This window comes from uncultured Pelagimonas sp. (assembly GCF_947498515.1).
Taxonomy (GTDB): Bacteria; Pseudomonadota; Alphaproteobacteria; order Rhodobacterales; family Rhodobacteraceae; genus Pelagimonas.
This window is the reverse complement of record NZ_CANMKO010000011.1, coordinates 1-57,671: the sequence shown is the minus strand read 5'-3', so window position 1 is coordinate 57,671 and position 57,671 is coordinate 1. Positions and strand designations below refer to the sequence as shown.

Annotated in this window: 51 protein-coding genes and 1 pseudogene (1 of these 52 running past the window's edge); 25 read left to right on the top strand and 27 right to left on the bottom strand. The window is 56.0% G+C overall.

Annotated features, from left to right (window positions below):
* Together radA and Q1A43_RS18790 are read left to right on the top strand one after the other, a co-directional pair.
* On the top strand, positions 1-1,058 hold the 3' portion of the coding sequence (radA, locus tag Q1A43_RS18795) for a DNA repair protein RadA (protein WP_299921322.1). Its footprint begins 310 nt before the window's first position; only the last 1,058 of its 1,368 coding nucleotides appear in the window; its start codon lies beyond the left edge, outside the window; it ends in the stop codon at positions 1,056-1,058.
* Between the two features lie 31 nt (positions 1,059-1,089).
* Positions 1,090-1,653 carry a CvpA family protein gene (locus Q1A43_RS18790; RefSeq protein ID WP_299921320.1) on the top strand — a complete coding sequence of 188 codons (564 nt, stop codon included), beginning with the start codon at positions 1,090-1,092 and terminating at the stop codon, positions 1,651-1,653.
* A gap of 191 nt (positions 1,654-1,844) precedes the next feature.
* On the opposite strand, the gene Q1A43_RS18785 is transcribed toward Q1A43_RS18790, so the two are convergent.
* Positions 1,845-2,447 (bottom strand): tail fiber protein, encoded by a 603-nt coding sequence (locus Q1A43_RS18785; protein WP_299921319.1) that lies wholly within the window; start codon positions 2,445-2,447, stop codon positions 1,845-1,847.
* Positions 2,448-3,301: 854 nt separating this feature from the next.
* Here Q1A43_RS18785 and purF point away from each other — a divergent pair.
* The 4 genes from purF (at position 3,302) to Q1A43_RS18765 (ending at position 6,431) form a co-directional block, all read left to right on the top strand.
* Positions 3,302-4,777: an amidophosphoribosyltransferase gene (purF, locus tag Q1A43_RS18780; RefSeq protein WP_299937758.1), complete on the top strand. Its 1,476-nt coding sequence runs from the start codon at positions 3,302-3,304 to the stop codon at positions 4,775-4,777.
* Between the two features lie 71 nt (positions 4,778-4,848).
* Positions 4,849-5,394 (top strand): hypothetical protein, encoded by a 546-nt coding sequence (locus Q1A43_RS18775; protein WP_299937756.1) that lies wholly within the window; start codon positions 4,849-4,851, stop codon positions 5,392-5,394.
* Positions 5,395-5,437: 43 nt separating this feature from the next.
* Positions 5,438-6,001 (top strand): DUF2199 domain-containing protein, encoded by a 564-nt coding sequence (locus Q1A43_RS18770; protein WP_299937753.1) that lies wholly within the window; start codon positions 5,438-5,440, stop codon positions 5,999-6,001.
* Between the two features lies 1 nt (position 6,002).
* A complete protein-coding gene (locus tag Q1A43_RS18765) occupies positions 6,003-6,431 on the top strand; it encodes a DUF1284 domain-containing protein (protein ID WP_299937751.1) in 429 nt (142 codons plus the stop codon).
* A 679-nt stretch (positions 6,432-7,110) separates the two neighbouring features.
* Here the strand turns inward: Q1A43_RS18765 and Q1A43_RS18760 are convergent.
* Complete coding sequence (locus Q1A43_RS18760) at positions 7,111-7,701, bottom strand: biotin transporter BioY (protein WP_299921310.1); 591 nt, start codon at positions 7,699-7,701, stop codon at positions 7,111-7,113.
* A gap of 208 nt (positions 7,702-7,909) precedes the next feature.
* Between Q1A43_RS18760 and Q1A43_RS18755 the strand changes: the two genes are divergently transcribed.
* From Q1A43_RS18755 to Q1A43_RS18735, 5 genes are all read left to right on the top strand, one after another.
* Positions 7,910-8,572 (top strand): SDR family oxidoreductase, encoded by a 663-nt coding sequence (locus tag Q1A43_RS18755; RefSeq protein ID WP_299921308.1) that lies wholly within the window; start codon positions 7,910-7,912, stop codon positions 8,570-8,572.
* 31 nt (positions 8,573-8,603) lie between these two features.
* A complete protein-coding gene (locus tag Q1A43_RS18750) occupies positions 8,604-9,263 on the top strand; it encodes a class I SAM-dependent methyltransferase (RefSeq protein ID WP_299937748.1) in 660 nt (219 codons plus the stop codon).
* A gap of 120 nt (positions 9,264-9,383) precedes the next feature.
* Positions 9,384-10,169, top strand: a complete 786-nt coding sequence (gene surE, locus Q1A43_RS18745; protein ID WP_299921304.1) for a 5'/3'-nucleotidase SurE — start codon at positions 9,384-9,386, stop codon at positions 10,167-10,169.
* Positions 10,166-10,807: a protein-L-isoaspartate(D-aspartate) O-methyltransferase gene (locus tag Q1A43_RS18740; protein WP_299921303.1), complete on the top strand. Its 642-nt coding sequence runs from the start codon at positions 10,166-10,168 to the stop codon at positions 10,805-10,807. The genes surE and Q1A43_RS18740 overlap by 4 nt, the downstream gene beginning before the upstream one ends.
* 63 nt (positions 10,808-10,870) lie before the next feature.
* Positions 10,871-12,088, top strand: a complete 1,218-nt coding sequence (locus tag Q1A43_RS18735) for a peptidoglycan DD-metalloendopeptidase family protein (protein ID WP_299921301.1) — start codon at positions 10,871-10,873, stop codon at positions 12,086-12,088.
* Between the two features lie 58 nt (positions 12,089-12,146).
* Here Q1A43_RS18735 and Q1A43_RS18730 read toward each other — a convergent pair whose 3' ends face one another.
* The gene (locus tag Q1A43_RS18730) at positions 12,147-12,569 is read right to left on the bottom strand and encodes a heme-binding protein (RefSeq protein ID WP_299921299.1); all 423 of its coding nucleotides are present in this window, start codon (positions 12,567-12,569) and stop codon (positions 12,147-12,149) included.
* Between the two features lie 70 nt (positions 12,570-12,639).
* On the bottom strand, positions 12,640-14,787 hold the full coding sequence (locus tag Q1A43_RS18725) for a malate synthase G (protein WP_299937745.1): 2,148 nt from the start codon (positions 14,785-14,787) through the stop codon (positions 12,640-12,642).
* Positions 14,788-14,994: 207 nt separating this feature from the next.
* Between Q1A43_RS18725 and Q1A43_RS18720 the strand changes: the two genes are divergently transcribed.
* Positions 14,995-15,501, top strand: a complete 507-nt coding sequence (locus Q1A43_RS18720; protein WP_299937742.1) for a hypothetical protein — start codon at positions 14,995-14,997, stop codon at positions 15,499-15,501.
* A gap of 27 nt (positions 15,502-15,528) precedes the next feature.
* Here the strand turns inward: Q1A43_RS18720 and Q1A43_RS18715 are convergent, their stop codons facing one another.
* Positions 15,529-17,340, bottom strand: coding sequence for an ABC transporter ATP-binding protein/permease (locus Q1A43_RS18715; RefSeq protein WP_299937739.1), 1,812 nt, complete (start codon positions 17,338-17,340; stop codon positions 15,529-15,531).
* A gap of 186 nt (positions 17,341-17,526) precedes the next feature.
* The gene (locus Q1A43_RS18710) at positions 17,527-19,206 is read right to left on the bottom strand and encodes a hypothetical protein (RefSeq protein ID WP_299937737.1); all 1,680 of its coding nucleotides are present in this window, start codon (positions 19,204-19,206) and stop codon (positions 17,527-17,529) included.
* A 137-nt stretch (positions 19,207-19,343) separates the two neighbouring features.
* On the opposite strand from Q1A43_RS18710, the gene Q1A43_RS18705 reads away from it, so the two are divergent.
* Positions 19,344-19,895: a TIGR00730 family Rossman fold protein gene (locus Q1A43_RS18705; protein ID WP_299937735.1), complete on the top strand. Its 552-nt coding sequence runs from the start codon at positions 19,344-19,346 to the stop codon at positions 19,893-19,895.
* On the opposite strand, the gene rarD is transcribed toward Q1A43_RS18705, so the two are convergent.
* The 9 genes from rarD to Q1A43_RS18660 form a co-directional block, all read right to left on the bottom strand.
* A complete protein-coding gene (rarD, locus tag Q1A43_RS18700; RefSeq protein ID WP_299937732.1) occupies positions 19,838-20,752 on the bottom strand; it encodes an EamA family transporter RarD in 915 nt (304 codons plus the stop codon). The genes Q1A43_RS18705 and rarD overlap by 58 nt on opposite strands.
* Entirely contained in the window at positions 20,745-21,632 is an 888-nt protein-coding gene (locus Q1A43_RS18695) for a metallophosphoesterase (protein WP_299937730.1), read from the bottom strand. Before Q1A43_RS18695 ends, rarD begins: the two co-directional genes overlap by 8 nt.
* Before the next feature lie 19 nt (positions 21,633-21,651).
* Positions 21,652-22,251, bottom strand: coding sequence for a superoxide dismutase (locus tag Q1A43_RS18690; RefSeq protein ID WP_299921289.1), 600 nt, complete (start codon positions 22,249-22,251; stop codon positions 21,652-21,654).
* Positions 22,252-22,334: 83 nt separating this feature from the next.
* Entirely contained in the window at positions 22,335-22,754 is a 420-nt protein-coding gene (locus Q1A43_RS18685) for a hypothetical protein (protein ID WP_299921288.1), read from the bottom strand.
* A gap of 140 nt (positions 22,755-22,894) precedes the next feature.
* Entirely contained in the window at positions 22,895-23,461 is a 567-nt protein-coding gene (locus Q1A43_RS18680) for a sarcosine oxidase subunit gamma (RefSeq protein ID WP_299937728.1), read from the bottom strand.
* Positions 23,454-26,474, bottom strand: a complete 3,021-nt coding sequence (locus tag Q1A43_RS18675) for a sarcosine oxidase subunit alpha family protein (RefSeq protein ID WP_299937726.1) — start codon at positions 26,472-26,474, stop codon at positions 23,454-23,456. Before Q1A43_RS18675 ends, Q1A43_RS18680 begins: the two co-directional genes overlap by 8 nt.
* A 75-nt stretch (positions 26,475-26,549) precedes the next feature.
* Positions 26,550-26,879 carry a sarcosine oxidase subunit delta gene (locus tag Q1A43_RS18670; protein WP_299937723.1) on the bottom strand — a complete coding sequence of 110 codons (330 nt, stop codon included), beginning with the start codon at positions 26,877-26,879 and terminating at the stop codon, positions 26,550-26,552.
* Positions 26,873-27,337, bottom strand: a complete 465-nt coding sequence (locus Q1A43_RS18665) for a hypothetical protein (protein WP_299937720.1) — start codon at positions 27,335-27,337, stop codon at positions 26,873-26,875. Before Q1A43_RS18665 ends, Q1A43_RS18670 begins: the two co-directional genes overlap by 7 nt.
* The gene (locus tag Q1A43_RS18660; protein ID WP_299937717.1) at positions 27,337-28,581 is read right to left on the bottom strand and encodes a sarcosine oxidase subunit beta family protein; all 1,245 of its coding nucleotides are present in this window, start codon (positions 28,579-28,581) and stop codon (positions 27,337-27,339) included. Before Q1A43_RS18660 ends, Q1A43_RS18665 begins: the two co-directional genes overlap by 1 nt.
* Positions 28,582-28,781: 200 nt before the next feature.
* Here Q1A43_RS18660 and ccmI point away from each other — a divergent pair, with 200 nt between their 5' ends.
* The 3 genes from ccmI to Q1A43_RS18645 all read left to right on the top strand — a co-directional run bounded on the left by ccmI (position 28,782) and on the right by Q1A43_RS18645 (position 30,888).
* Positions 28,782-30,044: a c-type cytochrome biogenesis protein CcmI gene (ccmI, locus tag Q1A43_RS18655; protein ID WP_299937714.1), complete on the top strand. Its 1,263-nt coding sequence runs from the start codon at positions 28,782-28,784 to the stop codon at positions 30,042-30,044.
* An 87-nt stretch (positions 30,045-30,131) separates the two neighbouring features.
* The gene (gene ruvX / locus Q1A43_RS18650; RefSeq protein ID WP_299921277.1) at positions 30,132-30,602 is read left to right on the top strand and encodes a Holliday junction resolvase RuvX; all 471 of its coding nucleotides are present in this window, start codon (positions 30,132-30,134) and stop codon (positions 30,600-30,602) included.
* Positions 30,603-30,606: 4 nt separating this feature from the next.
* Positions 30,607-30,888 (top strand): DUF1289 domain-containing protein, encoded by a 282-nt coding sequence (locus Q1A43_RS18645; protein WP_299937712.1) that lies wholly within the window; start codon positions 30,607-30,609, stop codon positions 30,886-30,888.
* Between the two features lie 7 nt (positions 30,889-30,895).
* Here Q1A43_RS18645 and Q1A43_RS18640 read toward each other — a convergent pair whose 3' ends face one another.
* The 3 genes from Q1A43_RS18640 to dusA form a co-directional block, all read right to left on the bottom strand.
* Positions 30,896-32,287 (bottom strand): calcium-binding protein, encoded by a 1,392-nt coding sequence (locus Q1A43_RS18640; protein ID WP_299937709.1) that lies wholly within the window; start codon positions 32,285-32,287, stop codon positions 30,896-30,898.
* A gap of 207 nt (positions 32,288-32,494) precedes the next feature.
* Positions 32,495-33,316, bottom strand: a complete 822-nt coding sequence (locus Q1A43_RS18635; protein ID WP_299937707.1) for a sulfite exporter TauE/SafE family protein — start codon at positions 33,314-33,316, stop codon at positions 32,495-32,497.
* Positions 33,313-34,308: a tRNA dihydrouridine(20/20a) synthase DusA gene (dusA, locus tag Q1A43_RS18630; RefSeq protein WP_299937705.1), complete on the bottom strand. Its 996-nt coding sequence runs from the start codon at positions 34,306-34,308 to the stop codon at positions 33,313-33,315. The genes Q1A43_RS18635 and dusA overlap by 4 nt, the downstream gene beginning before the upstream one ends.
* A gap of 984 nt (positions 34,309-35,292) precedes the next feature.
* On the opposite strand from dusA, the pseudogene Q1A43_RS18625 reads away from it, so the two are divergent.
* Positions 35,293-35,535, top strand: a pseudogene (locus Q1A43_RS18625) (IS3 family transposase); the annotation flags it as partial.
* On the opposite strand, the gene Q1A43_RS18620 reads toward Q1A43_RS18625, so the two are convergent.
* Positions 35,515-39,000, bottom strand: a complete 3,486-nt coding sequence (locus Q1A43_RS18620; RefSeq protein ID WP_299937703.1) for a DUF2126 domain-containing protein — start codon at positions 38,998-39,000, stop codon at positions 35,515-35,517. The pseudogene Q1A43_RS18625 and the gene Q1A43_RS18620 overlap by 21 nt on opposite strands.
* A 138-nt stretch (positions 39,001-39,138) precedes the next feature.
* Between Q1A43_RS18620 and Q1A43_RS18615 the strand changes: the two genes are divergently transcribed.
* The 8 genes from Q1A43_RS18615 (at position 39,139) to Q1A43_RS18580 (ending at position 46,643) form a co-directional block, all read left to right on the top strand.
* Positions 39,139-40,566 (top strand): circularly permuted type 2 ATP-grasp protein, encoded by a 1,428-nt coding sequence (locus Q1A43_RS18615; RefSeq protein ID WP_299937700.1) that lies wholly within the window; start codon positions 39,139-39,141, stop codon positions 40,564-40,566.
* Positions 40,566-41,555, top strand: a complete 990-nt coding sequence (locus Q1A43_RS18610; RefSeq protein ID WP_299937699.1) for an alpha-E domain-containing protein — start codon at positions 40,566-40,568, stop codon at positions 41,553-41,555. The genes Q1A43_RS18615 and Q1A43_RS18610 overlap by 1 nt, the downstream gene beginning before the upstream one ends.
* An 88-nt stretch (positions 41,556-41,643) precedes the next feature.
* On the top strand, positions 41,644-42,378 hold the full coding sequence (locus Q1A43_RS18605; RefSeq protein WP_299930455.1) for a peptidase: 735 nt from the start codon (positions 41,644-41,646) through the stop codon (positions 42,376-42,378).
* Positions 42,379-42,840: 462 nt separating this feature from the next.
* Positions 42,841-43,650, top strand: coding sequence for an amidohydrolase family protein (locus Q1A43_RS18600; protein WP_299937696.1), 810 nt, complete (start codon positions 42,841-42,843; stop codon positions 43,648-43,650).
* On the top strand, positions 43,647-44,030 hold the full coding sequence (locus Q1A43_RS18595; protein ID WP_299937693.1) for a hypothetical protein: 384 nt from the start codon (positions 43,647-43,649) through the stop codon (positions 44,028-44,030). The genes Q1A43_RS18600 and Q1A43_RS18595 overlap by 4 nt, the downstream gene beginning before the upstream one ends.
* Entirely contained in the window at positions 44,027-45,151 is a 1,125-nt protein-coding gene (locus tag Q1A43_RS18590) for a cytochrome c peroxidase (RefSeq protein ID WP_299937690.1), read from the top strand. Before Q1A43_RS18595 ends, Q1A43_RS18590 begins: the two co-directional genes overlap by 4 nt.
* Positions 45,152-45,519: 368 nt before the next feature.
* Entirely contained in the window at positions 45,520-46,023 is a 504-nt protein-coding gene (locus tag Q1A43_RS18585; protein ID WP_299937880.1) for a Twin-arginine translocation pathway signal, read from the top strand.
* Positions 46,020-46,643 carry a ferric reductase-like transmembrane domain-containing protein gene (locus Q1A43_RS18580; protein ID WP_299937686.1) on the top strand — a complete coding sequence of 208 codons (624 nt, stop codon included), beginning with the start codon at positions 46,020-46,022 and terminating at the stop codon, positions 46,641-46,643. The genes Q1A43_RS18585 and Q1A43_RS18580 overlap by 4 nt, the downstream gene beginning before the upstream one ends.
* Here Q1A43_RS18580 and Q1A43_RS18575 read toward each other — a convergent pair.
* From Q1A43_RS18575 to Q1A43_RS18540, 8 genes are all read right to left on the bottom strand, one after another.
* Positions 46,640-46,831, bottom strand: coding sequence for a hypothetical protein (locus Q1A43_RS18575; protein ID WP_299937683.1), 192 nt, complete (start codon positions 46,829-46,831; stop codon positions 46,640-46,642). The two genes, Q1A43_RS18580 and Q1A43_RS18575, sit on opposite strands and share 4 nt — an antisense overlap.
* Positions 46,832-47,330: 499 nt before the next feature.
* Positions 47,331-50,156 carry an EAL domain-containing protein gene (locus Q1A43_RS18570; RefSeq protein ID WP_299937680.1) on the bottom strand — a complete coding sequence of 942 codons (2,826 nt, stop codon included), beginning with the start codon at positions 50,154-50,156 and terminating at the stop codon, positions 47,331-47,333.
* Between the two features lie 411 nt (positions 50,157-50,567).
* Positions 50,568-51,833, bottom strand: a complete 1,266-nt coding sequence (gene arsJ / locus Q1A43_RS18565; protein WP_299937678.1) for an organoarsenical effux MFS transporter ArsJ — start codon at positions 51,831-51,833, stop codon at positions 50,568-50,570.
* 9 nt (positions 51,834-51,842) lie between these two features.
* Positions 51,843-52,841, bottom strand: a complete 999-nt coding sequence (locus Q1A43_RS18560) for an ArsJ-associated glyceraldehyde-3-phosphate dehydrogenase (RefSeq protein WP_299937677.1) — start codon at positions 52,839-52,841, stop codon at positions 51,843-51,845.
* Between the two features lie 3 nt (positions 52,842-52,844).
* Complete coding sequence (locus Q1A43_RS18555; protein WP_299937674.1) at positions 52,845-53,669, bottom strand: helix-turn-helix domain-containing protein; 825 nt, start codon at positions 53,667-53,669, stop codon at positions 52,845-52,847.
* Between the two features lie 157 nt (positions 53,670-53,826).
* The gene (locus Q1A43_RS18550; RefSeq protein WP_299930480.1) at positions 53,827-55,227 is read right to left on the bottom strand and encodes a TRAP transporter large permease; all 1,401 of its coding nucleotides are present in this window, start codon (positions 55,225-55,227) and stop codon (positions 53,827-53,829) included.
* Positions 55,228-55,320: 93 nt separating this feature from the next.
* Complete coding sequence (locus Q1A43_RS18545; RefSeq protein ID WP_299937669.1) at positions 55,321-55,953, bottom strand: TRAP transporter small permease subunit; 633 nt, start codon at positions 55,951-55,953, stop codon at positions 55,321-55,323.
* 145 nt (positions 55,954-56,098) lie between these two features.
* Positions 56,099-57,115: a C4-dicarboxylate TRAP transporter substrate-binding protein gene (locus Q1A43_RS18540; RefSeq protein ID WP_299930486.1), complete on the bottom strand. Its 1,017-nt coding sequence runs from the start codon at positions 57,113-57,115 to the stop codon at positions 56,099-56,101.
* Positions 57,116-57,671: the final 556 nt, after the last annotated feature.

Here is a 57,671-nt window from a genome sequence, read left to right as displayed (position 1 = left end):
CCCTGTTGCTTCAGGCCGCGGCGGCCTTTGCCAAGGCGGGCCTCAAAGTCATCTATATCTCCGGCGAAGAGGCCTCCGCTCAGGTCCGCCTGCGCGCCCAGCGTCTTAACCTCACCGATGCGCCGGTGAAATTGGCCACCGAAACCAGCCTGCGCGACATTCTCACCACGCTCGACGAAGAAGAACCCGATCTCGCCATCGTCGATTCGATCCAAACCATGTGGGCCGACAATGTCGATAGCGCCCCCGGCTCGGTCTCGCAGGTTCGCGCCGCCGCGCATGAGCTTACCACTTTTGCCAAAAGCCGTGGTTCGGCGGTGATTATGGTCGGCCATGTCACCAAAGACGGCCAGATCGCCGGTCCGCGCGTTGTCGAACATATGGTCGACACGGTGCTGTATTTCGAAGGCGAGCGCGGCCACCAATTCCGCATCCTGCGCAGCGTCAAAAACCGCTTTGGCCCCGCCGACGAAATCGGTGTGTTCGAAATGACCGGCGGCGGCTTGTCCGAGGTTACCAACCCCTCCGCCCTGTTCCTATCCGAACGTGGCCAACCGGCCCCCGGTTCGGTGGTGTTTTCCGGCATCGAAGGCACCCGCCCGGTCATGGTGGAATTCCAAGCCCTCGTTTCGCCCTCGCCCCATAGCCAACCGCGCCGCTCGGTTGTTGGCTGGGACGGCTCGCGCCTCGCGATGATCCTTGCCGTGCTCGAATCGCGCTGCGGCATTCCTTTTGCCGGGCTTGATGTGTACCTCAACGTCGCCGGTGGCATGCGCGTGAACGAACCCGCCGCCGATTTGGCCGTAGCCGCTGCGCTGCTTTCCGCCCGCGAAGACACCTCTCTTCCGGCTGAAACTGTGGTTTTTGGGGAAATAAGCCTCTCTGGGGCGCTGCGTCCGGTGTCTCAGACCGAAAATCGGTTGAAAGAAGCGCAAAAACTTGGTTTCAGCAAAGCCATCATTCCAACCGGGGGCAAGGCCACCGCGACGAAGGACATGGCGTTGACCCGAATGGGCGACCTGACCACATTTGTGGGCGAGGTTTTTGGCGCCGGATAAGGCGCGAACAGGAAAAGGGGCGAGCAGGCTCATGGAAGGCTTTACAATAGTTGACGGCGTCGTGGCCGTTGTGATCGTGCTATCGGCCCTGCTGGCCTATTCACGCGGCTTGGTGCGCGAAGCATTGGCCATCGGCGGCTGGATCGTCGCCGGGGTGCTGGCCTATATGTTTGTCGGTCAGGTGCAGCCTCTGGTCAAAGAGGTGCCGGTTGTTGGCAACTTCCTTGGCGACAACTGCATCCTGTCGCTGATCGCGGCCTTTGCGGCGATCATGACCGTGGCGCTTGTGGTGCTCTCGCTCTTCAACCCGTTCTTCTCATCGCTGGTGCAACGCTCGGTTCTGGGCGGCTTGGATCAGGCGCTTGGCTTCTTTTTCGGTGTGGCACGCGGCATCGTTTTGGTGGCCGTGGCCTTCTTTGTCTACGAAGTCGCCGTCACCGCCCAAGACATCCCTATGATCGACGATAGCCGCTCGGCCAAGGTCTTTAGCCAGTTCACCGACAAGGTCGAAGAACAAGACCCCGAACAGGCCGTCAGCTGGATCACCGCGCAATACGAAAACCTCGTTGGTGTGTGCGACGCCCCGATCGAGTAATCCGCGCAACATAGACACAAACAAGCCTGCCAAGGGGTTTCCTCGGCAGGCTTTATTATGTCGTTTTCACATCAGCACTGCCGATGATCCCCCGCCAGCCGCCCCAAAAATGGGCGTGATTGCCATTAAATACCGTTGCCGTTTTGCGGCGCAATCTCAACTGCCGGTCGCTGATCACCTGTGCTGTGTCATCAATTTCGAGACGGGAAAATACCCTGCAAGGCAACACACCATCGCAGAACCTGATAGGGGCTGCGCTTGGTGACCGCTTGTCCGCCACCGGTTGCCATGATCGCCGAGGACCCCATATCGACATCAGCCGTGCCGCTGCTATAGATCGAGCTCGCTGCAAGGCTCGGAACGGCACCCGATGGCTCTTCGGTGTCGGCGTCTTCCTCGTTCCCACGAAGCGTGTGAGTGTGTGGTGGGATTTGGTTCTGGGTGATCGTAAAGTTCGTCGATCCACCTTTTGTGCCAATTGGGCCAGGATCGCCAAGTCCCGGACCATTTCCGGTATGAACGATGGACCGGCTACGCAGGTCCGGCAAACCGAATGTTGTGCGGCCATCGCCACCAAATTGTGTTCCGTAAAGAGAAAACAGTGCCGAATACTGCGAAATCGCCAAAAGTGTCCCATCTGCTTCGGCAAAGCCTCTTGGACAGAAGTTATAGCCAACGGCCATGAGTTCACCGATGAAAGGATCGGAGCCCGCAGCCGCAGGTGTTGCTGTGAAAGAATTGCCAAGGCCAAGCGCCAAAGCAGATACAAATGCTAATTTTGTGAGTTTGATCATTTTGCGTTCCCATGTTGGTTCACTGCACTGAATTTCCGCCAACACAAAAGGAGACCCCTTGGCGTAACGGTTGCAGCAAATTCAACTTGAACCTGCAAATGACGTTGGGTCAAGCATCAAATCTTCGATTCAAATCACAGGCCCCAACCACGCCGTTGCCGCAAAAGCCAAAGCTCAACTGGTTTCCTCTGACGCCTGATCACGTCGTCTTGCCAAATGCTTCGCGGCTTTTTACGCGCTGAAAGATAATTGCCCGTCGGCAAAGTGGACGGTGAGGCACCACCAAAATTGATCGGTGCCTTCGCAACTCAGGCGCGTTCCTTCTCCTGAACCTCAAACGCGCAAATTTTTGCCGATCCTTGCCGCCACAGTAAAGCGGCCACCCCACCCTGATTGGTCTCGCATTTGGTCTGTCGCGCCCCACGGCTCGCTTCAAAACCGAGACTGTCTTGAAACATCTTTGCCCCGAGAAGTTCGTCATTAACCTGAGTGAACGCAAATTAACGGCTCGATCAGAACGCATTGTCCCAAGTTTGGGGCAATCTCCCCCAAATTCGAGGTGAATCAGACAGATTGCCTCAAAACCCCGATCTGGGCCCCCGGATTGGGTCGGGCCAATCTCCCCTAACCTCAGGCCAAATTGTACGGATTTCCCCGTTGCGATAGCGGCGCGCGGGGCGTTACCGGGCGGTCGCTTTGTTCATCGGATGCACAGATTGCGCGATTTGCCGCGCGAAAAAGCCACACACTATCCCAAAGATTTGTGATCCTTTCGTGACAGCGCGCGCTTCCTCGCCTATGACGGGGCCGAACACTCGCGACAGGATTCGGAGCTGCCCTTGCCCGACGGTATAATGCCCCCCGCCCACCCGTTCGATTTCGACGCTGTGAACAGCGACGGAGACAAACTCAAAGAAGAATGCGGCATCTTTGGTGCTGTTGGCGTGACTGACGCTGCCAATTTTGTGGCGCTCGGTTTGCACGCCCTCCAACACCGAGGACAAGAAGCCGGTGGGATCGTAACACACGACCCCGAGCATGGTTTCAACTCGGCGCGTCGCTTTGGATACGTCCGGGATAACTTTACATCTCAACGGCTTATGGAAACGCTGCCCGGCCCGATCGGCATCGGCCACGTGCGCTATTCCACCGCCGGATCCAAAGGTGCGGCCATCCGTGATGTCCAGCCTTTCTTTGGTGAATTCTCCATGGGTGGCGCGGCGATCGCCCACAATGGCAACATCACCAATGCCGAAGCGCTCAAGCGTGAGTTGATCGAGCGCGGCTCGATCTTTCAATCGTCCTCAGACAGTGAATGTATCATTCACCTGATGGCGCGCTCGCTCCAGCGTAACATCCCCGAACGGATGGAAGACGCGCTGCGCCGTGTCGAAGGTGCGTTTTCCGTTGTCGCCATGACCCGCACCAAACTGATCGGTGTGCGTGACCCAATGGGCGTGCGCCCACTGGTGCTTGGCAAGATCGGTGATGGCTGGTGTCTGGCCTCGGAAACCTGCGCGCTCGACATCATCGGCGCCGATTATGTCCGCGAAATTGAGCCCGGCGAAATGGTTGTTATTACAGCGGAAAAGGGTGTTGAAAGCCACCACCCCTTCCGCCCGCAACCGTCGAAATTCTGCATCTTTGAACACGTCTATTTTTCGCGTCCAGATAGCATCATCGGCGGTCAATCCGTCTATGAAACCCGCCGTCAGATCGGCGTGGAATTGGCCCGTGAAAACCCGGTTGAGGCCGATCTGGTTTGCCCGGTTCCCGATAGCGGCACCCCGGCGGCGATTGGTTTTGCCCACGAGAGCGGCATTCCCTATGGCATGGGCATCATCCGCAACCAATACATGGGCCGGACGTTCATCGAACCGACCGAACACATCCGCAACATGGGCGTGCGCCTCAAGCTCAACGTCAACCGCGCGCTAATCAAGGGCAAGCGAGTGATCTTGGTCGATGACTCGGTTGTTCGTGGCACAACATCGCGTAAAATCAAGGACATGATCCTTGATGCTGGTGCCGCCGAGGTGCATTTCCGCATCGCGTCGCCCCCCACCGCTTGGCCCTGTTTCTACGGTGTCGATACGCCACAGCGCGACAAGCTTTTGGCCGCAACAATGACCGAAGAAGAGATGCGCAAACATCTGGGCGTTGATAGCCTCAAGTTCATCTCGCTCGATGGATTGTACCGCGCCGTGGGCGAAGCCAAAGGCCGCAAAGCCGATTGCCCGCAATATTGCGACGCCTGCTTCTCGGGTGAATATCCCGTCGAACCGGCGGATATGATCAAGAAGGGCTTTGTGATGAAGGCCGCAGAGTAATTTCAAAGCCCCGCATCTCGCGGGGCTTGCTTTTTTGAAACTACAAACCTTTTGCGAAAATGACCTAACGCATGCCTGATTACGAATTTGGTCGCGCATTTGTCGAACACAACCGCAGCGAAGTGCACATTGTAATTCCCGCCAGGCGCAAAATCTTTACCACCGGGTTTCTGGCAATCTGGCTATGTGGTTGGCTCATCGGCGAAATCTCTGCACTTGCAGGTCTGATTATCGGTGTAACCGAACCCACCTCTGTGTTCTGGCTGATTGGATGGACAATTGGAGGGTTTTGTGTGGGCGTGACCCTTCTCTGGTTACTTGTTGGCAAAGAAGAAATTCATCTCACAGCAGACAAAGTCTCGCTCACGCGTAGTATTCGCCTTTGGACACGCACAACCATCTGTAAAAGTAGCAACATTTCTAAAATGAGATGTGAAGAACCACTTGTGGCCGATACCTTGAACGCAGGTTTTTTCAGCCTCAGATCGACCGGCCAGATCAAGTTTTCCTACGAATCTAAGACCTTCGGGTTCGGCCTTGATCTCAACGAAGTCGAAGCCCGCCGTCTCCTTGCTTTGATCCTTGAACGCTACCCTCAGTTTTTCAACGGCACCTAACCCGCCCCTTGACCAGACGCGCTGAAAACCACACAAGCATGCCATGTCCCTTCTTGCCCTAGATAGCCGCTGGCGGCGTTTCAACGATGACACCCGTCAATGCCCCTGCTGCGGTCAGACCTTCAACGGTATTTATGACCTTGGCTTTGATCACCCCGATGACTGGCCGCACGGTCCGCGCAAGGATCAGGATGTGATCCAAGTGGGCGATGACGCCCTCACCAGCGACATGTGCCGTTTTGATGGCCGCTACTTTCTGCGCTGTGTCTTGCCGCTGCCGGTTCGTGGTGCTGATGATCACATGAGTTTTGGCCCCTGGGCAGAAGTTTCAGAAGAGACCGTGCAGGCCTATAGCGCCACCTATGGTGCCGATCCCAAACCCTTTTCGGGTGGTGAGGGCCTCTTGGCCAATGCCCTGCCCGGCTTTGAGGACAGCGCACAAACCGCTGTTACCTTGGCCGAAACATCCCCGGCTGAGCGCCCATCCCTCTCTGCAATCGACGGGGATTTGGCCGAGGCACAGGCAAATGGCATCTCGTTTGACGAGCTGCTCGATATCTATGCCGCCGCGGGCAATGACCTGCGTCCGCATTTGACCCAAGATTGATATGTCAGACGATCCGATCCGCTTTCGCCCCCACCATTTCCTGTGTTCCCTCGGGTTTCAGGGCAAAGGGTACTCGGACAAGTTCACCGCCAATATGCGCGCCATCGTCATGGACCGCCTACGCGCGCCCGGTGGTCGCGACACCAAGATCAAACTGACCGGTTTTGCCGACGACATCTGTGGTCCCTGCCCCAAACGTCAGGGTCGGCTTTGCACAAATCAACAATCCATTGCTCAGCTTGATCGCGCCCATGCTGCAGCCCTAAACCTCAAACCGCACGAGGTTCTAACTTGGGATGAGGCGCTCACCCGGATCAAAGACAACGTCCCGCCCGGCTCGCTTTCAACGATCTGCGAGGGTTGCCAATGGCTCGATTACGGCCTTTGCGAAGACGCTCTACAACGCCTGCACGACCAAGACGAAGGCTAGATCGTGGTGACATTCCGTACGCCGCAGGTCGGAACTTTGCGCGTCAAGCCGGTTATTGGCTGTGAGGCCGCTCTGTTTGAGATGACGGGAATTGAGTGATTGCGTTTGGGCAGGCATTGCCCGGGCACTGTGACAAGTGGTCTTCGCTCTGCATCCGATTGAACAGGTAGCACTGAACCTGTGTTTGACTGTCTTTTCAAACACTTGGCGTCGCCCCGGCTTTGAGGGGCTCCTTGTGGATAGCTCAATTATGCGCATCAATACGGTTGTGACGCGCGCAATTGCGGCTAACTCTCACGTGTCGGGTCGCCCCGGATTGCTGCGTTGTTGCACGGTCTCAAAGGCAAAGGCGAGGCGTGTGCGATGCCTGCGGACGCTGGGCATACGTCAATCTCGTCTTGATGACATTTTAACGCCACACACGATCAAAATCGAAACGATAAAGGGGACTTGCGAAGCAAAATCAAATGGTCCGCCAGCATCTCACCACGACCTAGCCCCTCTCTAAGAGGTGAACACGCCAAACGCTTCTTCTTTCCATAATTATCCCGGGGTGAATTGGCCCCTCGGGCCAAGAGGGGCAGCGCCCCTTTTCCGCCCGCCGCAGGCGAACACAGCCAAACAAAAAACGCCGCCCCAAAGCTATGGGACGACGCTACCATTCAAGTCGACTTAGCGATTAGCGCTTGGCCAAGGCACTCCAGCCGCTGGCCATGATCACAGCTGCCAAAACCGCTTTGACCGCGTCGCCAATTAGGAAAGGCTGCATGAAGTAGGCCCAGTAGTAGGAGACGAAATCTTTGCCGATCCAAGTACCTTCGATACCGGCAACTTTGGCAACGGCCATTGGCCATGCGATGCCGGGAACATAGAGCAGAGCCGAGACAACCAGCGCCACAAGCGCAGTCGACAGAACACCTTTTGCAATGCCACGATCCGCCGCCAGACCGGCGAGGAAAGCAACACCAACAAAGCCAACAAGGAAGCCAGCGGTCGGGCCAAAGAAGGCCGCGCCGTTACCGGCATTTGCGAACACTGGTAGACCCATGGCCCCTTCGGCCAGATAGGTGATCAAGGCCGCGGTGCCCAAACGAGCGCCAAGCGTAAACCCGACCAGCAAGATCGCCAGCGTCTGCAGCGTCATTGGAACCGGGAACATTGGCACGCTGATTTGCGCCGCAATGGCGATAAAGAGCGAAGCGCCCAGGACAAGGCCTGCCTGCTTGATTGCAGACTGTTGACCCAGAACGGTATGAGAAAGGCTAGACATGCGCGTCCCCTTCTTTGATGTGTAAAGACCCTACTTTCATGCGGGCGCACAGGACGCGTGTCAAGGTTGGGTCCACCGCTCTGACCCATGTTAGCGCCCTTTCAGGCTGCAAAACTTGCAAATTATCTATAATTTTTCATTTGCAACGGTTTCCTTGCGACACTTGCGCTATCTTGACCTTTTTATCAAAGCGCGACACACCCGCGTCATGACAGAGCAAAAGACACAGATCGCCCTCATTACCGGTGCCTCGCGCGGGCTCGGTTTCGCCCTGGCCGAAGCTTTGGCCCCGGAGTACCACATTGTTGCAGTCGGCCGGACGGTCGGCGGGCTCGAAGATCTTGATGATCGGATCAAGGCCAAGGGCGGCGAAGCGACGCTTGCGCCGATGGACATTACCAACCGCGATGCCATGGCCCATCTGTGCCGCTCTATTTATGACCGTTGGGGCGGCGTTGCCCTTTGGGTGCATACCGCCATTCATGCCGCGCCCCTAACCCCGGCCCAGCACATGGATCAAAAGGATTGGTCCAAGTCGCTGTCGATCAATGTGGACGCCATGGCGCATATGATCCCCTATGTTGCCCCGCTTTTGGGCGAAGGCGGTCAGGCGATGTTCTTTGACGACCCGCACGGGGGTGAACCGTTCTATGGCCATTATGGTACGACCAAGACCGCACAAATGACATTGGTGCGCACTTGGGCCGCCGAAACCGCCAAGAATGGCCCTAAGGTCCATATATTGTCGCCAAATCCGATGGCCACCGCCCTGCGCGCCCGTTTCCACCCCGGCGAAGACCGCAGCCCGTTGGTGTCGCCCCATGACGAAGCGGACCGCTTGCTCACGCAAATGCGATCACAGCAGTCTTGACCCGATCCGAAAAGGCGCTCTTGCTTGGCGCATGAATACATTTTTGCCAAGCCGCCTTTTCTCCCTTACCCGACTGCGGTCGAACCGCGACATGCAATCGCTATATGACGATGCCGCCAGCGGGTGGCAGTCCGGCATTCGCAAGCTGACCTTTGACACAGCCTACCAAGAGCTGGTCCGCCATCCCCGCGTTCCGGTTGCGCGCAATCGTGTGCTTGATGCAGGTTGTGGAACTGGGGCATTGGCTCAGGCCTATCTAGGCCAGACCCACTATGATGGGGTGATTGATCTTCTAGACCTGTCGCACCACATGCTTGCCCAAGCGCAGGCAAGCATTCCCCAAGCCAACATTCTTCACGGTGCCGTTGGCGACGTCCCCCTCGACCACCGCTACGACGTTATTCTTTGTGCCCATGTGATCGAACACTGTGCCGATCCAGATGCCGCCTTGCGGTGGCTCAAGTCCCATTTGGCCCCCGGTGGCACGCTTGTTTTGTCGGTGTCACGGCCCCATTGGTGTACAACCTTGGTGCGTTGGCGTTGGGGGCACGCCTCTTATCGACCTGACAAGGTGGTCGAAATGATGCAACAAAGCGGATTTAAGAACGTCAATATTGCGCCATTCAAAAGCGGCCCGCCCTCGCGCCTCAGCAGCGGGTATATCGCCAATTCGCCAAATCCCGTGGCCTAGCACGCCAATCCAAGTCTCGCGCTCGGCACGGATACCGCACGCCGCGGCTGTGACGCTGACCAGACTTGCCCCACCGCTCATCATTGCCTATGGAGAAACAAACACCAAACAGGCAGTCCCATGCGCATTCTCATCACCAATGACGACGGTATCAACGCGCCGGGTCTCAAGATCCTTGACGCAATCGCCCGCGACATCGCCGGCCCGGACGGAGAAGTCTGGACCGTGGCCCCGGCTTTTGAACAATCTGGCGTTGGGCATTGTATCTCGTACACCCACCCGACGATGATCGCGCAAATGGGCGATCGGCGTTTTGCCGCCGAAGGTAGCCCGGCGGATTGTGTCCTTGCCGGTGTGCATGATGTGCTCAAAGACACCCCGCCCGATCTTGTCCTATCCGGCGTTAATCGCGGCAACAACTCCGCTGAAAACACCCTGTATTCCGGCACAATTGGTGCCGCCCTCGAAGCAGCGCTCCAAGGGCTCCCGGCGATTGCATTGTCGCAGTATTACGGCGTTGGGAATAACGCGCTCGACAACCCGTTTGAGGCCGCAGCCGTTCATGGGGCCGAGGTTGTGCGCAAAATCCTTTCCGCCGACCCATCGGATCAAACCGGTTACCGCTTGTTTTACAACGTGAATTTCCCGCCGATCCCCGCCGCCGATGTCAAAGGCACCGTTGTCGCCCCGCAAGGCAAACGCGCCGACACGCGGTTTTCCGTCGAACCCCATAACGCCCCCTCGGGGCGGCGTTTTCTTTGGGTCCGGGGTGGTGATCAACGCGCCCCCGCCGAGGAAGGCACAGACGCGGATCGCAACTTGGCGGGCTATATCTCGGTCACGCCCATGCGCGCCGATCTAACCGCCCATGACGCTATATCCTCGCTGAAAGACGCCTTCGCATGAGTTTCGACGCCGACGCAAAAATGCAATTCCTCTTTGCTCTGCGCTCAAAAGGCGTGACTGATAACAAGGTGTTATCGGTTATGGAACGCGTCGATCGCGGCGATTTCATTCAGGGCTATTTCACTGATCGCGCCTATGAGGACATGCCTCTTCCCATTGCCTGCGGTCAGACCATTTCACAGCCCTCCGTCGTCGCTTTGATGACGCAGGCCTTGCAAATTGGCCCGCGCGACAAGGTGCTCGAGGTTGGAACCGGCTCCGGATATCAGGCGGCGGTTCTCGCCCTAATGGCGCGCCGGGTTTATACGGTGGATCGTCATCGCCGTCTTGTCCGCGCCGCCACCAAGGTGTTTGAGAAGATGGAGCTGAACAACATCACGGCGTTTACAGCCGATGGAAGCTTTGGTTTGCCCGATCAGGCCCCCTTTGATCGCATTATCGTGACGGCCGCTGCCGAAGACCCGCCAGGCCCGCTCTTGGCGCAGCTTAAGATTGGCGGTATCATGGTTGTACCGGTGGGCCAGTCGGACACCGTCCAACACCTGATCCGTGTCACCCGACACGAAGATGGCTTTGACTATGACGAACTGCGTCCGGTGCGGTTTGTCCCCTTGGTCGAAGGTTTGGGCAAAGACTGATCAGCCGGGAAACGGCGGTGTAATGACGTCCCGGCAACAAGGGGCGCGTATGAGGATTTCGAGATGACAGCCAAAACCCGAATTGTGTCGGCCCCGGTCTTGGGCATCGTGCTTGGCATGACGCTTAGCGCCTGTTCCGACCCTATCGATCTAGACCTGCGCGGTAAAATCGGCGGCTCGGTCGATACATCTGCGGCGGCGCAAAAGGCGACGGAAAACCGCCCCAAGCCCGATGATCGCGGCATTATTTCCTATCCGAATTATCAGGTCGCAGTGGCCAAACGTGGTGACACGCTATCGAGCTTGTCCAATCGCATTGGATTGCCCGCTTCTGAGCTTGCCAAATACAATGGCATGAAAATCGACGATCCGCTCCGCAAAGGGGAACTTGTTGCCCTGCCCCGTCGGGTAACCGAACCATCGGCCGCGACAGGCGCGGAGATTGCCGGGCCGATCAAACCAGCGGCCAGCGTTGATGTGGCCACACTCGCTGGCGGTGCCATTGATCGCGCCAGCCCAACCACACCTGCGCCCGCCGGAACCAGCGGTGTTGAGCCAGTTCGTCACAAGGTGGCGCGCGGCGAAACCGCCTTTACGATTGCGCGGCTCTATGACGTGTCGCCACGCTCTTTGGCCGAATGGAACGGGCTCGACAAAAGCTTTGCGGTGCGCGAAGGCCAATTCCTGTTGATCCCTGTCGTGCAAAAGACCGCAGCCGTGCCCACACCAAAACCGCGTGAGATTCCGGAACCCGGCACCGGCAGCCCAACACCAACGCCGCCATCGGCCTCCAAACCTTTGCCGGATGAAACACCGCCCCCCGCCTCTGCCGCCAAAGCCGCGACAGCGGGCGCAGCCGCCGCAACAGCCGCGGCCCCCAAGCCAAAACCTGTCAAACCCGTGGCCGATGTCGGCCAAGCAGCCGCGCCGAAATCACAAATGGTCATGCCGGTGTCCGGTAGTATCATTCGCGACTATGCCAAAGGCCGCAACGAAGGGATCGATATTTCGGCCAGCGCCGGTAGCCCGGTCAAAGCCGCCGCGTCGGGCAAGGTTGCGTCGATCAGCACCACCGCCGAAGGCGTTAAATTCCTTCTGGTCCGTCACCCCGGCGATCTCATCACCGTTTACACCCATCTTGACAGTATCACCGTCAAAAAAGGCGACGCCGTGAGCCGTGGTCAGTCCATCGGCAAGGTCCGCGCCGGTGAGCCGCCCTTCTTGCATTTTGAAGTCCGCAAAGGCTTTGAGAGCACCGATCCAATGGCGTATTTGCCTTAATTTCGGAGCTTTAGACAAAGAAAAACGCCCTTTGAAAATCAGGGGGCGTTTTTTTGTTTTAGATTTCAGCTGTCAAACCAACCGCTTCGATACCGGCCTTTCCGGCAATGGCATCGTTGTCCGACGTGTCGCCAGTTACCCCGACGCCCCCGATCACCGCGCCATTGGCGTCACGGACCAAGATGCCGCCCGGCACTGGGATAAGACGCCCACCATAGGCTCCGTTGGCCGCAGCAATGAAATAAGCCTGTGCCTCGGCTCGCGCCATTTGCGCCGTACCCGCCATACCCAACATGACCGAGCCATAGGCTTTGCCCATAGCAATCTCAAAGCGCCCCGGTGCCGCCCCATCAGAGCGTTCAAAGGCCAGAACATGGCCGCCCGCATCCAGAACCACCACCGACAGCGGTTTCATTCCGGCGGCTTCTCCGGTTTCCATTGCGGTACGAATAATCCCGCGGGCTTGGTCGAGTGATATCATCACAGTCTTCCCTGTTTTCTATGGCCGTATAGTCCCAGCCGTCCTCGGCTGAGGCTGCTAAACAATGGTGTTACCCTTGCGCTTTGAGTTCCAAACGACGGCGATGCAGGACCGGTTCAGTATAACCTGAGGGCTGAACGCGCCCCTCGAACACCAGATCACAGGCGGCTTGGAACGCCACCCCGTCAAAGCCCGGTGCCATGGCGACATAGGTCGGATCGCCCGCATTCTGGCGGTCCACAACCTCAGCCATCTGCTTCATGATCGCCATCACGGCATCCGAGGAAATCACCCCATGATGCAGCCAATTGGCAATATGCTGAGACGAAATCCGGCAAGTGGCGCGATCTTCCATCAGGCCGACATCATTGATGTCGGGCACTTTGGAACAGCCAACCCCGGCATCAACCCAGCGCACCACATAGCCCAAAATCCCTTGGGCGTTGTTTTCGACTTCGCGGCGGATTTGGTCCTCGCTCCAATTGCGATAGGTCGCTAATGGAATTTCCAGAACCGTATCGACATGGGCGCGGCGTCCGCCCTTGCGCAAGCCATCCTGCACGGCGAAGACGTCAACCTTGTGATAGTGTAGCGCATGCAACGTTGCGGCGGTGGGCGACGGCACCCAGGCGCAATTGGCGCCGGCCTTGGGGTGTTCGATCTTGGTTTCCAACATCGCCGCCATCTTGTCGGGCATCGCCCACATGCCTTTGCCGATTTGCGCCTTGCCGGACAGGCCACATTCCAATCCAATATCGACATTGCGGTTTTCATAGCCGCCGATCCACGCCTTGCGTTTGATGAAATCCTTGCGGCTAAACGGCCCGGCCTCCATCGAGGTGTGGATTTCATCGCCGGTGCGATCAAGGAAGCCGGTGTTGATAAAGGCCACCCGCGCCTTGGCGGCACGGATACATTCCTTGAGGTTCACTGTGGTGCGACGCTCTTCGTCCATGATCCCTAGTTTGACCGTGTTCGACGGCAGGCCAAGCACGGTTTCAACGCGGGTAAAGGTTTCATCCGCAAAGGAAACTTCCTCGGGGCCATGCATTTTGGGTTTCACAACATAGACCGACCCATGATGCGAATTGCGCAGCCCACCGGATTTGGACAAATCATGTTTGGCGATCAAAACCGTGATCATTGCGTCCATCAGACCTTCGAAAATCTCGGAGCCATCACGCAGAAAAATTGCCGGGTTGGTCATGAGGTGGCCAACGTTGCGCACCAGCAAAAGCGCGCGGCCCTTTAGGGTCACGTCCCCACCATCCGGCGCGATATAAGTCGGGTCGGGGTTCAGCGCCCGCACCACCTGTTTGCCGCCCTTTTCAAAGCTTTCGGTCAGGTCACCACGCATCAGGCCAAGCCAGTTGCCATAGGCCTGCACCTTGTCCGCTGCATCAACACAGGCGACGCTGTCTTCGCAATCCATGATCGCCGATACGGCGCTTTCGAGCCGGACATCCGCCAGACCGGCCTGATCGTGGGCACCAATCACATGGGTGCGGTCAAAGACCAGCTCAACATGCAAGCCATTGTTGCGCAGCAGCACAGCATCGGGGGCCTTGGGATGGCCACGATACCCGACGAATTTCGACGCATCGGCCAGAGGACGTTCATCAACCAGCAAAGCGCCGCCTTGAACATGGTAGCGGCGGGCATCCGCATGGCTAAGCCCCGCAACCGGGAATGCCTCATCTAGGAAAACCCGCGCGCGGGCAATAACGCGTGCGCCGTGGCCTTTGTCATAGCCACCCTTGGGGGGCAGGCTTCCCATGGCATCGGTGCCATAGAACCCATCATAAAGGCTTCCCCAACGGGCATTGGCGGCGTTAAGCGCATAGCGGGCATTGGTGATCGGCACCACCAATTGCGGACCCGGCACAGAAGCGATTTCGGGATCGGTATTGGCGGTTTCGATCTCAAAATCCGCGCCCTCGGGCAACAGATAACCGATTTCCGTCAAGAACGCCTTGTAGGAGGCGTGATCATGAGGCGCATCGCGATTGGCAATGTGCCAGTCATCAATCTGACCTTGGATCGCCGCACGCTTGGCCAAAAGCGCGGCATTGCGCGGCCCGAACTCATGTGCGAGGTCAGACAACCCCTGCCAGAAGCCATCTGCCGAGACATCCGTCCCCGGCAAGGCCTGTGTTTCGACAAAATTGGCAAGCTCTGCGGCCACTTGCAGGCCAAATCGTTCCACACGGTCAGACACGGGCGACTCCCTTTGATACGTTGGTTCGTGCCTTAGATAGAGAAAAAGTTTCCGATAGGCAACAAACGTGGTCAGAAAACATTACCAAAGGTGAAAACCCTCACAAGCCCAATTAAATCAATAGCACTTTCGCAATTTCCCAAAGAGTGATCTCTTTTCCAACCACCACAATCCTGTCAGGTTAGGTTTGTTTTCAAAGGAACCGTGATGAAAAACCTTCTTATCTCTGCGCTTTGTGGTCTGGTTTTGACGGGGCACACCGTTTGGGCCGGCACAGTACCAAGCTTTTTCGAGGCCACTGGTAGGCCCCTCGTATATGCAGGTGTCCAAACACCGCCTGCCTTCCATAAAGAGCTGAGCGTTCTCAATCGAAACCGTAAAGTATTCGTAGACCCAAACGAAGGCGACACCTTTGAGGATGCTGGTGTATGGGGAATTTTCCTAAACTCACCCGAGCAAGCCATGCTTTTACCAAAGTTTTTGAGATCAGCCTATGCCCAAGTGGTGCGCGAGGACAAGCAAGCCCCTTTCACCTTTGCTAGGGTTCAACTCGATTCTGGCGAAGAAAAAGCCATCGCCTTTATCTTTCTTGACCACTATGGCCCGAACAGGGGCGCTTCGGTTTGCAAAGCGGCGCGTAGTGTCTATCGCTCGGTTCTAGGAGAGCTTACCTCGGAGACATCCAAACAAGATTTGCGTGAATGCTCTAGGTAACGCTCCTCAATCAACCGTTTGTAGCGCTTAGGCCGCGTCCTCTTCGGCGATCTGCATGGTCCACAGATGCGCGTAACGCCCTGACTTGGCGAGCAATTCATCGTGTGTGCCCTCTTCGACCACTTCTCCGGCATGCAAGACAACAATGCGATCGGCGTCCGACACGGTCGACAAGCGGTGCGCGATGGTGATCACGGTGCGCCCTTCCCCGGCGCGTTTCAGCGCGCCTTGGATCGAGGCTTCGGTCTCGGTATCCAGAGCCGATGTCGCCTCATCTAGCAACAGGATCGGCGGGTTCTTGAGCAAGGTCCGCGCAATACCAACCCGTTGCTTTTCACCGCCCGAAAGCTTCAGCCCACGTTCGCCGACCTGTGTCTCATAGCCATCGGGCAAATCGGCGATAAAGTCATGGATTTGCGCGGCTTTGGCGGCCTCAATGATCTGCTCTTCGGTTGCGCCATCGCGGCCGTAACCGATGTTGTAACGTATCGTGTCGTTAAAAAGCACCGTGTCCTGTGGCACCACCCCAATGGCGGCATGCAGGCTATCTTGGGTCACGTCACGCACATCTTGACCGTCGATTTTCACCGAGCCACCGCCCACGTCATAAAACCGGAATAGCAAACGCCCGATTGTCGACTTGCCCGAGCCCGACGCCCCGACAAGGGCCACACTTTCCCCGGCCCCGACATGCACGTTAACTCCTTTTAGGATCGGACGCGCTTCATCATAGCCGAACCGAACATCCGTCAAATCGACCACACCGCCCTGCACATCAAGATCAGGTGCGCCGGGCTTGTCCGACACCTCGCGCGGCTGTTCGAGCAAATGGAACATCTCGCCCATATCGACCAAAGCCTGTCGAATTTCGCGGTAGACCGTGCCGAGAAAGTTCAGCGGCATGGTGATTTGGATCATATAGGCGTTGACCATAACGAAATCACCGACGGTCAAGGTGCCGTTTTGCACCCCCATCGCCGCCATCACCATCACTGCAATCAAGCCGCTGGTGATAATCACCGATTGACCGAAATTCAGCATCGCCAATGAGGTCGAGGTTTTGATCGCCGCCTCTTCGTAGCCTTTCATCGCCTCGTCGTAACGGGCGGCTTCGCGGGACTCGGCCCCGAAATACTTGACGGTTTCAAAGTTCAGCAGGCTATCAATGGCCTTTTGGTTGGCATCGGTATCTTGGGCATTCATCTTACGCCGCAGTTTGACCCGCCATTCCGTAACCTTGAAGGTAAAGGCGACATAGGCGGCAATCACAACTGTCACGACGGCCAAATACCAAACGTCAAACATAAAGAACAAAATGACGCCAACCAAGAGCAGTTCAAGCGCCAATGGCCCGATAGAAAACAGCAAAAAGCGCAGCAGGAACTCGACGCCCTTAACACCCCGTTCGATGATCCTGCTAAGCCCGCCGGTTTTGCGGCCAATGTGATAGCGCATCGACATGTTGTGAATATGGGTAAAGGTTTCCAACGCAAGCGCCCGCAAGGCGCGCTGCCCAACCTTGGCAAAGACAGCATCGCGCAATTGCTGAAACCCAACCGTCATTAGACGCGCAATGCCATAGGCCAGCGTCAACCCAACGGCCCCAATCGCCACATCCGGCACATCGCCCGAAAGCCGGTCAACGGCCGCCTTGTAAAACAGCGGCGTGGTGACCGCGATCAGCTTGGACAGCAACAAAAACGCCATGGCAATCACGACCCGGCGCTTGACCCAATCATGGCCATCCGGCCAAAGATACGGCCACACCCGGCGGATCACCTTCAAGCCCGATTGGCGCTCCTCTAGGGCGATGTCATCTGTGTCGGTGGCTGGCGGCATGGCGGGCTCCTGCTTGCGTCCGAACATAGGTAAGCCATGTGGACCCAAGTGACCAGATCACGAAACGCCGTGACGTCTGTGCGCAAATGCACAGTGACACGTTCATGACGGGCGTCACCGCACGTCAAACGTGATCAAAGCGCGCGGAAGCGCATAATGTAACAGCGGTTTGGCCCGAGGGGCAGATCAATCAGGCAGATCAAACACCTGACCGGGGTAGATCAAATCCGGGTCACCGATCCGATCACGGTTGGCATCAAAGACTCGCACATAGTCTTTGCCCTCACCATAACGATTGGTCGAGATTTCCCAAAGGGTGTGACCCGGCTGAACCGTGATCGACCGCACCGGGCCGGACCCGGTGCCAAGCGCGCTTGCCAAAAGCTCGGCGCTTTCGCGCAAAAACGGGCTTTCCACCCGCGCCGTTACCGCGCCGCTGGCGTCGATCTGATCCACGCGCAACGTATAGGTCCCGGTGTCGACCTCGGGCAATTCGACGCGCCAACGGCCATCGGCCTCAATGCGCGACGTGGTGATCGGTGTATTGTCGAGATAGACGCGAACCGAAGCGGCCTCTTCACCCCGCCCAGCAAGCAACACTTCCCCGTCTTCGTCGTAACTAATCGAATCCAATGCCACCTCACCCGGCGAAACCGGCGCGGTCTGTAACACTTCGACGCCACGCGCAGAGGATATCAAGACGGTTGGCGGCAATAATTTGGTTGGTTCTTCGGCCTCTTCGGGTTCGGTACGGGCCTCTGCAGTAGGGCCATCTTGCTCGACCGGGGCGGTGCTTTCCAAGGCAGCCACCTGTTCGGGTTCGGCTGGGGCATCGGGAACAACGCTGACGATTTCTGGGGCAACGGCGGTGTCTACAACCGGTTTGGGGGCATCAACATCTACCTGTGCCACATCCGTTTCTTCCACCGGCTCGGAGACATCCGCAACCGTGGCGACGCTTTCCTCTTTCGGGGTAGGCGCTGGGATGGCGGGCGTGACAATCACTTGTTCTTCGGACACCGACGCCCCCGCCGGGGTATCGTTGCGCAGGGTCAAGACCGAGGCCGCGCCCTTTGCAGGCAGGTCGACAAACGTCACAAAACGCCCATCAGACCCAACTTTGACGGTCTCGCTGGTTTTGCCATCGACCAAAACCTCGAGCTGAGTACCCGGCTCAGCCACGCCAGCGACCAAGGTGCTACCGTCGGTTTCGGCGCGAACAATGTCAAATCGCGGTGCAGGAACAACAGCTTGCGCAGCTTCTGTTTGAATGTCTTCGCTCTGAACATCACCCGGGTTTGCGACGACTTCGGGCGTTGTTTCGACCACCGGGGCCTCAACAACTGGAGTCGGGGTGTCCGCGGCACCCTGATCGGTGGGCTCTGCGGCTGGAACGGTCGGGGCGTCGGGCTTAGAGGCAACCTCAACATCCGGCGCATCCGCCGCTGTCTCTGGTTCCGGCTCTACAACCGCTACATCTTCAGGCTCTGTTTCAGGCTCAAGAGCAGCCGGACTTTCGACGACGGCAGGCTCTGCCTCGGCTTCTGGCTCAGCTTCTGGCCCAGACACCGGTTCCGACACGCTATCAGGGGCGGGCGCTGCGTCTTTCTCTACCTCTGGCTGGGCGTCAGGAACCGCAACCACGGGATCAGCGATCAGACTTGTCTCGGCCCCCGCCTCTGGTGCGGGCGCGCTTTTGGGGGCAAGAACGGCAACCTCGGGCGCCTTGTTGGCATTTGCCTGTTCTTGTTGCGCAGGGTCCGGTTTCGAACCGGGCAAGTCTATTGCACCGGTTACAACCGCAACCGCCACCACACCGGCGCTCGCCGCGCCCGTGATCGCAAGATAAAGTGCGAGTTTGCTCATAGCAGCCTTTCTTCCATCACCCAGTTTGCCCAAAGCCCCCCAAGGCCAGAAACAGAAAAAACTGAGCGGTTGAGCGTGTATAGCTTACGAGGTATCAGCGGTCAAAACACCTTTTCCACAAGCTACGCGGGGATTTCATGTCGCTCACCTCAATCTGTGTCTATTGCGGCTCGCGGGCGGGCCATGACGAGACCTTTACGGATCAAGCCAATGCCTTGGGCCAAGAGATTGCCCTCGCCAATTGGCGCCTTGTTTATGGGGCGGGTGATGTTGGTCTAATGGGCACCGTCGCGCGCGCGGCGCAGGCGGCGGGGGGCAATACCTTTGGCGTCATCCCCAAACATCTGGTTGATATGGAAGTCGGCAAAACCGATCTCACCACCTATGTGGTCACAGAAACCATGCATGAGCGCAAAAAAGTCATGCTGATGAACGCCGATGCCGTCGTGGTAATGCCCGGCGGGGCCGGGTCTTTGGACGAGTTTTTCGAAGTGCTGACCTGGCGCCAGCTTGGCCTTCATAACAAGCCGATCATCCTGATGGATGTGAACGGCTATTGGGGCCCCTTACGGGATTTGCTCACCCATATTGTTGATAGCGGCTTTGCCGATGCCTCGCTTTTGGACTTTGTTCAATCCGCCCCATCTGCCGGCGATGTGATGGCGCTTTTGCGACGTGCGCTTTCCTGACGGAAACTGCTGATCGAGTAGATTGCCAGCGCCGTCCAGATCAACACGAAGGCGATCAGGTGTTGCTGGCTCAACGCTTCTCCAAACACCGCTACGGCGCAAAAGAATTGCAGGGTTGGGTTGAGGTATTGCATCAGGCCAAGGGTGCTCATGTTCACCCGTTGCGCGGCGTAAGAGAACAGGATCAGCGGAAAGGCCGTCATCACCCCCGAAAAGGCCAAAAGCGCCGATGTTGTGGTGTCTTGGCCGAACTGCCCCTGCCCCTGCGCATGTATCCATGCCAACCAGCCGATGGCAAACGGCGCGATCAACACAACCTCGGCGGTAACCGAAACCACCGGGCCGGTGCTCAGGTTCTTTTTGATCAACCCGTATAGGGCAAAGGTGACGGCTAGGATTAGCGATATCCACGGCGGCGCGCCAAGGCCATAGGCCAGTTGTACCACCGCGATTGTTGCCAACCCCACGGCAAGCCATTGCCAAAGCGTTAGTTTTTCACGCAAAAACACCACACCAATCGCCACAGCGACAAGCGGGAACATGTAGTAACCCATCGAAGTTTCCGTCACCCGGCCAATTTGCACCGACACGATGAACAGGCCCCAGTTGATGGAAATCATCAGCGCGGCGATGATCAAAATGACCACGGCTTTGCGTGACCCCATCGCGGTTTTTAAGGCCCCCAAACGGCCCTGTATCGCCAAGACGCCGGCAAACACCGCCAAAGACCAAAACGAGCGATGCGCCAGCAACTCGCCCGCGGGCACATGGGTCAAAGCCTTGTAATAGATCGGCGATAAGCCCCATATCGAACAGGCCCCAAGCATCGCCAAAAAACCGCGCTGTGCGTCAGACATGCGCCATCTCGACCACTGTAATTTCAGGCACGACGCCAAAACGCACCGGCATGATCGAACAGCCGATCCCGCCTGAGACCACAAGGTCCCGCCCCGCTTCGCGCACATGGCCATAGGCGTATCTGTTGCCAAACCGCGAGGGGACAATCGGGGACCAGCCAAACAACCGCACCTGTCCACCATGGGTATGACCCGACAAGGTGAGCGCGACGCGATCGGGGACTTTGGTGAAAATGTCCGGTTCATGGGCCATCAAAATCACCGGGTCATCATCGGCAATCTGCGCCAAGGTGCCTTCAAGATCATCCAGCCCCTTTTGGCCACCCGGTCGACGGATAAGGGCCAATTGATCCTCAAGCCCGGCAATCCAGACGCCAAGATCCTCAAGTTTAATCACAGTGTTGGACAACACCGGAATACCATTGGCCTCAAGCGCTTGGGCATAGAGATTTGGCCCACCGCCGCGCTTTTGCGCGTTCAAATCATCCCACCAATCATGATTTCCCAGAACCGCAAAAACCCCGTGTTTGGCCTTGAGGTCTGCCAATATCGGCGCGATCTCGGCGATTTCAACAGATTTGGTGATGAAACGGTGCCCGGCGGCATAATCGCCCAACAATAGGATTACATCCGGGTTGAGCGCGTTCATACGCGCCACGATCTGGCGTATTCGACGCGGACCAACAAAAGGTTCCCCGACATGGAGGTCCGATAAGATGGCGATTTTCAGGGGCTTGGCGGTCCAATCTTTGCGGGCAATTCGCCATGTCTGCACCCGCAGTCGCAGCGCCGGTTCGATAAAAAACGCATAGAGACCAGAAAAAAGGCCTGCTAGGACGGTGCCCAGCAGACCTTTGATAAATGTGCGGCGGGTGGTCATAGATAGCCCGCCAAATGGATCACAGACGCGATGCCACGTTTTCCCAGTTTACCAGGTTGTCCAAGAAGTTGGCGAGGTAAGCAGGACGCTTGTTGCGGAAGTCGATGTAATAGGAATGCTCCCAGACGTCACAACCAAGCAGAGCTGTCTGACCAAAGCAGAGCGGGTTCACGCCGTTTTCGGTTTTGGTGACCTTGAGGCCTCCATCGGTATCTTTGACCAACCAGCACCAGCCGGAACCGAACTGACCGGCACCCGCCGCCGAGAACTGATCCTTGAAGGCGTCAACCGAGCCAAAGCTCTCTTTCAGAGCGGCTTCGAGTTCGGATGGCATGTCGTTGCTACCCGCGCCCATCATTTCCCAGAACTGCATGTGGTTCCAGTGCTGCGAGGCGTTGTTGAAGATACCATTTTGAGCAACCGCAGACGCGTCATAGGTGCCGGTGATGATGTCTTCGAGCGATTTGCCTTCCCATTCGGTGCCAGCAATCAGCTTGTTGCCATTCACAACATAGGCGTTGTGGTGGATGTCGTGGTGGTATTCCATTGTCTCCTGGCTCATGCCTTTGGAGGCCAGCGCGTCGTGAGCATATGGAAGATCAGGAAGTTCAAAAGCCATTGGTGGTGTCCCTTGTCCGCAGAAGTTGATTGATTACGTCATACCTGTCGCGTTGACCGCCTAAGGTCAAGGCCAGCATAGGATCATTTCAACGGTTTGACCTCACATTTGCCACTTGAGGTGTACCGGTTTTCAAAGCCCAATGGCGAACCCGAGATATTCAAACGCCCGGTGGCCTTCATATAGGTGGCGCGATAGGCCATGTTGGCCGACTGCCCGTTGGCATCCGCCCGCAACCGCCACGTGAACGTGATGCGTTTCTTGTTGTCGGTGTCGACCTTGCCTTCGACCGGTTGACTATCGTTGAAATACAAAATGATCGGGTCAGAAACGATGACCTTTTTGGCAGCGCGATCATGACCAATAAACAAGACTTCAGGAAGCCAATTCCCTTGGCTGCGTGTATTGGAAACTTTGCATTCGTAGATTTGGCCATCGGCTAAAACTGGCTGCGCCAAGAAACCAAAAGCAGTCACAAGGGCTAATCCAACAGTCTTATTCATAATACTCTCCAATACTTATGACTTGTACTTAGTGCGCTTCCTACAAGGCAACAAGTTTAGATTGTGCAACTTAAGTCATTGATACATGGAGACGAACAGGTCGGGCGGCACATAAATATCACCGCCCAGCCCTCGTTTTTCTACAAGAAATCAACTTCGCTACCCGGAGCAGACGCCGCTTTGAGCAGGTTGAAAACATACTCGGCCACAGAGCGGAAACAGACGATTTGCGCGCCGTCGTCCGAGGTCAACCAAAACGCCGCCGCCACCTGAGCTAGCCGTGTTCTCCGAACTTCTCCGGGACCGAAACTGTCCCTAGACATGTCCACCGGGGCCAGTTTCGCCAGAACTTCGCGCGTATAGGCCCCATTCAAGGTAAAACAGGCCCGCGCGTCCGACACATTAGCAACAAGGCAATGCTGCCCTGCCAAAGCCGCGTCCAGCTTCGCCGCCAAAATCGGTGCTTCGGCATAGGTACAGAGCAGCAAAAGCTCGTCCGGCGACATCCAAAGCAACCCGCGTCGCCCATCAACAATTGCACCACGTTGGCCGGGCATAGAAACTTCGGCCACTCCCGTCACAGCGGTCACAAAACCCGGGTCGCCAAAATCGCCGCGAAGGGTGATCATCCCTTGCGCGTGCAATTCCTCAACCTTGACCAAACCGTCGAAACTTGCCCCATCTAGGGCTGTCGCTAAATCAGACATTCTGCTTCTCCCCTTCGGGATCATAAAAGACCGGGCTGACAATCTTGGCTTTGATCATGGTTTCCCCATCCGCTTCGGCAAAGTCGATCACCTCGCCCATGCGATCGGGACCATTGAGCACAAGCCCCATGGCAATGCCCTTGTCCAAGGTTGGCGAATGGTAGGTCGAGGTAACGCGCCCTTGGGTGTTGCGTTGGCCATTGGCATTGCTGCCCTCGGCCACCGCATAGGCCCCATCCGGCAGCACCGATCCATCTACTGTTTCCAACCCAACAAGCTTCCAGCGTTTTGGGTCGGTCATATGACTGCGCTGCTGGGCGCGTTTGCCAAGGAAGTCTTCCTTCTTTTTCGAGATCGCCCAGTTAAGCCCGAGATCCTGAGGGATGATTGTCCCATCGGTTTCGTCGCCAATCATGATAAAGCCCTTTTCGGCCCGCATGATATGGAGACATTCGGTGCCATAGGGCGTCACGTCAAACTCGGCCCCGGCCTCAAGAAGCTTGTCCCAAAACGCGCGACCCAGATTGGCGGGCACGGCGATTTCATAGGACAATTCGCCCGAGAAAGAGATGCGATAGGCGCGTACCGGGAAACCGGCCAACTCACCATCGCGCCATTCCATAAAGGGCAAGGCCTCTTTGGAGACATCCATGCCGCCCAGTTTTTCCAAGACTTTGCGGGCATTTGGGCCAACAACCGCGACCTGCGCCAGCTGTTCGGTGATATTGGCGGTGTAAACTTTCCAATCCCACCATTCGGTTTGCAGCCATTCTTCCATATGGGCATGGATACGATCCGCGCCACCCGTCGTGGTGTGACAAAGCCAGGTGTCGTCATCGATCCGGGCCACAACCCCGTCATCCGACAAGAAACCATTCTCGCTACACATCAAGCCGTAGCGACATTTGCCAACTTTCAGGTTGGACATCATGTTGGTGTACATCATGTCCATGAACTTGCCTGCATCCGGGCCTTTGACGATGACTTTGCCAAGGGTCGAGGCATCCAAAAGGCCGAGGCTGTTGCGGGTGGCAAGCACTTCGCGATGAACCGCCTGTTTGACCGTTTCGCCGGTTTTGACAAAGGCGTAGGGGCGGCGCCAATGGCCGACGGGTTCCCAATGTGCGCCGTTGGTCTCGTGCCAATCGTGCATCGGAGTCTTGCGGATTGGTTGGAAAATTTCGCCGCGCGCTTCGCCAGCAATCGCCCCCATGGAAATGGGTGTATAAGGCGGGCGGAACGTGGTTGTGCCAACCTGCGGAATATCCTCACCTAGCGCATTAGAAAGAGTTGCAAGACCATTGATATTACTCAATTTACCTTGGTCCGTCGCCATACCCAAAGTCGTGTAGCGCTTGGTATGCTCAACGCTTTCATAACCCTCGTGAGCGGCGAGTTGAACATCAGACACTTTGACATCGTTCTGAAAATCCAACCAAGCCTTCAATCGAAGCCCATAACGCGCCCCTTGCGGCATCAACCAAACGGGCTGCATCGGCGCTTCGGATTGCACATTTGCAACCGAAATCGCAGACGCTGAACCAGTTGCACCCGCCACTTTCGCAGAAATTTCACCCACGTTTCCTGCATCTTGCAGGATGTTGCTCAAATGCATTTCACCATTGGCACTACCGGCGACTTGCACAAATGCGTTTCCATCGTCCCCCTTGGGCGCGCGTGTCGGGTCTGGTCGGAAAAAGGCTTGGGTCTCGTCCCAAGTAAGCTTGCCGCCGCAATGGGACCACAAATGAACAACCGGCGACCAACCGCCAGACATCGCAACAGCGTCACATTCGACATTCCAGAGCATCGCGCCCTCGCCAGCCTGTTTGCAGATGTCGACCGAAGTGACACGTTTCTTGCCATGCAACTTGGCAATCCCGCAGCCAGTCTCGACGCGGATGCCAAGGGCCAAGGCCTCATCCATCAAGGTGCCGCCACCCGCATCGCGGGCGTCGACAATCATCGGAACATCCAAACCGGCTTTTTTCAACGTGATCGCCGTGCGATAAGCGTCGTCGTTGTTGGTCACCACCACGGTGCGATCGCCAAGAGAAACGCCATAGTTGACCGCATAATCGCGCACAGCAGAGGCCAACATCACCCCCGGAACGTCATTGCCCGCAAAGCTTAGCGGGCGCTCAATGGCACCGGTTGCGGTGATGGTTTGTTTAGCCCGAATACGCCAAAGACGGTGACGCGGCCCTTGCGCATTGGGTGCATGATCGGTCAGACGCTCATAGCCAAGAACATAGCCGTGATCGTAAACCCCTGCGCCCATCAGCCGAGTGCGGAGAGTGACATTGGACATATTTTCAAGGGTTTGCAGCGTTGCCTTGACCCAATCTTCGGCCGACATCCCGTCAATTTCGCCGCCATCCACCATGGTCCGCCCACCCCAATCCGGGGTTTGCTCGATCAACAGAACCTTGGCCCCGGTCTCACCCGCGGTTTTGGCGGCCTGAAGACCGGCGACACCACCGCCGATGACCAGAACATCAACGAAGGCATAAAAATGTTCATAGGTATCAGGGTCACGCGTTTCGGGAGCAGGTGCCTTTCCGAGCCCCGCCGATTGGCGAATGAAGGGTTCATAGACGTGCTTCCAAAACGCCCGCGGATACATGAACATCTTGTAGTAAAACCCCGCCGTCAAAAGACGAGAGGCGTAGGAATTCACCGCACCGATGTCAAAATCGAGGCTTGGCCAGACGTTTTGCGGCGTCGCGGTGAGGCCATCGAACAATTCCGTCGTCGTGGCACGTTGATTGGGTTCGTGATGCGTGTCGGTGCCCAAGTTAACAAGGGCATTTGGTTCTTCTGCACCACTGGCAACGATGCCGCGTGGACGGTGGTATTTAAAGCTTCGACCAACCATCATCTGGTTATTGGCCAGCAAAGCCGAGGCCAGGGTATCGCCCTGATGGCCGGTGAAACGCTTGCCATCAAAGGAGAAATTCACGGTTTTGCTACGGTCAATCAGGCGACCGGCTTTGGCGAGACGGGTGCTCATATCAGTGGCCCTTTTCGCGAGTGGAGGGTTGGAGCGCCTCCGGCGGGAGTTTAATTGGCGAGATGAAAACGGAGGTCACGACAGGTCCCTCCAGCTCCAGCCCGGAAGACGGGCGGTGATTTTGTCTTTGATCTCTTGTGGGGGTTCAAAGGTTCGGGCGCTATAAGTGCCGAAAACCTCAAGCGTGGTGGTTGAGCGCGCAGCGTGGAACCATTTTCCGCAGCCATTCACATGGCGCCAGCGTTCAAAATGCACCCCCATCGGGTTTTCGCGCTGAAACAGATAGGTTTCGAAGTCATCGTCGCTTGAGCCGGGACCAAAGCGTTTGATATGCGCCTCTCCGCCCGCGTGAAGTTCGGTTTCTTCGGCTTTGACGCCGCAATAGGGGCATTCAAGGATTAGCATGACACACCTTTTAGGTTGCACAGGACACCCACTACCCGGTCGCCAAATCCCCATTGGAGCGTAGCGAGGCCTACTAGCAGAATTTCTTTGAAAACTGACCTGTCTTCTTCGACCATCAAATCTTCGAGACTTTGTGTCAGCTTTTGTAGGTTTAGAAGTTCTCCACTCAGCTTATCGCTTGAACAACGAGTCAAGTCGTAAACCAAAGCTATTTGAGAGCTTCTGTTTTGCTCTAAGCAAAGTCGCCGAAACCTAAACGTAGAACGAATAAAGGAGTAGTGAGCAATCAATGCTCCAACACCAACAGCGCCAAACGCTTGGAAAAGCGCGGTATCAGGCGCGCCGAACAAATAGTAGACCGAACCGCCGCCCCAAATCGAAATTGCTACAGTTGCCAGCCACTTAATGGTTGCGCTCCACTTTGAAAGCCTACCGTTGAAAAAATGGGCTTCGTTCATCAATGCGCCACCCCCGCCGCCACGCTTTCGTCGATAAAGCGGCCTTCGGCGAAACGGTTCAGACCGAATTCATCCGTCAACGGCGAGTGGCCGCGCGCCATCAGTTCGGCAAAACCCCAGCCCGAGCCGGGAATGGCCTTGAAGCCGCCGGTACCCCAACCGCAGTTGATAAAGCAGCCTTCTAGTGGTGTTTTCGACAAAATGGGCGAACGATCCCCGGTCACGTCGACAATCCCGCCCCATTGGCGCAGCATCTTTAGGCGCGACAGCATTGGGAATGTTTCGATCAAGGCACGCACGGTTTCTTCGACATGATGAAAGGAGCCGCGCTGGGTATAGTTGTTATAGGCATCGGTGCCGCCGCCGATGACCATTTCGCCTTTGTCCGATTGCGACATATAACCATGCACGGTATTGGCCATGACCACGCAATTCATGATTGGTTTGATTGGCTCGGACACCAAGGCCTGAAGCGCAACGGATTCCAGCGGCAAACGGAACCCGGCCATATCGGCCAAAGCGCCGGAATGACCCGCAACGACCATGCCCAGCTTCTCACAGGCGATATCGCCCTTGGAGGTCGAGACACCGGTGACCTTGCCGCCCTCTTGCATCACGCCGGTAACTTCGCATTTCTGGATAATGTCCATGCCCATGGCGCTACAGGCCCGGGCATAGCCCCAAGCGACCGCATCATGGCGCGCGCTTCCGGCACGTTCTTGCCACAGCGCCCCAAGCACAGGGTAGCGCGGGCCGTTGATATTCATGATCGGCACGATTTCCTTGACCCGTTGGGGCGAAATGAACTCGGTCGAAACGCCCTGTAGCGCATTGGCATGGGCGGTGCGCTGGTAGCCGCGCACCTCGTGTTCGGTTTGGGCCAACATCATCACGCCACGTGGGCTAAACATGACGTTATAGTTCAGGTCTTGGCTCATGGTTTCGTAAAGAGACCGGGCCTTTTCATAGATCGCCGCAGACGGATCTTGGAGGTAGTTGGAGCGAATGATCGTGGTGTTGCGCCCGGTATTGCCGCCGCCAAGCCAGCCTTTTTCGATGATCGCAACATTGGTGATCCCGAAGTTTTTGCCAAGGTAATAAGCGGTTGCGAGGCCATGCCCCCCGGCCCCCACGATAATCACGTCATAGCGCTTTTTCGGCTGGGCCTTGCGCCAGGCGCGCTCCCATCCGGTGTGGTCGCGCAGGGCTTCGCGCGCAATAGCAAAGGCAGAATAGCGTTTCATGAGGGTCGAATCCCAAAGCTCAAGGTTCGTGTATTGTGATAAATGGTTAGCGTGAAAGCGGCGGCACACAACCGTCACATTTGACACAGTTGCGACATGGCCCTGCGGCAAAGCCGACGCGCAAAGTTTGGCGCGCGTTGTCACATCCCGCTGATCGCTTGACTTTTGCCCTTTTTTCCTTGGCTCCGCACCTATAGATCATGGCAGGACACGACGGAGGCAACATCATGTTCTGGATCCTCACAGGCGCATTGGCGCTGGTTTTAACGGTGCTTTTGCTGCTGGCGTTGCTGCGCGGCAATCGCGACACCGGACCAGCCGAGGCGTTTGATTTGCAGGTTTACCGCGATCAGCTTAGCGAGATCGAAAAAGACACAGCGCGGGGCACGATTGCCGCCGATGAGGCCGAGCGTCTCAAGGTTGAGATTTCACGCCGTATTTTGGCGGCGGATACAGCCGCACAAGAAGGCAACAGCGACGCCGGAAAAGCCGGGATAGCCAGCTTTGTCATGGCTGGCTTGGTGGCTGCTACGGTTTTGGGCGGCGGATTTGGCCTCTATACCTACCTTGGCAACCCGGGCACGCCAGATATGCCCCTAGCGGTGCGCATGGAAGAATCGCAAAAGGCGCGCGACAACCGAATGAGCCAAGCCGACGCCGAAGAACGCATGCCCGCGGCCGAACCCGTGGATGCCCCAGAAGATTACATGAAGCTTGTGGTGCAACTGCGTGATGCCGTTGAGAAACGCCCCGATGATGAACGCGGTTTGGTGTTGCTCGCCAGCACCGAGGCGACATTGGGCAACTACAAAGCCGCCTATGAGGTTCAGGCGAAATTGGTGGCCCTGTTGGGCGAAGGCGCCACAGCCAAGGACTATACCGATCTGGCCGATATGATGATCATCGCAGCCGGGGGTTACGTTTCTCCTGAGGCGCAAGAGGTCCTTGAACAGGCGCTGGCCCTTGATCCTGAGAACGGCGTGGCGCGCTTTTATGGCGGGTTGATGATGGCCCAGACCGGCCGCCCCGACGTCGCTTTCCAGATGTGGGACATCCTGCTGCGCTCAAGCCCGCCGGAGGCTCCTTGGGTTGGCCCAATCCGCGCCCAAATCGAAGAGCTTGCCTTTCGCGCCGGCATCAGCCGCTACGAGCTACCGCCGCTGCCCGAAGGACATGGCGATCAAGCCGGACCAAGTGCGGCAGATGTGGCCGCGGCGTCGGATATGACACCTGAAGAACGCCAAGAGATGATCCTTGGCATGGTGGAAAACCTGTCGGAACGTTTGGCCGAAGAAGGTGGCCCCGCCCCCGATTGGGCCAAACTGATCACGGCGCTTGGCGTCGTCGGAGACTCCGAACGTGCACAAGCGATTTACAATGAAGCCAAGGGCGTCTTTGCCAACGACCCCGCGTCGCTTGATCAAATCACCGCTGCTGCGACCCGTGCAGGACTTGCTGATTAATACTTTCCCCCGCCGCATCGCCACCGGGCCCTTTTCAAGGGACGGGGTGGGCGGGTGGGCGTCGCTTGAAAAGGGCCTTTCGCCGCTATGATCTACGAAGACATCACTGAATTTGCGACCGCCCTGCCCCCGATGCGCGCCGTGGCCGGATTGGATCTTGGAACCAAGACAATCGGCGTTGCCGTATCTGATGGCTTGCGCAGCGTCGCGACGCCAATCGAAACCATCAAACGCAAGAAATTCACGTTGGATGCCGAGGCCTTGATCGTCATCCTTCAAAAGCGTGACATCGCTGGGGTTGTTCTTGGCCTGCCGCGCAACATGGACGGGTCCGAAGGGGCGCGCTGCCAATCAACCCGCGCTTTTGCCCGCAATTTCACCCGGCTATGGGACGGCCCTATCACCTTTTGGGACGAACGCCTAAGCACTGTTGCCGCGGAACGTGCCCTACTTGAGGCGGATACGTCACGAAAACGTCGCTCCGAGGTCATCGATCACGTCGCGGCCTCGTATATCCTACAAGGGGCGCTTGATCGGTTGCGCCATCTCGGAGGCTGACCCTTTGAAGGACGAACTCGCCAATTCCCGCGCCCAGGCGGCTGCGAAATCTGCGGTCTGGCAACGTGATGAAATCCAAAGCCCCTGTGTGCAGATTTGCGTCATCCACCCCGAGGCGCGCCTATGCACCGGGTGCCTGCGGTCCATTGATGAAATCACAAGTTGGTCCAAGCTAACAAACGAAGAGCGCAGCCAAATCATGGCCACGCTTCCGGATCGTCAGTCAAGCATCAGCAAACGCCGTGGCGGTCGTAAGGCCCGACAAACTCGGGCCAAAGCGACCTGAACTCCACTCAGACGGCGACCTCTTCTTCCGCCTCAGCTACCGGTTCAGAAATCGTGACAACCACATTGTCCGCGTTAAATCCATTGGCAACCCCATCATCGATGCGCGCCAATGTTAACGTCTCTCCGTCATGGTCAATCTGAACCAACATATCGCCAGTCACCCCATCGGCAACGATATCAACATCGCCACTTGGCAGGCCTTCGCCGCCAAACTGAGACCCGTTTAATTCGATCCGTAGAACATCCGCGTCATCGCCCAATGTGGTGAAATCCGTCACCCGCATGGCGTGATCCGCTTCGGCAGAGATCAGCCCGCCAATAGTATCAACGACAAATGTGTCGGCCCCCAAGCCGCCGGTGGCCACGCTAGACCCGGCATCGTTGATCAAGGTGTCACTTCCATTGCCGCCAAACAGAGCATCCGTCCCCATTCCGGAAAGCAATGTGTCTTCACCATCCCCGCCAGAGAGCACATCGTCGCCATCGTCACCGGTTAGGCTATCGTTGCCACCGTTGCCTGTGATCGTGTCGTTGCCATCTTCGCCATGCAGGGTGTCGTCACCTTCAGCGCTGTCCCCCTCATGGGCGAGATCATCGCCACAAATACTGTCGTCGCCGTCGCCCCCGCTCACGCTATCAGAGCCGAGACCACCAACAAGCGTATCATCCGCATGGCCCGCCAATAGGGTGTCATTCCCCTCGCCACCGTCCAAAGAATCCGAATTCAGATCCGCCCCGTAACGATTGATGGTCAGTTGGTCATCACCTGCGCCTCCCAAAAGGGTGCTCGACCCGTCATCAGCTTCAAGCGTATCGTCGCCGTCACCCCCATCCAAACCGTTATTTCCCGATTTGCCGTGCAGGTCGTCATTTCCTGCGCCGCCAAGCAAGGCATCATCACCTGCTCCGCCGTCCAAACTGTCATTTCCTGACTGTCCGTCCAAGGTGTCTTCACCTGCGCCACCGCGCAAAACGTCATTGCCATAGGAGCCCAACACCAGATCGTCGCCGTTTTGGCCGTCTAAACGGTCATCATTTGATCCACCGTCCAAACGGTCATTCCCGTCGCCACCCAAAAGCCGGTCTTCGCCCAAATTGCCATTCAGAGAGTCATCGCCAGCTTGACCATGTAATGTGTCGTCACCGCCATTGCCGTTTACTACATCATTCCCGGACTCTGCATAAACAAGATCGGCCCCCCAAAGGGCATTGATAGAATCGTCGCCGTCTGTGCCAGCAATGGTATCGTCACCGCCGCTGGAGTCGTCGTTTACAATTGGATCTGGCTCTGATGAGTCATCAGCGCCGCTGGATCCACCACTGTCACCATCGTCGTCATCACCGCCGACCAATGCGCCAATCAAAAGCAATGGAAAAAGTGCAAGAAACCAAGCCATTTAGACCTCCATAATTCGCATTAAGATTTAGACTTTTTCTGAAATTACGCAAATTTTGTGGCGAACTGAGGTTAACCTAGCAACAATCCAATTGAATTACTGAGATTGTAACGAAAAATGCCCCTAAAACACGCCGTTGGCTAGAATGAGACGTCTGATTCTCAACCCCAGATACTGGGTTTAGGCCGAAGAAATGGAATCAGCCAATTATCCCCAAATCGCCTGACGCAGCATATTTGCACCCACAATCAGCAGGAATACCCCAAATACACGTTTAAGCGATTTGGCCGGCAATGAATGGGCCAATTTCGCCCCGACGGGCGCGGTTATCATTGTCATGGAAACGGCAATCACAAAGGCCGGAATATTGACCGCGCCAATTGTCATTGGCGGTGCGTCCGCGATTTCCAAAAACAGAAACCCAATGACCGATGGCACCGCGATCAAAACACCAAACCCCGCCGCCGTTGCAACGGCCCTATGCATCGGCACAGAAAACAACGTCATGAGCGGAACACCAAAACTACCTCCGCCTATTCCCATAAGGACAGACATGAACCCCATCACTGGAGACAATATCATGCGAGTGAGGCCCGTTGGCATGGCGTCACCCAAGCGCCAGGTTTCTCGACCAAACGCCAGATAAAGGCCAATGATCCCGGCCAAAATCCCAAAGATCACTTCCAACACATCCGACTTCAAACCTGCCGCAACCGTCACGCCCAAAACTGCGCCAATGACTATTCCGGGGGCCCAGCTTTTGAGGATCGACCAATCAACCGCCCCGCGTTTGTTATGGGCTTGTACCGATCGCAGTGATGTTAGGATGATCGTTCCCAAGGATGTCGCAAGACAGACCTGCATCAACATCGGGCCATCAAATCCCAACCAGCTAAATATGTAGAAAAACACTGGAACCAAAACAATTCCGCCGCCGACCCCCAATAAGCCGGCCAAAATTCCGGCAAAAGCGGAGGATATTAGCAATAAAACCAACAGGGGCAAAAGCGTTGCGAAATCCATAGTCATACTGCCTGCGCCTCATCCATTTTTTTCAACGCGTCCAGAACCACTTCTGGGCCTGCGCCGTCTTTTGTTGCCTGTGTCGACAGCACTTGCCGCCAACGACGCGCCCCGGGCTGCCCGGCAAACAGCCCAAGCATATGCCGCGTGACCTGATGCAAGCGCCCGCCTGAAGATAGATGTGTTTCGATATAGGGCAACATATCCATCGCAACCTGACGTGCGGTCGTTTGTGTTGTCCCGCCAAACAATTGTGCATCGGCGTCGCCGAGAATATCCCAAGGCTGATGATAGGCGGCCCGACCGATCATAACACCGTCAAGGCCCTGATCCAGCATGCGACTTGCAGTCTCAAGGTCGCTGATCCCGCCATTGATCGAGATATGTAGTTCCGGAAACTGTTTTTTCATCTCAAAGACAAGGTCGTAGTCCAAAGGTGGGATGTCGCGGTTTTCCTTCGGGCTTAGCCCTTGCAGCCAAGCTTTGCGCGCATGGATGGTGACACGGGGCACCCCAGCTTGAACGATAAGCTCAAGGAAGCGCGGCAGCACCTCGTGTGGGTCTTGATCATCCACACCAATGCGGCATTTCACAGTCACATCAACATCGACCACCTCGCGCATGGCGCTGACACAGCGTGCAACGAGGTTGGGGTGTTTCATCAACACAGCCCCAAAGGTGCCCGATTGCACGCGATCCGACGGGCAACCGCAATTCAGGTTAATCTCATCATAACCGGCCTTGGCCCCAAACTGAGCCGCCTTGGCCAGTTCTTCCGGGTCCGATCCCCCCAACTGAAGCGCGACCGGGTGCTCTTGGGCATTGTAGTCAAGTAAATGCAGTGCCCCCCCGCGAACCAGTGCCGGTGCCGTCACCATTTCGGTGTACAACAACGCCTCGCCCGAAATCAGACGATGCATAAAACGACAATGCCGGTCGGTCCAATCCATCATCGGGGCAACGGAAAGACGTGCAGCAGACGAAACACCTTTAATCATTTGTTCTTTATGCGTTATTTCGCCTGTCTTTAAGTGTCTGATATCCGACATTTGCTGCACATTCTCGCTCATTTGACACTAGAATCCCCCTATTGGCGGACGCACCTGGGCTTCCGGCGGACAGCATTCCCCACCGAAGCCTTCAGGAAAGCAAGAGCATATGGCACATATTGAGGGGCGTGAAAAGACGGATGGAACGAAGGTCTTCAAAGCAGAAGTCGTGGATACGATAAAAGCGTAAGCGTGCAAAACGCGGCGCACCATTTGACCGTCGTGTCGCCGCAATCCCTTGGGCAGCCTAAGCCGAAAGGGAGCGTTGCCTATCGGCGGCCCCGATCCTTGGTCACACGGAAAATCGTCTGCACGGAGAAATGGCTTGGCGGGCCAACCAAACATACGCGAACGGTGCCCACCGAAGAATGTGCTTAACAAAATCATGGTCGACAGGACCAGCACCTGAGGTCGTGCACGCCCTGTAAATCCCTTTCAAACATCACCGATTTCCGTCTGACGTCATCCTTTGCGCAATGCGGTGGTATCTGTGAAACCCACAAACATGGCGTAGTGACTCTGCTTGCAGAGCGCGGCACAAGCGTCGAGTAGCACTTGGACACGATATCCGCGTCGGCGGCAAATGGCGGTACTTGTAGCGAACAGTGGATGAAAACGGTCAGCGATATGATCCGCACTTTGACAGCATCCGGCATTTCGACCGCAAGAGGCGCAACGATCTCTTCGAAAGCGACCATGCCGCGATGACCCCAAATTGGGATATCGTCTGAGCGTTCGATTTTTGCGAACGGCCAGAGCAACGCTGCGTGGTATCGAAACCATTGGATCGATCAATCGCCGACATATCGATCACAAGTTTGTAGGCCTTCACGGCGAGATCGTATTCGTTTGTATGCTGTTCGAAACCGCAGCTTGAATTGCCCCACCATCGTCACACCAAATCGGCCTTAGAGACCAAATGCAACTGCCCCCTTCCAGCTATTGAAACGGGAGCGGATCAGACGGCGGCGGTATCTTACACGCGACGATGCTAGGCGGGACGTGTTCTAATACATTGAGGTGTTTTTCATCCCGACACGCAAGCACACCAACACTGATATGCTTGCGCCGGTTGACTATGAAACAGACCAGATAAGTCTGACCCAGACAGGCATCTCGGACATTAGGGCCACCCCAATCAGCAAATTTCGTCCCTTACACAAAGCGCAAGTCTAGCGTTGCCTCATTCCATTTATTTGTCCTTGGCTTGATCGGATCGAACTTAAACGCCGTGTGTTGGCCTTTTTGAAACCGCACGCGGCGGCGTCCTTCGGCCTCCAAGTCGTTGATAGGGCGGGTTTCATGGGCGCGCCCGCCTTCGTGGGCAACCAGATATTTCAAACCGCCAACGGATCGACCAGAGACCCTATCATACACATCAAAGACCAGCGGCGCGTGGGCTGGGATTGTGGGATGCAGCGATGACCAAGGTTGCCAAGTACGAAAACGCACGCCGGCGACATGTGTATCTGGCCCGACTTTGTGCAATGGCACCTCGACCTGATTGCAGGTGATGACAAACCGACTGCCCATATCGCCTTCTACTTTGAGTTCGACACGTTCTAGCGAACTGTCGACATAGCGAGAGGTTCCGCCACCCGAGGCCTCTTCGCCCAAAACAAGCCAAGGCTCGATGCCATTGCGCAGCGTGAGTTTGAGACCCTCTATCGTGGTGTTGCCGACCTCACCAAACCGCATTTCATATTGTGCGTTGTACCAATCCGGGCGGAACGCCAACCCGTGGGCCGCGCTAAGATCCCCTAAAACCTCGTCAAAGTCGGCACGACAGTAGTGCGGCAGCAAAAACTTGTCGTGCAACTCTTTGCCCCAATGCACCAGCGGCTCCGTGTAGGGTTTGTCCCAGAACCACGCCAGCAATGCCCGCATGACCAACGACTGGGCCATACTCATCTGCCAATGGGGCGGCATTTCGAACCCGCGAAATTCGACCAAGCCAAGTCGTCCGGTAGGGCCATCCGGGGAATACATTTTGTCGATGCAAATCTCGGCCCGATGGGTATTGCCGGTCAAGTCTGTCAGGAGATGACGCAAGATGCGATCCGACAGCCACGGCATGGCCTGCCCGGTTTCCTGAATGCGACTAAGCTCATTCAGAGCGATTTCCATCTCATAGACCTTGTCCGCCAACCCCTCGTCAAAGCGCGGGGCCTGACTTGTCGGGCCGATAAAGGTGCCAGAGAACAAGTATGACAGAGACGGGTGACGTTGCCAGTATCGAATAATCGAAGCGACCATATCGGGACGCCGCAAGAATGGGCTGTCGGCGGGGGTTTCGCCCCCGACAACGATGTGATTGCCCCCACCCGAGCCGGTCAGGCGACCATCAACCATAAAGGTAAAGCTGTCCAACCCGCTTTGACGGGCCTCTTCGTACAGCACTTCGTTGATTTCCTTGAGCGCTTGCCAATTTTTGGCCGGATGGATGTTAACCTCGATCACGCCCGGGTCCGGGGTCACTCGGATCACGTTGAAATTACCATCGTTGGGTGGTTCATAGCCTTCGATCCGCACCGGCAGATTCATCTCGGCGGCGGTTTCCTCGACCGCTTCGACAAGGTCGAGATATTCGTCTGATGACCCGGTTGGCGGCATGAACACATGCAAAATACCGTCACGTGGTTCAACCGCCAATGCGGTTCGGATCGGCATGCCTTCGACCCAAAAGGTATTTTCACCCGCAAGCCAGTCATCGGAGCCTGCCACGTCCTGCAGCCAAACATCTTCTTCGTAATTTTGCGCGGGTCCGGGCGCGGCAGAGCGGCGCTTTTGGCGGACCTGTTTCGCCGGTTGCGGCATGATCGGCTGACCAAACCCAACAAGACCAGCCGGCCCGTAACCGGGACCATAAAACGGCGTGGTCAAAAACTCTTCGGTCTCCGCGGGGCTGTCCGGCTCGGCCCCGCGACGCACCGCACGGCGTGGGGGCAACTTGCGCATGCGACGCAGCATGGTATCGCGGAAATACTGTTTGAACTCATCTGATTTAGAAAGCGAATTAAGAGGCAGACGGTATCCTGCCGGACTATCGCCGGGCAAAAGGAACAACTTATCGCGCCGCGTGCTCCAGACATCCGACGCCCAGCGAAAGCGCCGCCGCGCGCTGGCTTTGGCCTGTGCCAGTTGGATCGGTATGACAAAGCTAACAGGGTCGGCAAGCCCGTTGTTCAACATCCGCACCAGACGCGCGCGCTCTTGGGGATCTTCGAGCTTGTTGTCCTGAACCGTCACATTGTCGGGCAGCATGGCCTCCTTGCCGACAAAATGCATCGGGTCCTCGTAAACGGGGTGGGCCACGGCCTCTTCGCCAAGGTCAAGCGCCTCGACCAGCCGCTCAGAAAACGCCTCGGCGGTTTCATGGGTCGCGTGTCCAGTGTTTTCCTTGGCCAAAAGGTCGGCCTCGGACCAGAGTGGCAACCCGTCGCCGCGCCAGATCAAGGAATAAGCCCAGCGCGGGAGCGGTTCCCCCGGATACCATTTGCCCTGACCGTGATGCAGCACGCCATGCGGCGCAAACCGATCACGCAAGCGACGCACCAGATTATCGGCATAGGTGCGTTTGGTGGGGCCAACCGCTTCGGTTGTCCATTCCTCACCATCGCGGTCAATAGCGGACACAAAGGTTGGCTCGCCCCCCATCGTCAAACGCATATCCTGCGCTTGCAGCTTGTCTTCGATGGCTTGCCCGGCGCGGTCGATCTCGGCCCATTGTTCCGGAGACAGCGGGCGGGTCACGCGAGGTGGTTCGTCAACCCGCTTGACCGACATGTCAAAGCCAAACGTCACCTCGGCAAAGTCATGGGCACCGGTGATGGCGGCGGCGGAACTGGGTTCGGGTGTCGCGGCCAGAGGGATATGCCCCTCACCCGCAAAAAGCCCCGAAGTTGGGTCCATGCCAACCCAACCGGCACCCGGTAGAAACACCTCGCACCAAGCGTGCAGATCGGTGAAGTCGTCCTGCGGGCCGGCGGGCCCTTCGATAGGTTTGATGTCTGCCGTCAGCTGAATTAGGTAGCCGGACACAAAGCGCGCCGCGTAGCCCATTTCCCGAAACAACGCGACCATAAGCCAAGCGCTATCACGGCAAGATCCCAAGGCCTTGCGAATGGTCACAGAGGGGCTTTGAACACCAGGTTCCATTCGGATGGTGTAATCAATGCGATTGGCGATAAAGGTGTTGAGGGCCACCAACCAATCATTGGTGTCTCCGGTTTGCTCGGGGGCCTGTGCTGCGAATTCCTTGAACGTATCGCCACGGCCAACCCTTTTGAGGTAGGGACGCAGGTCTTTGCGCTGCTCCTTGGAGTATTCAAATGGGACCTGCTGACAATCCTCTTCGAGAAAGAAATCGAACGGATTGATCGCGACCATATCGGCGACCAAATCCACCGTGACCGAAAACTTCTGCGTCGGTTTCTGAAACACAATGCGTGCGCTCCAGTTGGCATAGGCATCCTGCTGCCAATTCAGAAAATGGTCTTCGGGTTCAATCTTGAGGCTGTAGCTCTTGATTGGGGTTCGACTATGGGGCGCGGGTCGCAACCGCACAACATGGGGGGCCAAATTAACGGGGCGATCGTATTCGTAGGTTGTTTGATGGCTCAGTGCGACGCTTATTGACATTCCAAGTGCTACTTTTTTTTGCAGGTTTAAAGAAAACGGGCAGATACTACGGCTTCAAGTCTACCAAAATGACGGTTCCTTCTTGTTTGAGGGGCGCAGGGGAATACGGTCAACCTTAATGTGAATTTAAGGATGCCTATGCAGGACACTATCTTTAATGAGATGAAAAACGGGGCAATTGATCGCCCAGAATACCGTGTTGTTGTCGATTGGTTGCAACGGCATGGGGTTGAGGCGCTTCAATCACGCCGAGCTGAGGCCGAAGCACTTTTCCGCCGGATTGGCATTACCTTTGCGGTTTATGGCGAGGGCGGCGACCCCGACCGTTTGATCCCCTTTGACATGGTGCCGCGCATTTTCAACGCCGGCGAATGGGACATGATCGAAAGCGGGTCGATCCAACGCGCCTGCGCCTTAAATGCCTTTATCGCCGATGCGTTTGGTGCCCGCGAGATCATAAAGGCTGGGATCATCCCCGAAGAGATGGTCACCCAGAATCCCGCCTACCTTGACCAAATGAATGGCTACCGGCCGCCCCATGATGTCTGGGCCCATATTATTGGCGTCGATCTGGTGCGCACCGGGCCCGATGAATTTTTTGTGCTTGAGGACAACTGTCGCACACCCTCCGGTGTGTCCTATGTCCTGCAAAACCGCGAAGTCATGTCGCGGATGTTCCCCGAGTTGTTTCGCGATGGCCGCATCCGACCGGTTGATGGTTACGCGGACATTCTAGCCGAGGCGATGCAATCGGTCGCGCCGCCCAATTGTTCCGGCACGCCGACAATGGCGATCCTAACACCGGGGCAGTTCAACTCAGCATATTTTGAACACTCCTACCTTGCGGATATGATGGGTATCGAGCTGGTCGAAGGGCCTGACCTGATTGTCGATGATCAAAAGGTCTATATGCGCACGACCCATGGGTTTGAGCAGGTTCATGTCATCTATCGACGTATCGATGATGACTTTCTTGATCCGGCGATGTTTCGCGAAGACAGCATGATCGGCGTGCGCGGATTGATGGATGCGATGATGGCGGGCAACGTCACGGTGATCAATATGCCCGGAACCGGCATTGCAGATGACAAAGCCACCTATATCCATGTCCCCGATATGATCCGTTTCTATCTGGGCGAAGAGCCGATTATTCCCAATGTTCAGACCTTTCGTTGTGACCAAAGCGATGACCTCGCCTATGTTCTCGACAACCTTGCCGACCTTGTTGTGAAGGAAGTTCAGGGATCGGGTGGATATGGCATGTTGATCGGGCCGACCTCGACCAAGGCCGAGATCGCGGAATTCGCCGCCAAGCTCAGGTCCACACCCAATAATTACATTGCCCAGCCAACCCTATCGCTGTCGACGGCACCGATTTTGACTGATGCGGGGCTTGCGCCACGCCACGTTGACCTGCGCCCATTCGTCGTCTCGGGAGAAACCAACCGCATGGTGCCGAGCGGGTTAAGTCGTGTCGCCCTACGCGAAGGGTCGCTCGTGGTGAATTCGAGCCAGGGCGGTGGTGTCAAGGACACCTGGGTCTTGCGGTCAGAGGAGACATCCTGATGCTGAGTAGAACTGCTGAAGGTCTGTTTTGGTTAGGACGAAATATCGAGCGGATGGACACCGCTGCGCGTTTGCTGGATGCGGGGCGACGGTTGGACAGCCTGCCGAGGACCGACGACCAACACAGCGAATGGAGCTCGATCATCGTGGCTTCGGGCGCGATGACCACATTCCCAAGCTCTCTCGATGAGGCAGATGCAGATACTGTTGCCGATCACCTCATCCGAGACATAACCAACCCCTCTTCGATTACCTCCTGCATCGAGGCCGCGCGGGTGAATGCCAAGGCTGTCCGCAACGCCATCACCGCCGACGTGTGGGAAGCGGTCAATGACACGCGCTCAGGGCTGCATCATCGTCTTGAGAAAGACTGTGATCGCGAAAACCTTGCTGATTTTGTCGACTGGGTGCGCACCCGCAGCGGTCTGGCGCTTGGCAAAATTGAAAACACAATGCTGCGCGATGACAGTGCGCGATTTATTGCGTTGGGAAAATGGTTTGAACGGGCTGATGCCACGGCGCGCCTACTTGACGTGAAATACCATGTACTTTTGCCCCATGCCACGGATGTTGGCGGTGGCTTGGACTATCTGCAATGGGTGCAAATCCTGCGCGCTGCAAATTCGGCAGTGGCTTTTCGTCATCTTTATAGCCGCATTGTTGACCCGCGTGGGGTCGTTGATCTGTTGGTTTTGAACGAAAAAAGCCCGCGCTCGCTTGTGGCCGCGCTCTCAGAGATAACAGCGTTGTTGCAAAAACTTGCCTCTGACCTTCCTGTGCAACAGGAGGTCGCACAACAGGCCCGTACCGCCGAAGAGACGCTCCACGCAACCAGCATTGATGAGATATTTGATTTGGGCCTGCATGACTGGCTAACCAAATTTATCGTAGATACAAATGTCTTGGCACAGAACGTGACGTCCGCCTTCGGGTTTGGCGCCGAAATAGAAATGGCATCTGAACATATTGCCAACAGTCCGACGCAATAGCCCCTCGGCACTGGATAAATACGGTGTTAGAAGCTGGTCGATGGGCAGAGAATCTTGCCCGTGACCATGCCAACAAGCCTGAGGCCCGATGACTTATTGCGTTGCTATCAAAACCAATGCCGGAATGGTGTTTCTATCCGACACCCGCACCAATGCGGGGGTGGATAACATCTCAAAGTATCGGAAGATGTTCACCTGGGAAGTCCCCGGAGAGCGCGTCATTACCATGATGACGGCTGGCAACCTCGCGATCACTCAGGCGGTGATCAGCCTCTTGCAAGAGAATATCGACAAGCCACAGGACGGCATTGATACGCTTCTGAGCGCCGAGTCGATGTTTCGGGTTGCCGAAATTGTTGGCGACGCAATGCGCATCATCCAAACGCGCTATGGCACCAATATTGCCCAAATGGGTGAAAGCACCCTGTCCTCGATTATTGTCGGCGGTCAGCGGGCGGGCGGTGGTATGCGCCTGTTCCATGTCTATTCGGCCGGGAACTTTATCGAGGCCGGTGAGGACACGCCCTATTTCCAGATCGGTGAGCACAAATACGGCAAACCGATCTTGGATCGCGTGATCAACGTTGACTCCCCGGTCAACGTCAGTGTGACAGCCGCGATGTTGTCGATGGATTCAACCCTTCGCTCCAATCTGTCGGTGGGAATGCCTCTGGACTTGTCAGTTGTTAACGCCGACGAGTTGCGTTTTTCGCAGATTACACGCATCGAAGAGCATGATCAAAATTACCTTGCCCTATCTGAGGCATGGTCCAGCGCGCTTCGAAACGCTTTCCACGATATGTTTGACTTTTCAGTCGTTTGACAGAGCATGCGACCCGGTGGTTGAAAACGCCACACATGGGATTTCTCTGGCAACAACTGCTTTTAGACGTCTCTTGGATACGCCGTTGCCGACTGGTGTCGCCAGAGTTCCAAAACGGGCCTGCGCGGGGCAAAGTCACCCTGTGTTGGTCCCATGCATAGCGCCCACGTTCGACCAAAAGCTCGGGTATCATTGGTGTTGAAACCACACAGGCTCGGCGTGAAAACCGTTTAGGAGCAACTTTTCTGGTCAACCGGAAATAGGAGACCCGTATTAGAAAGATATGCCGCGCCCTTAAGACCACTTGCTAGGCCGGGTCATCAAAAGCTATCTGCCGCCTGATTGCGGGGGCGTGACGCATGACTGTTAAACTTGAGCGCGCGCATTGCGTGTTACGTTGGCCTTGGGTTGTTAATTCCAAAAGCATTTACTAGGATTTTGGATGTCCATGGAGGTCAACAAATGCTCCGCAGCATCCTTACCCTCACTACCGCATCATGGCTCTGTTTTCCCGCCTTTGCCCAAGAGCGGCCCATTTTTGATGCGCATATTCATTACAGCCATGACGCCGTGGATTTGGTCCCGCCGGAGCAGGTCGCGAAGATCCTGCGCAACGCGGGTGTCCGCAAGGCGTTGGTTTCAAGCTCTGACGACAATGGCACGCAATTGTTGTTGGCTGCGGCCCCGGACATCGTGGTACCCGCGCTCCGCCCTTACAGTCGACGCGGAGCTATTGGCACGTGGATGCACGACCCCAAGGTTATCGATTACTTAGAAACCAATCTGGCCAAGAACACCTACCACGCCATCGGTGAATTCCACGCCTATGGCGACGACATCAAAACACCTGTTGTCCAACGGTTGATCGCTCTAGCCCGCGAAAACGATTTGCTGTTGCATCACCACGGTGATCGCGAAGCGCTAGACCTCATCTTTGAGGCATGGCCACAGGCGCGCGTTCTGTGGGCCCATTCAGGCTTTGCCAACCCTCAAGAGGTTGTCGATGCGTTGAACACCCATCCCAAGCTTTGGGCAGACCTTGCCTATCGTTCGGATATGGCCTCGCGGGGGGAGGTCGATCCAGATTGGCGAGCCGCCTTTATAGCGCATCCCGACAGGTTTATGGTCGGAACCGATACCTTCGCGCCCGAGCGTTGGTACTATGTCAATGAACACAGCAATTTTTCGCGGGATTGGCTAGCCAAACTGCCTGATGAGCTTGCTGACAACATCGCGTTTGCCAATGCGGAACGGATGCTCGCCATAAAATGATCAAAGCGGTTTTGGCCATAGCGGTCCTCGCGGCAAGCAGCGCCCTCGCCTGTGAAGACAACATCGGCGTTGTGTTAACTGCGCAAAAACAGGCTGCGCCGGAAGCCGTGATCGTCCTACCCGATATCCCGCTTGCGCAACCCTTTTCGGCCCGGATTAAGCTTTGCCACGGCGGTTTCGTCACAAAGTTGAATGTCGACGCGATCATGCCCGCGCATCAGCATGGAATGAATTACGTACCCACCATCACCGATCTAGGTGCAGGGAACCATCAAGTTGATGGATTAGTCTTTCACATGCCGGGCATATGGGAGTTTCAAGTCGAGGTGACGCAAGGGGCTGAGGTCAATCGCTACACCCATAGTGTAACAATCCGATGATCCGTTGGGGCGTATTGACCGTTGCAATATGCGGGCAAACAGCAGCAGCCGAGGTCCTATTAACGCCGGATGAAATCGATCAAACCCTGTCTTTCGGACCATGGCCGCCGATCACGCAGAATGACCCGAGCAACCGTGTGTCCGGCAACGCGGCAGCCATCGCACTGGGCGCGACTTTGTTCCATGATACGGCCCTCTCTGTAGATCATCGCTTTGCCTGTAGCAGTTGCCACGATCCGACCTATAGTTTTGCGGCCCCTGTCAGACGCGCAATGGGGCGAGAGAAACTGGCCCGCAACAGTCCAAGCCTGATGAACCTTGCCGGTTTGCGGTGGTACGGCTGGGGCGGAAAAAGCGATAACCTATGGGCGGCAAGCCTGCATCCAATCATCCATCCTGTTGAGATGGCGCAAACCGCTGACAGCTGGCGCGAAAGGCTCGCAAACAGTGCGAATGCAGCCCCCTACGAAGCCCTCTTTGGTCCTTTGGAATCGCAAACACCGCAAATGGTTTTGGTGAACACGGCCAAAACATTGGCGGCATATCAAGAAACGCTGGTCACCCCCAAAACCGCCTTTGACATTTTCCGGGATGCGCTGGAACGGGGCGATCTGAAAACGGCGGGAACCTATCCACACTCTGCTCAACGTGGGTTGCAGCTTTTCCTTACGCGTGGAAATTGCAGTTTTTGCCATAGCGGCCCTAGGTTTTCGAACAATGAATTCCACGACGCGGGCGTCGCCTATTTCATTGACGAGACCACGGTCGACGGAGGTCGCTATGAGGGGCTGAGATTTCTTTTTTCAAGCCCCTATACGCTTGCTGGCGATTGGAGCGATGATGACGCGAAGAGCGGTGCATGGGCGGTGAGAAACGTGCGCCAAACCCATGCTGATTTTGGGGCTTTCCGCACACCAAGCTTACGCGGTGCGGCACATACCGCCCCCTATATGCACGACGGCAGTTTGCCGGATTTCGACGCCGTTGTTCGCCACTACAACGAGATCAACATGGAGCGGATGCACACCGATGGCGAAGCGGTTCTGGCACCGCTTGACCTCACCGAGGCCGAAGTATCGGACCTAACAGGTTTCCTTGAAACCCTAAGTCTACGGGAATAGTCTTGTCCGGTATCTGGGACTGTTTGCGATACAACAAACTGTTACATCTTCAAAACGCACGACGGTGACTTCCAATGCTAGCTGACATCGCCCGCATTTCGTTGCAATGCCCCTCAACACGATGAAACCCACAACTGGGAACGCCACCTAAAATCGCGGCTCGTACCGTTTGCCCTGTGGCTTAGTCTTGAAAAAGTGCCTTTTGCTTGGGCCTCCCTATTTGGAAACGAAGATGGCGTTTCTGCGCTCAATTTCCGACTGCACGTTGATTTGATATGACAGCTTCCAAAACCAATGGTTCAATCGCAACAAATCAAGTCGGCGCGGCGATCATGTCGCGTTGGGCGCATCTGAGTGGAGCAATGAAAATGGCGACCCCCTCCCAAACGCGGCGCAGCTTTGTGTCGACCGCAGCGACAACCCTTTTGGTCAGTGCCTCTGGCCTGCCGAACCCGGTTGCGGCCAAATCCGTCGATCCCACACCGTCGATGCGCGGCGGTGCCAACAACTATCGGCCCGGCGCTCCCCTTGTAGACAGGATCGGTGGCGGAGGCTTTTGGATGACGGGAACGGTGCTGCGCGCCGGCGATGGTGCACCGCTAGCGGGCCGCCGCATTCAGGTCTGGGCCCATACGACAGAGGGTCACGAGCGTGACGAGCGGTCCCACGGCGCGACCCTGACAAATGCCGACGGTATCTTTCGCATCGAGATGCCGCAGATCGTGCCAGCGTTCGGACAACCCCATGGTCATCTCGCCTATGATGCGGACTACGATGACGGCGGATTTGAAACCGTCTTCCTACGCCCCGTGATGGGCAAAGCTTCGGACACCGGCCTTAATGTCACCTTCGTGCTAAATCCCATTGGATGAAGTCGAACGGTCTGATCAAATGGGGCGCGTTGGCCGTGGCCATTGTGCTTCCCTTGGTGTTTGCAGCACGTAGCCCGCTTTTGGAATGGCGTGACCCGATCTATATCCTTGCCGGGTTTGCAGGGGTTATTGGGCTGGCCCTTTTGTTGGTGCAGCCCCTGCTGATCGCGGGCACATTACCGGGTGTCCCTTCCCAAAAGACCCACACATGGACGGGCTTTGCACTGATCCTTGCTGTCATCATCCATGTCGCAGGGCTATGGATAACAAGCCCACCGGACGTTGTTGATGTCTTGTTGTTTCGATCTCCTACCCCCTTTTCGATTTGGGGGGCGCTTGCGATGTGGGCGGTTTTTGCGGCCGGGCTTCTCGCCATTGCGAGGCGAAAACTGAGCCAGCGTAGATGGCGCATCGCTCATACACTGGCGGCAGCAACGACCATCATCGGCACAGTTGTTCACGCTTGGTATGTTCAGGGAACTATGGAGGTTTTGTCCAAGGGCATGCTGTGTCTTCTCGTAATTGGCGCAAGTGTTTGGGCGCTGCGTCGACGCCGGGCGTGGCGATTGTTCTCTCGCTCAAAGGGACCTGCGGCTCGAAACAGCTCAGACCAGTTTTAGACCAATCGCGCCGGAACATTGCCTTGGCTCGTCAGATACGCCTCGGGTTTCGTTCTGATTTTATGCAATTGCTGTGACTTGATCATGTCTGAATGCCGCGCTACCAAAACCGGATCATTCAGAGGCGGCATAACATCTTTGAGGCTGATCGGACGTGGATCACAGTCGCCAACAAACCGCGGAAACACTGCGATCCCGTCACCGCCAATTCTCGGAGTGTAGTGGAACTATATCTGGTTGCTTTTTCACGGATGACACGTCGATAGCTGCGGGCTTTGTTGGTCAAGACGGTCACGTGGCGGTGATTGAAAGGGGATTTACGCGGCATGTTGATAATCAAAGACCGCCCCTTCCAACAAAACACAGATCAAGGCAACAACACAAAACTACGACCACCGCACCCAAACATAGGGTTATGATCTGTGCGATTTGGCCTCTACTGCCCTCCAACCAGGTGCAACTCCTGAATTACCCGTTCAACGAAGCAAACAACAGTTCTTGGGCAAAGAGCTTTTTTTCGCCTCAAATAAGACGCCCCAATTCTTTGTGCATTGGAGTTCTGATCGTAAGAACTCAAGGAGGGCAAAACGGCCAGATCACAAAGTTGCACGACGGCGACATCAACAAAACACGGTTTGTACAAGGCAATTCGCATCCCGGAAAATCGCCAAGGTGCAAAGCTTTCGGTTAGGCCGTGACCAACTCAATCTTTTGGGGCAGCGCCATAAAGTCGTCTTTCGAGAGCGCTTTGGAGAACAAGAACCCTTGCCCCAAGGTGCACCCACGTTGTTGGAAAAACCGCAGTTGAGCCTCGCGTTCAATGCCCTCGGCAATTGCTTTGCTTCCCAACCGCTGCGACAATCCCAAGATTGTTTCGCACAAACCGGTGGCGCGCACGCTTTCAGGGGCGTTTTGGGCAAATTCACGATCGATTTTGAGGTAATCAAATTCATTGTTGAGGAAATAGATCAGGCTGGAATACCCGGCCCCGAAATCGTCCAAGGCGACTTCGATACCGGATTCTCGAAAGGCCTTGAGAGACGCGAGCGTAAATGGAGTTGGGTCGAGCAAGGCCGCTTCGGTGATTTCAATCAAGATAGACGCATCATGAGGTGTATTCTCTTTGATGTAGCGGGCCCAATCCAACCCATGGCCATGTTCACGCGCACTTAACTCTGTCGGAGAATGGTTGACACAGATTTGGAACCCCGTGCCAAAGCGATCCCGGAAATCTGTCAAATCCCGGCAGGCGCGCCGCAGTCCCGTATCGCCCAGCTCAACCATCAGCCCCGCTTCTTCTGCAAAGGGCAGAAATCGATCAGGCGTCAACAATCCAAATTCGGGGTGGTTCCAACGCAGCAAGGCTTCGGCCAAAACCACTTGCCCAGTTTGCAAATTGATGATCGGCTGATAGTGCAAATCAAATTCGTCAAATTCCAACGCCCGATGAAGATCATCCAACATCCGCAAGCGGTGGGCATTTCGATTTCCAATCTCTGGCGTATAGTACCGAATCCGCCCGCCCCCTTCGCCTTTGGCCAGATACATGGCCTGGTCTGCGGCGCTCAGCAAAGCTTGGGGGGTTGATGCGTCGGTTGGGCTATGGGCAATGCCAATTGATGCCGCGATCGAAATTTTTTCCCCACCAATTTCAAAAGGGCGTTGCATAGTGTTCAGAACCCGTTGAGACACTTTATCGGCCCGCTCAAGCGCCGTTTCACCACGCAGAAGAATAACAAACTCATCCCCTGCATGGCGGGCCACAAAATCCGTATCCGACAGACAACTCCGTAAACGCTGAGCCACCAGTTTCAACAAACCGTCCCCCGTGGCATGCCCCATGCGATCGTTAACCTTTTTAAGTCCATCCAGATCAACAAACATCAAAACCAGAGCTTGTCCCAGTTCACGGGCTGCAAAGGACGCCGCCTCAGTTTCGGCCGTTAAACTTGCCCTATTTGGCAAACGGGTTAGGAAATCAGTCCGCGCTTGCAACAATATCTTTTCGCGCGCCCGTTTCACCTCGGAAATATTACGCACGACCAAAACCATTTCGTTTGATCCTGGAATGGCCTGTAACCGCGCTTCAAAATCTATCTGGACCGCGTTGATTTCAAGTTGGTATTCCCAAGTCACGGCCTCGTTCGTTTCACGGAAACGTTTTACGTTGGCTTCATAAAGCGACAAGGCATCTACAGGCAGGATATCCGCAACACGGCGCCCCAAAAACATCTCTGGCGGCATCAGTAATTCTTGTTCATTTGATGCCTTGTATTCCAGAATTGTTCCGTCATTTGACAAGCGGAAATACGTATCAGGCAACGCCTGTAGCAAGGCTTGCAATTGGCGGCGTCTCTCCGCCTCAAGCGTTTCTGCGGTCAAACGCGCATGTGACATACGCCGAAAGCTATTGGAGATGTTTTCAAAGTCTGAAATTCTTGCCCCTTTTTGATCAAACAGTTGTTCATCCACTTTGCCTTTTTCAAAGCCCTGAATGGCACGGTTCAGCGCCCCAAGGGGCTGCAAAACCTGTTTTTCCAACATGCGCAAAGCAAGCCCACTAAAAATGGCAACCAATGAACACAAAGCCAGCAAGCGCCAAAAAACGGTCATCCGTGCTTGTTTAAGGGCTTCTTCGACGGGCAAACCAAGGCTGACTTGAATAGGCTGCCCTTCTCCGTCTTCGAACAAAATACGCCGAGACACCACGCGCCGTACTCCATCCTCTCCCTCTACAACGGCCCCATCCGAAACAACGGTCCCTCCGGCCAATCGGCCGTGCCCAACAAGAGATTGTCCCAAAGCGGTCGGGTCAGGGGGATGAACAGCAACAATGCGGCTTTCGCGGTCTGTGATTGTCGCAACGGCCCCTTCGGGCAAGGTTTCACGCATCAAATGCGTGCTCCACCAATCTAACCCCAATACGGCGACCACGGCTCCTATCGGATCTTTCTGCCCTTCTGGTATGATCGGATGGGCAAAATTCACGCTGGTCAAACCCGTGGCCCGGTCGGTTTGAAAGGTCCCAACGGAAAAGACCTCTTTGTCCATGGCCCGGCGGAAATACGGGCGGTCGGAAACATTTACCGGCTCTCGCAATGGCAAAGCGTTACACAACAACTCACCGTCCCACCTTGGCGCACCCAAATTCTGATAGATGTGCGACAGCTGTAAAACCTGCGGGAGAAACGCACCGCATTTTTGATCTGTTGGATCCTGGACTGCTTCAGAAAGCGATAATTTCCTCAGGAAACTTTCAGTATCGGCAATCAAGCCATGTTGCGTTGCCACCAGTTGCGACGTAATCCGCCGCGTTTCTGCCGAATTGCGATCCACTTCCACTTGGTAACTATCAATACCAAAGTAGACGATGCTTAGGGCGCTGGGAACTGCGGCAAGTAGAATCAGAGCCTGCAAGCGCGTTCTCAAACGACGCGATTTCATCTTGCGCAACGGCGGCAATATATTGGTTAAAGCAACCATATCACCCGCTTTGCCCTGAAATACCCGCATTTCTTCGATAGATTGGCATAACGCAACAGGCGCGATGGTTATTTGAACCAAGGTGCCCTTCTAAGAAATGCTGATCTACGACAAACACGTGTATTCGATGCCTTTAGAGAAGACGCGACAGAGTGCTCCGCCAGAGCGCGATCACTCACATCTAATTCTACCATTAGTTTAAGTCACTGCACTCCCCAGTGCTAGAGTACAAACGTAGTGCCCCCCAGCCATTCCAAAAGTGTCGCACAAATGCAAATTCGTTAATATATGGAGCAAGGTAGAGGTATTATTGAACCCACCGGTTAAAAACTATTAACCTATTGAACACCGGTTCTGCCCCTTAAAAAGGTGGACAATCATCGGGTAATGTCGCTTGGAATTTGTACGTCCACACATGTTGCGATTGTTGCGGCCAAGGTCCTATTCGCCACCATGGCTGCGTAGTTTTCCGGCTCCCATCGCGCTTATCCCAAGCATGAGAGCCGCAACCAACAAGCATAGAACGATCCCGCCCAATTGGTAACTTAACCCCGACAAAAGCGTACCTAACAAGCGCCCTGCGGCATTGGCCATATAATAAAACCCGACATCCATCGTCACCCTATCCCCTTTTGAAAACGCAAGGATGAGGTAGGAATGCAGCGAGGAATTGATGGCAAAAAGCGCCCCGAAAATCAGCAACCCCAAGATCAGAGATATGGTGAGCCAAAGAGCTGGGGCACCTGCGGCCCATACCAAACCGGCTAAGATCAACGGCACAATCAAAAGCATCGCGGCCCAATTGCGCGCCGCCTGAATGATCTCGCTTTCGGGTCGCGTTTTGGCGCGTAAGATGCGCGGGGCGGCACTTTGAACAAACCCGTAAAGGATCGTCCAGACGGCCATAAAGCTACCAATGGTGAAAAAGGCCAGCCGGTTGCCCTCTTCTGATCCATCAGACAGCACCGCATAGAAATAGACCGGGATGCCAACAACAAACCAAACATCCCGCGCCCCAAATAGAAACACCCGTGCAAAGCTAAGCCAATTGATGTTGCGGTCTTTGGAAATCACCTCTTTGAACTTGGCGTCCTTTTTCCCGGTGGGCAGGCCAGGCGGCATACGGAGCGCGACAGCCACCAATACAATCGCCAAAACCCCCGCCATGCCCAAGACCGCCGGTACAAACCCGGCCAGCGCCAACAATCCGGCCCCCAGCAAAAAGCCCAGCCCTTTGACTGCGTTTTTGGAGCCGGTTAGAATGGCCACCCATTTGAACAACCCGCCCTGCCCTTTTGGGGCAAGCACTTTGACCGCAGATTTTGCCGACATTTTCGACAGATCCTTGGCGACGCCAGACAGCCCTTGGACGGCCATGACAAAAACCACTGACGCCGTCAGGCCCCAAGTGGGATCAAGTTGCGCCAATGCCAGCAAGGCTACGATTTGCAGGCTAAGGCCCGCGTAAAGCGTGCTGGTCAACCCAAATCGCGCGGCGATCCAGCCCGCCGAAAGATTGGTCACGATCCCCGCCAATTCATACAGCAAGAAGAGGTAAGCCAATTGAACCGGAGAAAAGCCCAGGCTGTGAAAGTGCAACAACACCAACATGCGCAACGCGCCATCGGTGAGCATAAACGCCCAATAGGCGGCGGTGACGGCAACATAGGCCGCCACCCCGTTTGGTTTCTTCGCAACCTGGTCCATGGTCTTTCCCTACAGCGATGCGCCGACTTTGCGCGCGACATCGGCCAGACGGTGCGCATAGCCCCATTCGTTGTCGTACCACGCGTAGATTTTGACCTGCGTCCCGTTCACAACCATGGTCGAGAGCGCATCAATGATCGAGCTGCGTTCGTCGTTGGTGTAATCTGTCGACACCAACGGCCGCGTTTCATAGCCCAAAATGCCCTTTAGCTCCCCTTCGGCAGCGGCTTGGAACAAGGCGTTGACCTCCTCCACCGTGGTTTCGCGTTCAACCTCAAACACGCAATCCGTCAGGGATGCGTTCAATAAGGGAACCCGCACGGCGTGACCGTTTAACCGGCCCTTGAGCTCGGGGTAGATGAGGGTGATCGCCGTCGCCGAACCGGTGGATGTTGGGATCAACGAGTTCAAAGCTGACCGAGCCCGGCGCAAATCCTTGTGCGGTTTGTCAACGATGGTTTGAGTATTGGTGACATCATGGATCGTGGTCATCGACCCGTGTTTGATGCCAAGCCCCTCGTGGATGACTTTAACCACCGGAGCCAAACAGTTGGTCGTGCAGGACGCGGCGGTGACAATCTTGTGCTCGTCTGCATTATAGATGTCGTCGTTCACGCCCATCACCAGATTGGCGGCATTGCCATCCTTGACCGGGGCAGACACAACCACCTTTTTTACCCCGGCATCGAAATAAGGCTGAATAAGAGCTTCGGTTTTGAAAAAGCCGGTGCAATCAATGACGACATCAACCTCCGCCAAGGGCAAATCAGCCAAATCGCGGGTTTGATACACCGGAATCCGGGTTCCGTTGATGGTTAGACTGTCTTCGTCGCTAGAAAACCTAGCATCCCAACGGCCATGCACCGTGTCAAATTCCAACAGATGCGCATGGGTGGCCGCATCCCCAACGGCGTCATTAACCCAACGGATGTCGACCCCCGCCTCGATCAGCGGTTTGATCACCAATTTACCCATCCGGCCAAGGCCGTTGATTGCATAAGTTACCATGTCTCAGTCTTCCTGTTTGGCAATGTCGTCGATTTCAGTTTGCAAGCTGGCCCGATCAAGGGTCTCAACCGGCAATGCGGCAAAGGCGCGGATGCGATTTTTCAACGCGCCATAGACCTGTTGAAAGGCCAGTCTCTTTTCGGCGTCTGTCCCGGTGGCTTTGACCGGGTCCGCCTGCCCCCAATGGCCGGTCATCGGCTGACCGGGCCAAGGTGGGCAGTCTTCATTGGCGGCCGTGTCACATACGGTAAAAACGAAATCCATCTGCACTGCGCCATCCCCGGTAAATTCATCTAGGTTTTTCGCCCGCAGGCCCGACGTGTCGTGCCCTTTGGACGCCAGCAATTCGACGGCAAATGGGTTTAACTCGGACTGCGGCTTGGTTCCGGCCGAATAGACATCAAACCGGTCCTCCGCCATCTCGCGCATCAAAGTTTCTGCAAAAATTGACCGGGCAGAATTGCCGGTGCAGATGAACAAGACATTGTATTTCCGAATGGCCCTCTCAGGCTCCGATCGTTGAGGATTGGATAAACACATATCTGGGCGCCCCCGACAGCAATCAGACGCAAGGTAGGTGACCAAACGCGACGCGGCCTGCGTATCAGCGGAGTAGAGAAGCGATGTGCCAACCCGTGTTTGGGCAACCAATCCCGCCTGTCGCAAATGCGACAAACAGGTAGACAACGAAGATGGTGGGAGGTCTAAAACCTGCGCCAGTTCACCCGCCGCAACGGCATCAGGAAAGCGTCGCATCAAAAGGCGAAACACCGATAAACGGCGTTCATGCGCTAACGAGGCCAGTTGAGAGATCACTTCTTTTTCCATATTTCTGGAAATACGGAATTACACCTGAGTCGCCAAGTGAACTTTATATGACACCCGAAGTTTCTTCTTTCCCCAAATATCCCGGGGATGAATGGAGCCAACAGGCTCCAGAGGGGGCAGCGCCCCCTCCCCTTATCATAAGGTCACGATCATAAGGTCACGCCAAAGACGGCAACCAAAGCACAATCGCCGGGAACATCACCAAAAGGGCAATTGTCACCGCATCGGCGATGAAAAACGGTGTCACACCTCGAAACACATCCTGAACCGAAAGCTCTGGCCGCACCCCGGCAACAACAAAACAGTTCAACCCGATCGGCGGTGTGATCAAGCAAAACTCGGCCATCTTCACCACCAAAATCCCGAACCAGATCGCGCACATGGTGCCCGACATGCCAAAAGCGCTATCCGCCGCCGCAACCGTTTCACCGCCGTTCAAGGCCATGATCGCCGGGTAGACCACCGGCAGCGTCAAAAGCAGCATGCCAATTGCATCCATGAACATGCCCAAAACCGCATAGGCCAATAGAATGCAAACAAGGATCAACATCGGCGAGTATTCTAAGGACGTGATCCAATCGGCAAAGGCCGTTGGCAAGTCGGCAAAACCCAAAAAGCGTACATAGATCAACACGCCCCAAATGATCGAAAATATCATGACCGTCAATTTGGCGGTTTCGGTGAGCGCGTCCTTAAGCTCGGACATCCGCATGCCCTGGAATAGCGCCATACAGAACACGATAAACGCCCCAATAGCCCCGCCTTCGGTCGGCGTTCCCCAAGCGTCTCCGCCAAACGGGTTGTAGACAAAGCAGATAATGATCACCACGACCGCCACAATCGGCAAGGCCGGTGGCAAAGACGCAAACCGTTCTTTCCAGGTAAAGCCGCCCACCGGAGGGCCAAAGTTTGGGATTGTCAGCGCAAGACCGATGATCAACAGCCCGTATATAACCGCCGAAAACATCCCCGGAATAAAGCCCGCCAAGAGCAATCGACCCACGTCTTGTTCGACGATGATGGCGTAGATGACCAAAATTGCCGAGGGTGGGATCAGGCTTGCCAAAGTGCCACCCGCCGCAACAACCCCGGCAGCAAAGCGTTTGTCATAGCCAACCTTTAGCATCTCGGGGATGGCAATGCGGGCAAAGACCGCCGCCGTGGCGACCGATGCCCCGGACACCGCCGCGAACCCCGCCGTGGCGAACACGGTCGACACCGCAAGTCCCCCCGGAACCCAAGCGATCCAGCGTTTGGCGGCCTCAAACAAGGCGCGAGTTAGTCCGGCGTAATAGGCAAGGTAACCAATCAGAATAAAGGTCGGGATCAGGCTAAGCGCCTGGCTGCTCACTTTAGAATGCGGCACTTGACCGGCGATCTTCAGGCTGATCTCAATCGCCTTCCAGAGCCGATCCGGATCATAGCCAAACTGATCCCAGCGCAGCCACACAAGGCCAATCAACCCCGCCAGCCCGGCCGCAAAGGCCACGCGCATCCCCAGCACCACCATGACAAGCATCCCGCTTGTCACCCAAAGGCCTATCTCAATCTTATCCATGTGAGGGTCCTCGGGGTGTGAGTTTGTTGCATAATTTTTCGTGAGATGAAGACGGTTCGTGTGGTGATGTCCACCCGGACAGGGACAACCTCATCATTCGTCGTGCCCCGATATATGGGCGGCTTCTTCGGCGGCCTGTTCCGCGACGCTTTGCACCAAGGGAACGGCAACCGGCCGCTCAAGCCCAAGCACAAAGGCGCGGGCATATCCCCATAGTTGGATCAACACCCGAAGGCCCATCACCGAAAACGCCACCGGCACCACAAGTTTGGCCGGCCAGATCGGCAATCCAATGTCGATGGAACTATCGCGGCTCCAATTGGGTTTGCCAAAATCAAAGCTACGGTCGAAATGCGCCCATGATCCCCAGATCAACGCTAGCATCAGGATCAATATCCCAAAGGTCGTGATGAACTCTGCGGCCCAAAGCGCGCGTCCTTTGAGGCGTCCAACCAAGATATCCATCCGGATATGGCCGCCAGAGCGTTGAACATAGGCAATGCCGAAGATGGCGATAAAGGGCATGGCTAGCTCGATCCAATCAACATAGCCCGGCAGCGGCTTGTTGAACATGTTGCGCCCAGACACGGACACCACCGCCAGAACCATCAGGCAAAACGCACCAAGCCCAGACACAAAGGCCATGACGCTTTCTATACGTTCTAGTTTCTGATCCAGTTTGCTAATCAAACTGTCGTCGCTCAGCACTGCTGACTGACCCGCCATAGTTGCCCCGCTTTATTGTTGTGAAAAACCGCGCGGCTGGGTGGCCCCAAAAGTTTTGCAAAACTTTTGCAAATCGCGTGCACGCGATTTTCTCCCGCCCCACCGATGAAACACGACCCCGGCATTGCACCGGGGTCGGTATCAGTTAATTCGACGCGCGTACGTCTTCGAGTGTTTTGAAGACCAGATCATAGAGCTCTTGCGCAGGGAGCCCCTGAGCCGCCATGTCAGCGAGCCACGCGTCGTGGATCGGTTTACCCGCAACGTCGCGGAACTTCGCCAATTCGGCCTCTGCGATTTCAACCTTGGTCACGCCTTTTTCGGCCAAAACGCTATCCCACTTTTCAAGCAGGGCTCCGTAGTTCGCCAAATAATGCGCAATAGCTTCTTCAACAGAACTGTCCAACGCGGCGCGATGCTCATCCGATAGGCTCTCATAGGCATCCGTATTCACGACAACCGGGCAATTGACGGTGCCAGGGTTCAGGTTGGCCGTCCACCAATCCGCTTCATTAATAGTGCCAAAAGCCAAATGCGCGTGCTGAGCAAAGGCGACAGTGTCAACAACACCGCTATCCATGGCTTGGAAGGCTTCTGTTGCGGTCACGGATGTCGGAACCCCGCCAACGGCAGCAAAGGCTTTGCCCAGACCACCGGTGGCGCGAACGCGCATACCTTCAAAATCCGCCAGCTCATCGCGGGGGTCGCCCGTGCCGACAATATTATACTGAGGCATCGGCGAGGTCATCAGGAGCTTGGCGCTCCACTGTTCCATTTCTTCCTGAACCGCCGGGTGTCCGTAAACCGCGTGGCTAACGGCAACTTCTTCTTCAAGTGTGTTCACCCCCAGAAAGGGCAGCTCCAACACCGTGATCGCCCGGTTTTTGTCCGCGTGATAACCGGCACAAAACTGAGCCACTTCGAACGCACCAATCGAGATCCCGTCGAGGTTCTCTTTGTTCTTGGACAGACCGCCATAGGAAATGTTCATGGTGAAGTCGCCGCCGGTCTTTTCCGACACCAACTCGGCGAGCTTTTCGACATGTTCAGTAAAAGCGCGGCGCTTTCCCCAAACAGAAACGTTCCATTCGGTTGCCAATGCTTCGCCCGCAAATGTGACGGCAATAGCAGTGGTCAGCAGTCTAGCTGTGATGGTTTTCATATTTTCCTCCCAAAATGCGACGGTTTTCCCGTCTTACCCCGAGCGTAGCGCATCCGCGTCTTCTCGCAAGAGGGTTTCATGAGATTCGCTCAGAGGATGAGTCATTGGCCGTTAGCGCCTCACATTCAAGACCCGGAACCTTTTGTCACAGGCTACCCAATACTACGTAGCTACGACCTAAGTCGCAGAGGCGCGAAATAGTTAACAAATGCTTGCGCAAACAGAATTGCTGCAGATGCAGAAAAACGAAGGGGTTAGCAGCAATTTCGCAAATTCATTTACAGATTTTCGAACACCCGTGAAAAGTATTTACACATAACCCATTCATATCACTTATTTTCTTCAAAAATTTTCCAAACCGTCTATGCTCACGACAAGCTGATGACGTGACGGAAGTCCGCATCATGGGGGAGCAATTCGTACTGGGAGGAGACATCCATGAACGACACAACCACACCCAAAGACACCGCAGCCACCTATCCACCATCGGCCGAGTTGGTAGCCGGCGCTCATGTTGACGCGGGTCGTTATGATGAGATGTATGCGCAATCGGTGA

Bases quoted from the DNA above. Each gene is read 5' to 3' on its own strand.
- Q1A43_RS18660 (WP_299937717.1), bottom strand. From the start codon at position 28,581: ATGAAACGCTATTCTGCCTTTGCTATTGCGCGCGAAGCCCTGCGCGAC.
- Q1A43_RS18705 (WP_299937735.1), top strand. From the start codon at position 19,344: ATGTCGCTCACCTCAATCTGTGTCTATTGCGGCTCGCGGGCGGGCCAT.
- Q1A43_RS18750 (WP_299937748.1), top strand. From the start codon at position 8,604: ATGAATACATTTTTGCCAAGCCGCCTTTTCTCCCTTACCCGACTGCGG.
- Q1A43_RS18695 (WP_299937730.1), bottom strand. From the start codon at position 21,632: ATGACCACCCGCCGCACATTTATCAAAGGTCTGCTGGGCACCGTCCTA.
- Q1A43_RS18590 (WP_299937690.1), top strand. From the start codon at position 44,027: ATGATCCGTTGGGGCGTATTGACCGTTGCAATATGCGGGCAAACAGCA.
- Q1A43_RS18735 (WP_299921301.1), top strand. From the start codon at position 10,871: ATGACAGCCAAAACCCGAATTGTGTCGGCCCCGGTCTTGGGCATCGTG.
- ccmI (WP_299937714.1), top strand. From the start codon at position 28,782: ATGGCAGGACACGACGGAGGCAACATCATGTTCTGGATCCTCACAGGC.
- Q1A43_RS18785 (WP_299921319.1), bottom strand. From the start codon at position 2,447: ATGATCAAACTCACAAAATTAGCATTTGTATCTGCTTTGGCGCTTGGC.
- Q1A43_RS18690 (WP_299921289.1), bottom strand. From the start codon at position 22,251: ATGGCTTTTGAACTTCCTGATCTTCCATATGCTCACGACGCGCTGGCC.
- Q1A43_RS18680 (WP_299937728.1), bottom strand. From the start codon at position 23,461: ATGTCTGATTTAGCGACAGCCCTAGATGGGGCAAGTTTCGACGGTTTG.
- Q1A43_RS18600 (WP_299937696.1), top strand. From the start codon at position 42,841: ATGCTCCGCAGCATCCTTACCCTCACTACCGCATCATGGCTCTGTTTT.
- Q1A43_RS18540 (WP_299930486.1), bottom strand. From the start codon at position 57,115: ATGAAAACCATCACAGCTAGACTGCTGACCACTGCTATTGCCGTCACA.
- Q1A43_RS18550 (WP_299930480.1), bottom strand. From the start codon at position 55,227: ATGGATAAGATTGAGATAGGCCTTTGGGTGACAAGCGGGATGCTTGTC.
- Q1A43_RS18560 (WP_299937677.1), bottom strand. From the start codon at position 52,841: ATGGTAACTTATGCAATCAACGGCCTTGGCCGGATGGGTAAATTGGTG.
- Q1A43_RS18545 (WP_299937669.1), bottom strand. From the start codon at position 55,953: ATGGCGGGTCAGTCAGCAGTGCTGAGCGACGACAGTTTGATTAGCAAA.
- Q1A43_RS18715 (WP_299937739.1), bottom strand. From the start codon at position 17,340: ATGCCGCCAGCCACCGACACAGATGACATCGCCCTAGAGGAGCGCCAA.
- rarD (WP_299937732.1), bottom strand. From the start codon at position 20,752: ATGTCTGACGCACAGCGCGGTTTTTTGGCGATGCTTGGGGCCTGTTCG.
- Q1A43_RS18580 (WP_299937686.1), top strand. From the start codon at position 46,020: ATGAAGTCGAACGGTCTGATCAAATGGGGCGCGTTGGCCGTGGCCATT.
- Q1A43_RS18740 (WP_299921303.1), top strand. From the start codon at position 10,166: ATGAGTTTCGACGCCGACGCAAAAATGCAATTCCTCTTTGCTCTGCGC.
- Q1A43_RS18620 (WP_299937703.1), bottom strand. From the start codon at position 39,000: ATGTCAATAAGCGTCGCACTGAGCCATCAAACAACCTACGAATACGAT.
- Q1A43_RS18775 (WP_299937756.1), top strand. From the start codon at position 4,849: ATGCCTGATTACGAATTTGGTCGCGCATTTGTCGAACACAACCGCAGC.
- dusA (WP_299937705.1), bottom strand. From the start codon at position 34,308: ATGATTAAAGGTGTTTCGTCTGCTGCACGTCTTTCCGTTGCCCCGATG.
- Q1A43_RS18615 (WP_299937700.1), top strand. From the start codon at position 39,139: ATGCAGGACACTATCTTTAATGAGATGAAAAACGGGGCAATTGATCGC.
- Q1A43_RS18640 (WP_299937709.1), bottom strand. From the start codon at position 32,287: ATGGCTTGGTTTCTTGCACTTTTTCCATTGCTTTTGATTGGCGCATTG.
- purF (WP_299937758.1), top strand. From the start codon at position 3,302: ATGCCCCCCGCCCACCCGTTCGATTTCGACGCTGTGAACAGCGACGGA.
- Q1A43_RS18755 (WP_299921308.1), top strand. From the start codon at position 7,910: ATGACAGAGCAAAAGACACAGATCGCCCTCATTACCGGTGCCTCGCGC.
- Q1A43_RS18765 (WP_299937751.1), top strand. From the start codon at position 6,003: ATGTCAGACGATCCGATCCGCTTTCGCCCCCACCATTTCCTGTGTTCC.
- Q1A43_RS18760 (WP_299921310.1), bottom strand. From the start codon at position 7,701: ATGTCTAGCCTTTCTCATACCGTTCTGGGTCAACAGTCTGCAATCAAG.
- surE (WP_299921304.1), top strand. From the start codon at position 9,384: ATGCGCATTCTCATCACCAATGACGACGGTATCAACGCGCCGGGTCTC.
- ruvX (WP_299921277.1), top strand. From the start codon at position 30,132: ATGATCTACGAAGACATCACTGAATTTGCGACCGCCCTGCCCCCGATG.
- Q1A43_RS18770 (WP_299937753.1), top strand. From the start codon at position 5,438: ATGTCCCTTCTTGCCCTAGATAGCCGCTGGCGGCGTTTCAACGATGAC.
- Q1A43_RS18570 (WP_299937680.1), bottom strand. From the start codon at position 50,156: ATGCGGGTATTTCAGGGCAAAGCGGGTGATATGGTTGCTTTAACCAAT.
- Q1A43_RS18610 (WP_299937699.1), top strand. From the start codon at position 40,566: ATGCTGAGTAGAACTGCTGAAGGTCTGTTTTGGTTAGGACGAAATATC.
- Q1A43_RS18585 (WP_299937880.1), top strand. From the start codon at position 45,520: ATGGCGACCCCCTCCCAAACGCGGCGCAGCTTTGTGTCGACCGCAGCG.
- Q1A43_RS18595 (WP_299937693.1), top strand. From the start codon at position 43,647: ATGATCAAAGCGGTTTTGGCCATAGCGGTCCTCGCGGCAAGCAGCGCC.
- Q1A43_RS18675 (WP_299937726.1), bottom strand. From the start codon at position 26,474: ATGAGCACCCGTCTCGCCAAAGCCGGTCGCCTGATTGACCGTAGCAAA.
- Q1A43_RS18730 (WP_299921299.1), bottom strand. From the start codon at position 12,569: ATGATATCACTCGACCAAGCCCGCGGGATTATTCGTACCGCAATGGAA.
- Q1A43_RS18635 (WP_299937707.1), bottom strand. From the start codon at position 33,316: ATGACTATGGATTTCGCAACGCTTTTGCCCCTGTTGGTTTTATTGCTA.
- Q1A43_RS18720 (WP_299937742.1), top strand. From the start codon at position 14,995: ATGAAAAACCTTCTTATCTCTGCGCTTTGTGGTCTGGTTTTGACGGGG.
- Q1A43_RS18670 (WP_299937723.1), bottom strand. From the start codon at position 26,879: ATGCTAATCCTTGAATGCCCCTATTGCGGCGTCAAAGCCGAAGAAACC.
- arsJ (WP_299937678.1), bottom strand. From the start codon at position 51,833: ATGGACCAGGTTGCGAAGAAACCAAACGGGGTGGCGGCCTATGTTGCC.
- Q1A43_RS18790 (WP_299921320.1), top strand. From the start codon at position 1,090: ATGGAAGGCTTTACAATAGTTGACGGCGTCGTGGCCGTTGTGATCGTG.
- Q1A43_RS18685 (WP_299921288.1), bottom strand. From the start codon at position 22,754: ATGAATAAGACTGTTGGATTAGCCCTTGTGACTGCTTTTGGTTTCTTG.
- Q1A43_RS18665 (WP_299937720.1), bottom strand. From the start codon at position 27,337: ATGAACGAAGCCCATTTTTTCAACGGTAGGCTTTCAAAGTGGAGCGCA.
- Q1A43_RS18605 (WP_299930455.1), top strand. From the start codon at position 41,644: ATGACTTATTGCGTTGCTATCAAAACCAATGCCGGAATGGTGTTTCTA.
- Q1A43_RS18555 (WP_299937674.1), bottom strand. From the start codon at position 53,669: ATGGAAAAAGAAGTGATCTCTCAACTGGCCTCGTTAGCGCATGAACGC.
- Q1A43_RS18710 (WP_299937737.1), bottom strand. From the start codon at position 19,206: ATGAGCAAACTCGCACTTTATCTTGCGATCACGGGCGCGGCGAGCGCC.